Annotated in this window: 48 protein-coding genes, 2 tRNA genes and 1 riboswitch (1 of these 51 running past the window's edge); of the genes, 32 read left to right on the top strand and 18 right to left on the bottom strand. The window is 72.1% G+C overall.

From position 1 onward, the window contains the following. Positions 1-533 carry the final stretch of a zinc-binding dehydrogenase gene (locus ABZ805_RS09905; protein WP_358437055.1) on the top strand. It extends 535 nt beyond the left edge of the window, so the window shows 533 of its 1,068 coding nt (coding positions 536-1,068); the start codon falls outside the window, past its left edge; the stop codon is at positions 531-533. Positions 534-816: 283 nt separating this feature from the next. Here the strand turns inward: ABZ805_RS09905 and ABZ805_RS09900 are convergent, their stop codons facing one another. Beyond that, positions 817-2,544 (bottom strand): alpha/beta fold hydrolase, encoded by a 1,728-nt coding sequence (locus tag ABZ805_RS09900; RefSeq protein ID WP_358437052.1) that lies wholly within the window; start codon positions 2,542-2,544, stop codon positions 817-819. A gap of 182 nt (positions 2,545-2,726) precedes the next feature. Here ABZ805_RS09900 and ABZ805_RS09895 point away from each other — a divergent pair, with 182 nt between their 5' ends. Genes ABZ805_RS09895 through ABZ805_RS09885 form a run of 3 tightly spaced genes read left to right on the top strand, consistent with a single transcriptional unit; the run spans position 2,727 to position 5,029 of the window. Continuing rightward, positions 2,727-3,143, top strand: coding sequence for a hypothetical protein (locus ABZ805_RS09895; RefSeq protein ID WP_358437049.1), 417 nt, complete (start codon positions 2,727-2,729; stop codon positions 3,141-3,143). Positions 3,144-3,176: 33 nt separating this feature from the next. Then, on the top strand, positions 3,177-4,382 hold the full coding sequence (locus ABZ805_RS09890; protein WP_358437046.1) for a histidine kinase: 1,206 nt from the start codon (positions 3,177-3,179) through the stop codon (positions 4,380-4,382). Further along, the gene (locus ABZ805_RS09885; protein WP_358437044.1) at positions 4,379-5,029 is read left to right on the top strand and encodes a response regulator transcription factor; all 651 of its coding nucleotides are present in this window, start codon (positions 4,379-4,381) and stop codon (positions 5,027-5,029) included. Before ABZ805_RS09890 ends, ABZ805_RS09885 begins: the two co-directional genes overlap by 4 nt. Here the strand turns inward: ABZ805_RS09885 and ABZ805_RS09880 are convergent. Continuing rightward, a complete protein-coding gene (locus tag ABZ805_RS09880) occupies positions 5,022-5,738 on the bottom strand; it encodes an RDD family protein (RefSeq protein WP_358437041.1) in 717 nt (238 codons plus the stop codon). The genes ABZ805_RS09885 and ABZ805_RS09880 overlap by 8 nt on opposite strands. A 235-nt stretch (positions 5,739-5,973) precedes the next feature. Here ABZ805_RS09880 and ABZ805_RS09875 point away from each other — a divergent pair, with 235 nt between their 5' ends. The 7 genes from ABZ805_RS09875 to ABZ805_RS09845 all read left to right on the top strand — a co-directional run bounded on the left by ABZ805_RS09875 (position 5,974) and on the right by ABZ805_RS09845 (position 15,811). Then, positions 5,974-6,159, top strand: a complete 186-nt coding sequence (locus ABZ805_RS09875) for a hypothetical protein (RefSeq protein WP_358437038.1) — start codon at positions 5,974-5,976, stop codon at positions 6,157-6,159. A 281-nt stretch (positions 6,160-6,440) separates the two neighbouring features. Then, on the top strand, positions 6,441-6,875 hold the full coding sequence (locus ABZ805_RS09870) for a hypothetical protein (protein WP_358437035.1): 435 nt from the start codon (positions 6,441-6,443) through the stop codon (positions 6,873-6,875). Between the two features lie 163 nt (positions 6,876-7,038). Then, complete coding sequence (locus ABZ805_RS09865) at positions 7,039-8,688, top strand: PPE domain-containing protein (RefSeq protein WP_358437032.1); 1,650 nt, start codon at positions 7,039-7,041, stop codon at positions 8,686-8,688. Positions 8,689-8,757: 69 nt separating this feature from the next. Beyond that, complete coding sequence (locus tag ABZ805_RS09860) at positions 8,758-9,537, top strand: ESX secretion-associated protein EspG (RefSeq protein ID WP_358437029.1); 780 nt, start codon at positions 8,758-8,760, stop codon at positions 9,535-9,537. 40 nt (positions 9,538-9,577) lie between these two features. Further along, positions 9,578-10,240 carry a type VII secretion target gene (locus ABZ805_RS09855; protein ID WP_358437027.1) on the top strand — a complete coding sequence of 221 codons (663 nt, stop codon included), beginning with the start codon at positions 9,578-9,580 and terminating at the stop codon, positions 10,238-10,240. A gap of 68 nt (positions 10,241-10,308) precedes the next feature. Further along, entirely contained in the window at positions 10,309-10,929 is a 621-nt protein-coding gene (locus ABZ805_RS09850; RefSeq protein ID WP_358437024.1) for a YbaB/EbfC family nucleoid-associated protein, read from the top strand. 64 nt (positions 10,930-10,993) lie between these two features. Beyond that, entirely contained in the window at positions 10,994-15,811 is a 4,818-nt protein-coding gene (locus ABZ805_RS09845) for an RHS repeat-associated core domain-containing protein (RefSeq protein ID WP_358437022.1), read from the top strand. 96 nt (positions 15,812-15,907) lie between these two features. Here ABZ805_RS09845 and ABZ805_RS09840 read toward each other — a convergent pair whose 3' ends face one another. Genes ABZ805_RS09840 through ABZ805_RS09830 form a run of 3 tightly spaced genes read right to left on the bottom strand, consistent with a single transcriptional unit; the run spans position 15,908 to position 19,586 of the window. After that, positions 15,908-18,031: a xanthine dehydrogenase family protein molybdopterin-binding subunit gene (locus ABZ805_RS09840; RefSeq protein WP_358437019.1), complete on the bottom strand. Its 2,124-nt coding sequence runs from the start codon at positions 18,029-18,031 to the stop codon at positions 15,908-15,910. Next, positions 18,028-19,020, bottom strand: coding sequence for a xanthine dehydrogenase family protein subunit M (locus ABZ805_RS09835; protein WP_358437017.1), 993 nt, complete (start codon positions 19,018-19,020; stop codon positions 18,028-18,030). Before ABZ805_RS09835 ends, ABZ805_RS09840 begins: the two co-directional genes overlap by 4 nt. Further along, a complete protein-coding gene (locus ABZ805_RS09830; RefSeq protein WP_358437014.1) occupies positions 19,017-19,586 on the bottom strand; it encodes a 2Fe-2S iron-sulfur cluster-binding protein in 570 nt (189 codons plus the stop codon). Before ABZ805_RS09830 ends, ABZ805_RS09835 begins: the two co-directional genes overlap by 4 nt. Before the next feature lie 322 nt (positions 19,587-19,908). Here ABZ805_RS09830 and ABZ805_RS09825 point away from each other — a divergent pair, with 322 nt between their 5' ends. Both ABZ805_RS09825 and ABZ805_RS09820 read left to right on the top strand, forming a co-directional pair. Further along, positions 19,909-21,330, top strand: coding sequence for an MFS transporter (locus tag ABZ805_RS09825; RefSeq protein WP_358437012.1), 1,422 nt, complete (start codon positions 19,909-19,911; stop codon positions 21,328-21,330). Between the two features lie 37 nt (positions 21,331-21,367). Further along, the gene (locus tag ABZ805_RS09820; protein WP_358437009.1) at positions 21,368-22,336 is read left to right on the top strand and encodes a zinc-binding dehydrogenase; all 969 of its coding nucleotides are present in this window, start codon (positions 21,368-21,370) and stop codon (positions 22,334-22,336) included. Between the two features lie 10 nt (positions 22,337-22,346). Here the strand turns inward: ABZ805_RS09820 and ABZ805_RS09815 are convergent, their stop codons facing one another. Beyond that, positions 22,347-23,525, bottom strand: coding sequence for an MFS transporter (locus ABZ805_RS09815; protein WP_358437006.1), 1,179 nt, complete (start codon positions 23,523-23,525; stop codon positions 22,347-22,349). A gap of 73 nt (positions 23,526-23,598) precedes the next feature. Here ABZ805_RS09815 and ABZ805_RS09810 point away from each other — a divergent pair, with 73 nt between their 5' ends. After that, a complete protein-coding gene (locus ABZ805_RS09810; RefSeq protein ID WP_358437004.1) occupies positions 23,599-24,357 on the top strand; it encodes a DeoR/GlpR family DNA-binding transcription regulator in 759 nt (252 codons plus the stop codon). Positions 24,358-24,552: 195 nt separating this feature from the next. On the opposite strand, the gene ABZ805_RS09805 is transcribed toward ABZ805_RS09810, so the two are convergent. After that, a tRNA-Lys gene (locus tag ABZ805_RS09805) sits at positions 24,553-24,628 on the bottom strand. Between the two features lie 348 nt (positions 24,629-24,976). On the opposite strand from ABZ805_RS09805, the gene ABZ805_RS09800 reads away from it, so the two are divergent. Then, positions 24,977-26,122 carry an Ig-like domain-containing protein gene (locus ABZ805_RS09800; RefSeq protein WP_358437001.1) on the top strand — a complete coding sequence of 382 codons (1,146 nt, stop codon included), beginning with the start codon at positions 24,977-24,979 and terminating at the stop codon, positions 26,120-26,122. Between the two features lie 262 nt (positions 26,123-26,384). Here the strand turns inward: ABZ805_RS09800 and ABZ805_RS09795 are convergent. From ABZ805_RS09795 to ABZ805_RS09780, 4 genes are all read right to left on the bottom strand, one after another. After that, positions 26,385-26,457: transfer RNA gene (locus tag ABZ805_RS09795), tRNA-His, on the bottom strand. A gap of 110 nt (positions 26,458-26,567) precedes the next feature. After that, entirely contained in the window at positions 26,568-27,206 is a 639-nt protein-coding gene (gene orn / locus ABZ805_RS09790) for an oligoribonuclease (protein ID WP_358436998.1), read from the bottom strand. A gap of 57 nt (positions 27,207-27,263) precedes the next feature. Beyond that, a complete protein-coding gene (locus ABZ805_RS09785; protein ID WP_358436996.1) occupies positions 27,264-28,937 on the bottom strand; it encodes an AMP-binding protein in 1,674 nt (557 codons plus the stop codon). A gap of 71 nt (positions 28,938-29,008) precedes the next feature. Next, on the bottom strand, positions 29,009-29,224 hold the full coding sequence (locus ABZ805_RS09780; protein WP_358436993.1) for a hypothetical protein: 216 nt from the start codon (positions 29,222-29,224) through the stop codon (positions 29,009-29,011). A gap of 168 nt (positions 29,225-29,392) precedes the next feature. Between ABZ805_RS09780 and ABZ805_RS09775 the strand changes: the two genes are divergently transcribed. Beyond that, the gene (locus ABZ805_RS09775; protein WP_358436990.1) at positions 29,393-29,782 is read left to right on the top strand and encodes a hypothetical protein; all 390 of its coding nucleotides are present in this window, start codon (positions 29,393-29,395) and stop codon (positions 29,780-29,782) included. A gap of 48 nt (positions 29,783-29,830) precedes the next feature. Here ABZ805_RS09775 and ABZ805_RS09770 read toward each other — a convergent pair whose 3' ends face one another. Both ABZ805_RS09770 and ABZ805_RS09765 read right to left on the bottom strand, forming a co-directional pair. Continuing rightward, the gene (locus tag ABZ805_RS09770; protein ID WP_358436987.1) at positions 29,831-30,562 is read right to left on the bottom strand and encodes a hypothetical protein; all 732 of its coding nucleotides are present in this window, start codon (positions 30,560-30,562) and stop codon (positions 29,831-29,833) included. 75 nt (positions 30,563-30,637) lie between these two features. Continuing rightward, a complete protein-coding gene (locus ABZ805_RS09765; RefSeq protein ID WP_358436984.1) occupies positions 30,638-30,919 on the bottom strand; it encodes a hypothetical protein in 282 nt (93 codons plus the stop codon). Positions 30,920-31,240: 321 nt separating this feature from the next. On the opposite strand from ABZ805_RS09765, the gene ABZ805_RS09760 reads away from it, so the two are divergent. The 4 genes from ABZ805_RS09760 (at position 31,241) to ABZ805_RS09745 (ending at position 33,682) form a co-directional block, all read left to right on the top strand. Beyond that, entirely contained in the window at positions 31,241-31,471 is a 231-nt protein-coding gene (locus ABZ805_RS09760) for a lipoyl domain-containing protein (RefSeq protein ID WP_358436981.1), read from the top strand. A gap of 32 nt (positions 31,472-31,503) precedes the next feature. Further along, a riboswitch (TPP riboswitch) is annotated at positions 31,504-31,599 on the top strand. Further along, complete coding sequence (gene thiD / locus ABZ805_RS09755; RefSeq protein ID WP_358436978.1) at positions 31,593-32,480, top strand: bifunctional hydroxymethylpyrimidine kinase/phosphomethylpyrimidine kinase; 888 nt, start codon at positions 31,593-31,595, stop codon at positions 32,478-32,480. It overlaps the preceding riboswitch by 7 nt. A 19-nt stretch (positions 32,481-32,499) precedes the next feature. Further along, positions 32,500-33,219, top strand: coding sequence for a TenA family protein (locus ABZ805_RS09750; protein WP_358436975.1), 720 nt, complete (start codon positions 32,500-32,502; stop codon positions 33,217-33,219). A gap of 286 nt (positions 33,220-33,505) precedes the next feature. Beyond that, the gene (locus ABZ805_RS09745) at positions 33,506-33,682 is read left to right on the top strand and encodes a hypothetical protein (protein ID WP_358436972.1); all 177 of its coding nucleotides are present in this window, start codon (positions 33,506-33,508) and stop codon (positions 33,680-33,682) included. A 25-nt stretch (positions 33,683-33,707) separates the two neighbouring features. Here ABZ805_RS09745 and ABZ805_RS09740 read toward each other — a convergent pair whose 3' ends face one another. From ABZ805_RS09740 to ABZ805_RS09725, 4 genes are all read right to left on the bottom strand, one after another. Then, positions 33,708-34,841 carry a polysaccharide pyruvyl transferase family protein gene (locus ABZ805_RS09740; RefSeq protein ID WP_358436969.1) on the bottom strand — a complete coding sequence of 378 codons (1,134 nt, stop codon included), beginning with the start codon at positions 34,839-34,841 and terminating at the stop codon, positions 33,708-33,710. A gap of 220 nt (positions 34,842-35,061) precedes the next feature. Continuing rightward, positions 35,062-35,466 carry a hypothetical protein gene (locus ABZ805_RS09735; RefSeq protein WP_358436967.1) on the bottom strand — a complete coding sequence of 135 codons (405 nt, stop codon included), beginning with the start codon at positions 35,464-35,466 and terminating at the stop codon, positions 35,062-35,064. Positions 35,467-35,480: 14 nt separating this feature from the next. Further along, the gene (locus tag ABZ805_RS09730; RefSeq protein ID WP_358436965.1) at positions 35,481-36,437 is read right to left on the bottom strand and encodes a hypothetical protein; all 957 of its coding nucleotides are present in this window, start codon (positions 36,435-36,437) and stop codon (positions 35,481-35,483) included. 113 nt (positions 36,438-36,550) lie between these two features. Beyond that, positions 36,551-37,474: an ABC transporter substrate-binding protein gene (locus ABZ805_RS09725; RefSeq protein ID WP_358436962.1), complete on the bottom strand. Its 924-nt coding sequence runs from the start codon at positions 37,472-37,474 to the stop codon at positions 36,551-36,553. A 306-nt stretch (positions 37,475-37,780) separates the two neighbouring features. On the opposite strand from ABZ805_RS09725, the gene ABZ805_RS09720 reads away from it, so the two are divergent. The 12 genes from ABZ805_RS09720 (at position 37,781) to ABZ805_RS09665 (ending at position 56,887) form a co-directional block, all read left to right on the top strand. Further along, positions 37,781-38,668, top strand: coding sequence for an amino acid ABC transporter permease (locus ABZ805_RS09720; protein WP_358436959.1), 888 nt, complete (start codon positions 37,781-37,783; stop codon positions 38,666-38,668). Next, positions 38,665-39,426 carry an amino acid ABC transporter ATP-binding protein gene (locus ABZ805_RS09715; protein ID WP_358436956.1) on the top strand — a complete coding sequence of 254 codons (762 nt, stop codon included), beginning with the start codon at positions 38,665-38,667 and terminating at the stop codon, positions 39,424-39,426. Before ABZ805_RS09720 ends, ABZ805_RS09715 begins: the two co-directional genes overlap by 4 nt. A 573-nt stretch (positions 39,427-39,999) precedes the next feature. After that, complete coding sequence (locus ABZ805_RS09710) at positions 40,000-41,307, top strand: GNAT family N-acetyltransferase (protein WP_358436953.1); 1,308 nt, start codon at positions 40,000-40,002, stop codon at positions 41,305-41,307. A 666-nt stretch (positions 41,308-41,973) separates the two neighbouring features. Continuing rightward, positions 41,974-49,083 (top strand): amino acid adenylation domain-containing protein, encoded by a 7,110-nt coding sequence (locus ABZ805_RS09705; RefSeq protein WP_358436950.1) that lies wholly within the window; start codon positions 41,974-41,976, stop codon positions 49,081-49,083. Next, complete coding sequence (locus tag ABZ805_RS09700) at positions 49,080-49,277, top strand: MbtH family protein (RefSeq protein WP_358436947.1); 198 nt, start codon at positions 49,080-49,082, stop codon at positions 49,275-49,277. Before ABZ805_RS09705 ends, ABZ805_RS09700 begins: the two co-directional genes overlap by 4 nt. Before the next feature lie 18 nt (positions 49,278-49,295). Beyond that, positions 49,296-50,711 (top strand): DHA2 family efflux MFS transporter permease subunit, encoded by a 1,416-nt coding sequence (locus tag ABZ805_RS09695; protein ID WP_358436945.1) that lies wholly within the window; start codon positions 49,296-49,298, stop codon positions 50,709-50,711. 125 nt (positions 50,712-50,836) lie between these two features. Continuing rightward, the gene (locus tag ABZ805_RS09690) at positions 50,837-51,670 is read left to right on the top strand and encodes a siderophore-interacting protein (RefSeq protein ID WP_358436942.1); all 834 of its coding nucleotides are present in this window, start codon (positions 50,837-50,839) and stop codon (positions 51,668-51,670) included. 66 nt (positions 51,671-51,736) lie between these two features. Next, positions 51,737-53,080, top strand: coding sequence for a lysine N(6)-hydroxylase/L-ornithine N(5)-oxygenase family protein (locus ABZ805_RS09685; RefSeq protein ID WP_358436940.1), 1,344 nt, complete (start codon positions 51,737-51,739; stop codon positions 53,078-53,080). Between the two features lie 500 nt (positions 53,081-53,580). Next, positions 53,581-54,687, top strand: a complete 1,107-nt coding sequence (locus tag ABZ805_RS09680) for an LLM class flavin-dependent oxidoreductase (RefSeq protein WP_358436937.1) — start codon at positions 53,581-53,583, stop codon at positions 54,685-54,687. Between the two features lie 117 nt (positions 54,688-54,804). Then, a complete protein-coding gene (locus ABZ805_RS09675) occupies positions 54,805-55,182 on the top strand; it encodes a DUF3817 domain-containing protein (protein WP_358436934.1) in 378 nt (125 codons plus the stop codon). Continuing rightward, entirely contained in the window at positions 55,179-56,111 is a 933-nt protein-coding gene (locus tag ABZ805_RS09670) for a heme o synthase (RefSeq protein ID WP_358436931.1), read from the top strand. Before ABZ805_RS09675 ends, ABZ805_RS09670 begins: the two co-directional genes overlap by 4 nt. Before the next feature lie 119 nt (positions 56,112-56,230). Beyond that, complete coding sequence (locus ABZ805_RS09665; RefSeq protein ID WP_358436927.1) at positions 56,231-56,887, top strand: Crp/Fnr family transcriptional regulator; 657 nt, start codon at positions 56,231-56,233, stop codon at positions 56,885-56,887. Positions 56,888-56,889: 2 nt separating this feature from the next. On the opposite strand, the gene ABZ805_RS09660 is transcribed toward ABZ805_RS09665, so the two are convergent. Then, a complete protein-coding gene (locus ABZ805_RS09660; RefSeq protein ID WP_358436925.1) occupies positions 56,890-57,441 on the bottom strand; it encodes a hypothetical protein in 552 nt (183 codons plus the stop codon). Between the last annotated feature and the right edge of the window lie 230 nt (positions 57,442-57,671).

Below are 57,671 nucleotides of genomic sequence, written 5' to 3'. Positions count from 1 at the left end.
TCGGGATCTGGGGGCTCGGCGGTGTCGGCACCCACCTCGTGCAGCTCGCCCGGATCTGCGGCGCTTCGCCGATCATCGCGCTCGACCCGCTGGAGTCCGCCCGCGAACGGGCGCTCGGGCTCGGCGCCGACTTCGCCCTCGACCCGGGGGAACCGGACGTCGCCGAGCGGATCGCCGAGATCACCGGTGGGCGCGGGCTGCGGGCCGCGTTCGACTGCGTGGGGCGCACCGCCACCTTCACCCAGGCCGACGCGGCGCTAGGGCACCGCGGCAGGCTCGTGCTCGTCGGGATCTCGCCCGACCGGCTCGCCGTCGGGCCGGAGATCCACTTCGTGCGCAACCGGCACACCGTCATCGGTCACACCGGTTATCGGATGCGCCACCTCGAAGACCTGGTGGAGCTGACCGACCGCGGCAGGCTCGACGTCTCCGGCTCGGTCAGCGCCGTGCTCCCGCTCGACGAGGTCGCCGAAGGAATCCGGCGGCTGCGGGAGCACGAGGGAAACCCGATCAGAATCCTCCTCCGCCCCTGATCTGAGTGAACGGACCGTTCGTCCCATCTAGCCGGACGAACGGTCCGTTCACTCCACGGTCCTGCTCGGCCGGAACCGGGACGGCGCGCGCAGCCCGCGCCGCCACCGTCCCGACTCCGAGGTCGAGTGAACGGACCGTTCGTCCGATCTGTTCGGGCAAACGGTCCGTTCACTCGAAATCGGATGTTCGTGTGCGATCGGTTCGGTGTGGGTGAGCGGACCGTTCGTCCAGCTAGATCGGACGAACGGTCCGTTCACTTCGATGTGCGGGTGGGTGTGGGGGTCAGGGGGTCGGGTGCAGCGACGGGCCGCCGATCAGTTCCTGCACCGCGGCTCGCAGGGCCGGGAGGTCGGGGCCGCCGGGGGTGGCCGCGAACGGCGTGTGCTCGGAGGTCACGGGGCCGTCGACCGGGAACACCTGCTCCTCCGCGGGCAGCGGCACCGACGGGCACACCGCGTCGTCCGGTCGCGACCCGTGCAGCAGGAACACGTTGACCATGCCGTCCACGCACGGGTTGTCCTGCGTCGCGTACTGGCCGTGCATCGGGGAGTCGTCGACGGAGACGCGGCTGACGCCGGGCGCTTCGCGCAGCGCGGCGTCGGACTGCTCGTACCCGGTCTGCGGGTCGAACTCGCCTTGCACGACGAGCACCCGGTCGGCGACCTCGGCGGGCAGTTGCGGCAGCTCCTGCCGGGGCCCGTCGGACCAGGGCCCGCAGACCTCGCCGAGCCCGTAGGCCCACCCGAACAACGGCAGTTCGGGTCCTTGCTCGTCGCTGAGCCGCCGGTACTCCTCGGCGGACTTCGTCGGCTGGTCACCGCAGGCCACCGCGGCGCGGGTGCCCGCGACGTCCTGGTAGTCCGGGGTGATCGCGGCGGCGACCCGCTGCGGCGTCAGCTCGGCCAGCGGCACCCCGAAGCCGGCCTGGCTGCGCGCATCGAGCCGTTCCCGCAGCTGCGCGGGCACCGCGTCGGGCGCGGGCTGCTGCTGGTCGGTTTCCAGCCCGGCGACGAACACCGCGGTCGCCAGCAGCCAGCCGAATTCGCTGCCCTGGCCGACGAAGAGGCCGTCGAACGCGTCGGGGGAGACGCCCTGCGCCGCGTACTGCTCTCGCGCCCGCTCCCACGCCTGCCGCGCCGAGCCGACGTCGGTGCCGACGAGTTCCGGCAGCTGCCGCGTCGTCCACGGCAGGTACACCTCGTCGAACCAGCGCTGGCCGATGCGCGGGAAGTCCTCGAACGCGGCCTGCAACCGGCCCTGCCAGTTCACGTTCGAGTCGAGCACGACCTTGCCGGTGTGCTCGGGGAACAGCGACGCGTACTTCGCGCCGAGCCAGGTGCCGTAGGAGTAGCCGAGGTAGTTCAGCCGCTCCTCGCCGAGCAGCGCCCGGACGAGGTCCACGTCGTGCGCGGTCTGCCAGGTGGTGATGTAGGGGGCGAGCGCGTCGCTCTGGCAGGCCTCGGCGATGGCGCGCGGCGTCTTCTGGTGCTCGGCGATGCTCGCCGCGGAGCGGTCCCGCGCGTCGAGGCCCTCGGACTGCGGTAATCGGTCCACCGGCACGTGGCAGACGAATCCCTGCTGGTCGGGCGCGGTCCCGCCTTCGTGGCCGGTGCCGCGCGGGTCCATGCCGACGAGGTCGTAGGCGTGGTGCAGGTCGGGTTGCAGCCCGGCGATCGCCCCGGCCAGCGAACTCCCCTGTCCGCCGGGGCCGCCCGGGTTCAGCAGCATCGCGCCCTGGCGTTCGCCGTCGGCGCGGACCCGGCTGATCGAGACCGCGAGGTCGGGTCCCGCTTCGGGCGCGGCCCAGTCGCGGGGGACGGTGACCGTGGCGCACTCGGCGGGCACGGCCCCGTCGGCGGTGTCGAAGGGGCACGGGCCCCAGTCGAGCTGCTGGTCCGCGTAGCGCTCGGGCGCCGCGGGTTCGGCGGCGGCCACGCCGGGCACGCCGGCCGCCAGCAGTCCCAGGCAGGCGGTGGTGAGGACCGCCCGCGCCATCGTTGAATCGCGCATTCGAATCTCCTCGGATCGGTTTCCGGGGCAAGGGTCGCGCGATTCCTCGCGTATATGTATTGGTCTCCGGAATGAATTGTTCAATGCGCTTTTAGTTCGCGAGAACGAGGCGGGTGGCCGAAAGTACGAAATGTGTCCGAGTGGCTTGATCTCGATTCTTCGGCGCGGCTAACTTCCTCGGCATGAATTCGAATCTCGCACTTCCCGTCGCCCCGAAGAGCATCAACCTCGCCGCCCTGTCCTACCTGCTCTCCGCAGTGGTCCCGCTGGTGTGGAGCGTGGTCCTGATCGCCGGGGGCGACTACCCGGTTCCCGAGGGTGTCGCGCCGGAGCAGGCCGATCTCCTCATGAAGATGTCCGCGGTCTTCTCCGTGGTCCCGCTGTTGCTGTACCTGTGGCTGGTCGTGAAGCTGCGCGGTGGTCGCGGCTGGGCCCGGATCGTGCTCGCGATCTTCGCCGTTCTGCACGTGGCGGCGCTGTTCGGCCCGGCCGCGGGTGCCGCCGAGTACATCGGTCTCGCCCTGTCGTTGGCCGGTCTGGTGCTGAGCTTCCTGCCCGAGTCCAACCGGTACGTCGTCGACGTCAAAGCGGTCCGCTGATCCGTCGCCCGCACTGCGCTAAGGTCGGTGATCATGAGCAGTCCGTGGTACTTCGGGCCGCCTGCCCGGCGCGGGTTGTTCGCCGCGGAGGTCGTCGCGCTGGCGCTGGTCTACGTCGGCGACATGGTCTCGATGGTGCGGCTGGGGCTGGACGTCTCGCCCACCGCCGCGTTCCTGGTCCCGTCGAGCGGCACGATCGTCGCCCTGCTGGCGGTGCTGCGGCGGCGGTTCCCCGCGCACGTCGGCAGGCTGGCCGCCGCGTCCATCGTGCTCAGCGCGCTGAGCACGGTGATCGGCGAATCCCTCGGCGCGGCCGGGATGAGTCCCGGGCTGCTCCCGGCCGGTGCCGAGATCGTCGGGCTGTCCCTGCTGGTCGGGGCCGCGTGCCGGCGGCTGCGGCCGCGGGCGGCGGTGCTGGTCGCGGCGGGCAGCGTGCTGGCCCTGCTCGGGGCGGCGCTGCTGCGCTACGACGGCACCCCGCGTGCCGTGCTCGCGGTCGCGGCGGCCCTGGTCTGGGGTCTCGCCCTGGCGATCGGGCTGGTGCTGCGCGATGCCGACAACCGCAGGCGCAACGAGCTCGTGGAGGTGCGCACCGGCGAGCGGCTGCGGCTGGCCCGCGAGCTGCACGACCTGGTCGCGTTCCACGTCAGCGGCATCGTGGTGCGGGCGAACGCGGCCCGCGCGGTGGCCGGGAATCCGCGCGCGGCCAAGGAGGATCCGGTCGAGGTCTACACCGAGATCGAGGATGCGGGCGCGGAAGCGCTCGCCGCGATGCGCAGGCTCGTCGGTATGCTCCGCACCGACGATGACGATTCCCTCCCGCAGGGCACCGGATTCGGCGCCGCGGTGCGGCAGGCGGCCGGGGTGCACGCGGCAGTGGACCTGACCGCCGACCTGGACGAGGTGCCGGTGCACCCGGAGCTGGCGACGACCGCGCACCGGATCGTGCTGGAGGCGTTGACCAACGCCCGCAAGCACTCCCCGGACGCCACCGACCCCCGGGTCACCGGCCGCCGCGAGGGGGCGGAACTCGTCCTCGTCGTGGAAAACGACAACGTGCCGTCGGTGTCGCCGGATCGCACCGGCTCCGGGTACGGGCTGGTCGGCATGGCCGAACGCGTGGAGGCGGTCGGCGGCACCGTGCAGGCCGGTCCCGCACCGGGCCGCCGGTGGCGGGTCACCGCCCGATTCCCGGTCGACGTGCCGCGGCGCCCCGGCGACCAGGGAGACCTCCGGTGACCATTCGCGTTCTCATCGCCGACGACCAGACGCTCGTGCGCACCGGTTTCCGGCTCATCCTCAGCGCCGAACCGGACCTGGAGGTCGTCGGCGAGGCCGCGGACGGCGAGGCCGCCGTCAGCATGGCCCGCGAGCTGCGGCCCGACGTGACGCTGATGGACATCCAGATGCCGAAGGTCGACGGGCTGCAGGCGACGCGGCTGCTGGCCGGTCCGGACGTCGCGGACCCGCTGAAGGTCGTGGTGGTCACCACCTACGACGTGGACGAGAACGTGTACGCGGCGCTGCTGGCCGGGGCGCGCGGCTTCCTGCTCAAGGACGCGGGCGCGACGCTGCTGATCAACGCGGTGCACGCGGCCGCGGACGGCGACTCGATGATCTCCCCGTCGGTGACGACGCGGCTGCTGCAGCACTTCACCGGCCCGGGCAAGCGGCCGATGGGGCGCGGCGAGACGCCGCTAACCGAGCGCGAGCTGGACGTGGTGCTGGCGGTGGCGCGCGGCGCCACGAACGCGGAGATCGCCGCCGAATTGCACGTGTCGCTGTCCACGGTGAAGTCGCACCTGGCGAGCTCGCAGCAGAAGCTGTCGGCCCGCAACCGCACGGAGATCGCGATCTGGGCCTGGCAGCACGGCCTGGTCAGCTGAATCGCGCTCGCACCTCGGCCGGGGGCGCCTCGCCGGTCCGGTCGGCTGCCGCCGCCCCGTCGGTCCGGACCTCGCCGGACTGGACCTCGCCGGACTGCGCGGGCCCGGTCGGCGGCGCAGCCGCAGGCGACGGTGCAGCCTCGTCCGACGGGGCGGGCCCAGCCGACGGCGCAGCCTCGGGCGACGGCGCAGCCTCGTCCCGCGCGGGCCCGGCCGGTTCCGCCGGAACCCGCACCACGTGGGTGCGGGCCACGATGTCACCGAGCCGTTGGTGCTGCGGCGTCACGATCATCAGCACCAGTCCGACGAGCCCGAAGAACATGGCGTCCACCGAGACCAGCAGCCACCGCGCGTTGTGCTGCGCCAGCCGGGCCCGTTCACCGTCGATCGCGATGACGCGCAGCCGCAGCCACCGCATGACGATGGTGCTGCCGTCGTGGCGGTACGGGAACCACACGTGCCACCACCAGTTCTCCGCGATCATCAGCGCGAAGAAGACGGCGAAAGTGGCGACGAACGCGGGTGACGGTGACATCCCGAACTTGATGAGCGGTATCGCGAGCACCAACGCCAGCAGCATCTGCAGCATGCACACCAGCCACAGCAGCAGGGCGTCCAGCGCGATCTGCGTGCACCGCCTGCCCAGGAAGGCCGCTTTCGCCCGCGGATCGGTGGCGTCCTGCGCCGGGTTCTGCACGGTCGGCACCATCGCGTTCTCCCTGGGGCGGCTGCGGTCGGCCCATGGTACTCGGCGCCGGAACACCCCCGTGCCCGGCCGAACGCGTTGCGGCGCAAGGGTTTCGGCGGTGTCGTACTTTCGGCCGGGGTGCGCGGCGGAGGTTTCGTCCCTCGGCCCGATGTTCCCGCGGCGCGGGACCGGCAGGCTCCTCGGTGTCGATGGACGAGGCAGCCCGGTAGGCGGGCGGCGGAAGTGGAGCGAGACGATGAACAAGCGCAACGTGGTGAACGCCCTGGTGCTGGTCCTGGTGTCCCTGTCGGTGGTGCCGACCCTGATCCGCGCCGAGCACTGGTCGGTGCTGAACTACGTGACCGCGGGAGCGCTGGCGGTCGGGGTGGTCTGGTTCGTGGTGGACGTGGCGCGCGCCGCGGGGGCCGGCCGGTCGAGCTGATTCCTGCGCACACGCGGAATCCGCCTGCTCGAAGATGCCGCGCACGCGTGGAGTTCCCCGTTGCGAGACGCGCCGGACTGCCCCGAGGTTGAGCCGGGAGCCCCCGATCTTGGCCGTTCGGACGGGAACCTCGGCCGTTCGGCCGTGATCTTGTGGAAACCCTGTCGCTGAGCGGAACGAGACCGGTACGTTCCGTTGCCGTGGCGGGGTCCGGTGTGCCGGTGCCCATCGGGAGGAGCCACATCGCGAGGGGACACGACGTGCGAGAAGAGGGGAAACGCGTGAGCGGGGCGGGGATGACCGAGCAGGTGCGGGGGACGGCGCAGGTGGTGGAGGCGAAGTTGCAGGCCTCGTCCGCCGCGGTCGGCACGCTGCGGCGGGACGTGGAAGCCGGGCGGCTGCGGCTGGACCCGGCTGCCGGCCGGGCGATCCAGGACATGCTGACCGAGCAGGTCGACCAGGTGCAGGACTGGCTGAACCGCGCGGTGGGCCTGGGGCGGCGCGCACCGCTGGGGCGCAACCCGGTGGGGGAGGCGATGGCGGCGAAGTTCGCCGATCGCGGCACCGGGGACGGCGATTCGTTCACCGAGGTGCTGCAGCAGTACCGCCGAGTGCTGGACGACGCGCGCGAGGCCGTCGAGGACGCGATGCGCCGCTACCGCGCCGACGACGAGCGCGCCGAGGACGAGTTCCGCCGCATCGGGCAACAGCTGTGACCGGCCGCGGGTAGCGGAGTCGTCGGCGATCGAGATCGAGCGCTCCGCCGGGCGGGCAACCCGGCGGGGTGCCGGTGCGTCCACTGTGCGCAGGGATCGGCGTGGCGGGCGGATGGGCTGGTGGCGGTGTGCGAGAAGCCGTCGCCGGAGGGGGAAGTGGCACGTGGAAGAACAGCAGCACGCCGTGACGCGGGCGAAGAACGCGCGGTCGTCCGATGACGACCGCGCCTTGGTGGACACCCAGAACTGGAGTTCCTACAGCCACCGCGAGCTGTACGAGGCGGTGCACCGGGACAACGATCCGGGCCGCGTGGGTGAACTCGCCGGCGATTGGGCACGGCTGGGCATCGAGATGAGCGAGTCCGCACAGCGCATGGGCGAGCGGCTGCGCAGCACCGAGCACGGCTGGCAGGGCGAGGCGGGCGATTCGGCGCGCGGTGCGATCCACGAGATCGCCACCTGGACCTCGGAGGCCGGCGCGACGGCCAATGGTCTCGGGGCGCGGATCGAGGAGCAGGGCCGCGTCATGGAGACGGCCAAGATGGCCATGCCGGAACCGGTCGACGTCGACCTGGACGAAGATCTGACGCACAGGTTCAACGGTTCGGGAGGGCAGGGGTCGGTCGTCGACCTGTTCACGGCGACCGTCGACCAGCGGGTGCGGACGATCAAGTCGGCCGACGCGCACCAGGACGCGGTCCAGGTCATGGAGCGGATGGAATCCGACTCCCGAGTGCTGGACGGCGACACGCCCCGCTTCGCGCCGCCGCCGGACCCGGTCCGGCAGGAGCAGCACCAGGGCACGCCGCCGGCGGACGGGAAGCTGACGCCGTTCCACCGGGCGACTCCCGCGCACGAGGCGGGCGAGGACGTCCAGCAGCTCGGTGAGCCGGTCACCCCGGGCGGTGCGGACGGGGACCTCGTCACGCGGAAGATGCCGGTGCTCGGCGACCCGGCGGCGGGCGACCCGGCCGCCACCGACCCCGCTTCCCGCGTCCCCACGTCCAACATCCCGGCCGCCACTGATCCGGCGAACGCGCTCGCACCCGAACAGCCGCAGATCCCGCAGGTCCCGCAGTCGCCGTCCGAACGGGGCGGTCCGATTCCGCGGCCGGGCGATCCCCAGATCCCCGTCGGGGGCACGCCGACACCGCGTTCGGTGCCGAGTGGCCGGACGCCGACGCCCCGGACGCCGTCGCCCCCGAACTTCGATCCGCCGACGGTGAAGTTCAAGCCGAGCGGCACGACCCCGCAGTCCACGAAGCCCAGCTCGGTGCCGAACCCGTCGTCGCCGGACATCACCGGCCGGGACACCTACAAGCCGCCGCGGCCGGTGTCCGGCCCGGACGCGCCGACCGCGATCACCCCGAACCCGTTCGCCAAGAACCCGGGTGGTGGCCCCGGTTCCGGTGGCCCTGGCGGTTCCCGCGGCGGCTGGGGCGGTTCGATCCCGCCGATTCCCGGCACGACGGGCGGTTCCGGCGGAGCGCTCGGCGCAGGCGGCGCGGGCTCGGGCGGTTCCGCTTCGGGTGGTTCCGGGCCGGGCGCGGGCGGCCGGGCCGGGGTCGGCTCGACCGGTGGGCCGGCGGCCGGGCGCCCGGTGGGCGCGGCGGGCGTGCCCGGTCAGGCCGGTGCGGCGGGCATGGGCGGCGGCGCGCCGGGGCAGGCGAACCGCGGCAAGGGCGGCGAGGACCAGGAGCGCCGCGCGAAGTACGTGGAGAGCGCCCCGATCGTCGAGGTCCCGGGCGCGGACCTGCCGCCACCGGTCATCGGCGGTGGCAAGCCGAAGAAGAAGGACAAGGACAAGGACTGACCGCGTCGTTCCGCGCACCGGCCGTGCGGGCCGGTGCGCGATCACGCGCGTGCTGATGAGGGGAAAGTGATGGACGAAGCGGACTTCGTGCTGTCCGCCGTCGAGTTCGACCTGGTGTCCGGGGCGCTCGACCTGGGCCGTGCGCCGTACCCGCTGCGGGTGCCGAGCATCGGCGCGACCGTCGAGGAGCGCACCGCGCGCACCGCCGAGGTGTTCCGCGCGCTGGCCGACCGCGGTCTCGCCACCGGCGAGCGGCTGGACGCCGAGCTGGAGGAGCTGCTGCGGCTGCTGGCGGAGCACGAGATCTCGGTGGACGTCGTCGGCTACGCGGACGGCCCGATCCGGGCGCTGGCCGCCGCGGATCGCCGGTCCGGGGTGCTGGCGGTGCTGGACGGGGACCGGTTGTCGTTGCGCGGTTTCCGGCCGGGTGCGCTGGCCGCGGTGGCGGCGGGCGTGCTGCCGTCCGCCGAGCCGGGCAAGGGGCGGTCGTTGACGGTGCGCCACGAGGTGCTGGCGAAGGTCGCGGACGAGGACGACTTCGGCGACGACCCGTTCGGCGGTGATCTCGACGAGCACACCGCTCTGGTGCGGGCGGGGGTGTCCGAACAGGACGCGGCCGCACTGGTGGAGCTGGCGGAGAACCGCCGTGGCGGCGGCCAGCTCGGCGTCCGCGGCGGCGGGTCCCGGGCGGCGACGCTCATCAGCTGGATGGACACCTCGCAGGGCCGCTACCTGCTGATCGGCGAACGGGGCTGGCTGAGCGTCGTGCCCGCCGAGCCGGGCCGCGTCGAGCAGCGGCTCGGCGAAATGCTGTCCAGCGTGGACTTCGCGGAGCTCGTGTCCCGGTGAACACCTTGTCGCGCAACGCATCCGGAGAGGAGCTACCTGCATGGCCTACGAAGTCGTCTCCGAGGACCTGACGGCGCACGCCGCCCACCTCGACTCGCTCACCGACCGGGTCGACACGGCGATCTCGGCCGCCGAACAGGTCGGCATGTCCGACGAGGCCTACGGGCTGCTGTGCTCGTTCCTGCCGCCGATCATCAATCCGACCGGGCAGGAAGGGCTCGCGGCGCTGCAGGCCGCCCGCGAAGGCCTGGAGACCACCGCGCAGAACGTCCGCACCACCGCCGAGGAGTACGACACCAACGACGAGGACAACTCGCAGTCCTTCCAGAAGTTGCACGGCACCGTGCCGGAGGGCTCCGAGCAGTTCCAGCTGATGGGCGGCGGCTCCGGCCCGGCGGAGCAGCAGCGGGGCACGCTCCCGGACGGGATGTCCGAGCAGCGGCAGGGCACGCCGCAGGGTGGCTATTCGGAGCAGCAGCGGGGGACGTTGCCGGAGGGAATGTCGGAGCAGCAGCGGGGGTCGTTGCCGGACGGCATGTCCGAGCAGCAGCAGGGCACCGCTTCGCGGTCGTCGGAGCAGGTGCAGGAGCCGACGGCGCGGAACGCTCCGCACGGTGAGCAGGTGCGAACCCCCGCCGAGCAGGGCTTCTCGCAGCAGGTGTTCGGCACCACCCCGCGGATCGACCCGGAGGCGACGGCGTAGTCCCCCCACCCGCCGCGTCCGCGCGGCGCGCACGTCATCGAGCAGCACATCGGCACGGAGGGAAGAACATGTCCGGACCAGCGGGCTTCGCCGCACTCGGCAGCGACCCGGACGACGCGGAACGGCGCATCGGCGACTGGGTGAAGGGCTTCGAGGAGAAGGCCCGCCGCTACGAGGCGGTGCGCGAGGAGACCGAGCAGATCCGGTTGACCGCGACCGGCCCGGACGGCCGGGTGAAGGTGACGGTGCGCGCCGACGGCAGCCTCACCGGCATCGAGTTCTCCGAGAAGATCCGTTCGATGCCGCTGGAGGAGCTGTCCGCGCAGATCCTCGGCACCATCCGCAAGGCGCAGGGCGACATCGCCTCCCGCGTCGGCGAGGTGATGTCCGAGCAGCTCGGTGACGAGGACCGGCAGACCCGGTCGCTGATGCTGGACAACCTGCGCGAGCGGTTCCCCGAGGAACCCGACGAAGCCGAGGACGAGGCGCCGGAGTCCGGCAAGTGGGCGGCGCCGGAGGACGACGAGCCGCCGCAGCAGCGGCCGGGTCCCACACCGCCGAGCCCCCCGCAGTCCGGCCCGTCCAGCCAGTCCGGCCCGTCCGCGACCCGTCCGACCGGCCGGCGCCGCCCGCAGCGGCGGGACGACGACGAGGACTTCCCGCCGGACTTCGACCCGCTGCGGGACTGACCCGCCGCATTCCCGACCCCACATTCGCCGGTGTCCCCGGCCCGCACTCTTGAGGTGATCTCCTGTGGCGAATCCGCTCGTCGCGGAACGCGAGGATTCGACCAAGTCCTTCAGCGGCGTCCCGATCCTGGAATCGGTCGACGAGACGAAGAAGGCCATCGAGTCGGGTGACTGGGCCGCCGGCGTGATGGGTGCGACCGGCACGGCGCTGGACGCGCTGGGCATGGCGATGGACCCGTTCGGTTCGATCTTCGCCGCGGGGGTGGGCTGGCTGATGGAGCACGTCGGCCCGCTGTCGGACGCGCTGGACTCGCTGACCGGTGATCCGGACGAGATCAAGGCGCATTCGGAGACGTGGAAGAACATCGCGACCGAGCTGGACGGGGTCGGCGCCGACCTGCAGCAGATGGTCGGCGCCGACATCGCCGAGTGGTCCGGCAAGGCCGCCGACGCCTACCGCAAGCGCAGCGAGGAGACCGGCACGCTGATCTCGGCCGCCAAGTCGGCGGCCGACGGTGCGGCCGACGGCATCGGCACCGCGGGCGAGATCGTCGCCGCCGTCCGGACCCTGGTGCGCGACATCATCGCCGAGCTGGTGGGCCACCTGATCAGCTGGGCGCTGCAGGTGCTGGCGACCGCGGGCATCGGGATGGCGTGGGTGCTGCCGCAGGTGGCCATGCAGGTCACCAAGGTCGCCACGAAGATCGCCGAGCTGACCATGAAGCTGGTCAAGGCGATGAAGGCCCTGATGCCGCTGCTGAAGAAGCTCGGCAAGGGCTTCGGCGACGCGGCCAAGGAGCTCAAGAAGATCAAGTCGGACGGTTCGTCCGGCGGCGGGCCGAAGCCGACCGGCGGCGACCGCTCCCGCGGCGGCCCGGACGGCCCGGCCTCCAACCACTCCTCGAACGCCGAGAACAAGCCCGGCGGCACACCCCCGCCCGGCAACGGCGGCCCGGCGTCGAACCACTCGTCCAACGCGGAAGGGTCCCCGACGCCTGGACCGAACAACGGCGGAAGTGGACGTGGCAACGGCGGCGGAAACGGCGGCGGAAACGGTGGCGGCCCGACGCCGACACCCACGCCGCCTCCGCGCGGCGGGAAGGGACCGGCCTCGACCCGTTCCACGTCCTCGAACAACACGGTGCGCGACCAGGGCACCAACTCGCGGTCCCTGCAGAACTCGCGCTGCGTGGGCGACCCGATCGACGTCTCCTCCGGGCAGATGATGCTGGCGCAGACCGACGCGGAGTTCCTCGCCGCGCTGCCGCTGGTCGTCGAACGCACCCACCTGTCCGCGTTCCGGGCCGGGCGCGCGTTCGGCCCCAGCTGGGTGTCCACATTGGACCAGCGCGTGGAGGTGGACGAGCAGGGCGTCGTGCTCGTCGCGGCGGACGGGGTGCTCCAGCACTTCCCGCACCCGGCGGTCGGCTCGTGGGTGTTCAGCGACGGCGGCCCGCGCCGTCCGCTCGGCCGGGCCGAGGACGGCGCCTACGTCCTCGACGACCAGCAGCAGCGGCAGGTCCTGCGCTTCGCCGGTGCCGGTGCCACCTGCCCGCTGACCTCCATCTCCGACCACGTCGGGAACCGCATCGACTTCCTGCACGACGAGCACGGGATACCCCGCGAGATCCGGCACAGCGGCGGCTACCGGGTGCTGGTCGACACCGCCGACGGCCTGGTCACCTCGTTGCGGTCCGCCACGGCCGACGGCGACGTGGAGCTGATGCGCTACGGCTACACCGGCGACCGGCTCACCGAAGTGGTCAACGCGTCGGGGCAGCCGATGCGCTTCGACTACGACCACGTCGGGCGGATCACCGGCTGGACCGACCGCAACGGCGAGTGGTACCGATACCACTACGACCACGAAGGACGCTGCGTCCGCACCGAGGGCTCCGGCGGTTTCCTCACCTGCGGCATGGAGTTCGACACCGAGAACCGGATCACCCGCAGCACGGATTCGCTCGGCAACGTCACGACGTTCCGGATGAACGAAGCGGGCCAGGTCGTCGAGGAGATCGACCCGCTCGGGGCATCGACCACCTCCGAGTGGGACCGGCACGACAACCTGCTGCGGCGCACCGACCCGCTCGGGCGCAGCATCCGCTACGACCGGGACGAGCGGGGCAACATCCTCGCCATCACCCGCCCGGACGGCAGCCGGCTCAGGTGCGAGTACGACGAATCCGGCCTGCCGATCGCGGTCGTCGAGGCAGACGGAACCACCACGCGGCACACCTACGACGAGCTCGGCAACATCCGCACCACCACCGACCCGTGCGGTGCGACCACCACCTACCGCTACGACGAGCGCGGCGCCCTCGCCTCGGTCACCGACGCGCTCGGCGGCACCAGCACCGTGGAGGTCGACGCGAGCGGGCTCCCGGTCGCGCTCCGCGACCCGCTCGGCGCCGTCACCCGGTACGAACGGGACCGGTTCGGCCGGGTCACTTCGATCACCGACCCGGTGGGCGGGGTGCAGCGGTTCGGCTGGACGGTCGGCGGCGAACTCGCCTGGCACGAACGGGCCGACGGCACCGTCGAACGGCGCGTCCACGACGGCGAGGGAAACCTGCGCGAGCACCGCGACGAGTTCTCCGAGGTCTCCACCACCGAGATCACCCACTTCGACCTGGTGGCCGCCGAGGTCCGTCCCGACGGCACGCGGCTGGAGTTCGGCTACGACACCGAGATGCGGCTGACTTCCGTGACCGACCCGCAGGGGCTGGTCTGGCGGTACGAGTACGACGCCGCGGGCCGTCTGGTGCGCGAAACCGACTTCAACGGGCGCACCCTCCAGTACGCCTACGACGCGGCGGGCAGGCTCGTCGAACGCACCAACGGCGCCGGGGAGGTCACCCGGTTCGGGCTCGACGTGCTCGGCAACATCGTCGAACGCCGCACCGCCTCCGACGTCGCCCGGTTCACCCTCAGCGAGACCGGGGAGATCCTGGAAGCCGTCAACGGCACGAGCCGGGTCACCTTCCAGCACGACCCGGCGGGCCGGGTGATCGCCGAGACCGTCAACGGGCGCACCGTCACCTCCGAGTACGACCTGCTGGGGCGCCGCATCCGGCGCCGCACCCCGTCCGGCGCCGAGAGCACCTGGGAGTACGACGCCAACGACCAGCCGATCGCCCTGCACAGCGCCGGCCGGACGCTGCGCTTCGAGTACGACCGCGCAGGCCGGGAAGTGCGCCGCAGCACCGCATCCGGCCTGGTGTTCGGCCAGTCGTGGACCGCCACGCACCTGCTCCAGACCCAGACGATCGCCGGTGCGGGCGGGCGGATCGCCCAGCAGCGCACCTACGCGTACCGGGCCGACGGTGCGCTCACCGGGGTGCAGGACGGGATCACCGGACCGCGCACCTTCACCCTCGACCACGCGGGCAAGGTGCTCGGCGTCCAGGGCTCCGGTTGGTCCGAGCGCTACGCCTACGACGCCACCGGCAACATCACCCACGGCAGCTGGCCCGCCTCCGGGGCGGACGACGAGTTCGGCGACCGCGCGCACACCGGCACCCTGCTCCGCGCCGCGGGCGGTGCCCGCTACGAGTACGACGCGCAGGGCCGGATGGTGCTGCGGCAGCGCAAGCGCCTGTCCCACCGCCCCGAGACCTGGCGCTACTCCTGGGACGGCGACGACCGGCTGGTCGGCGTGCTCACCCCGGACGGAACGCGGTGGGCCTACCACTACGACGCGATCGGACGGCGCATCGCCAAGCAGCGCCTCGGTCCCGACGGGACGACCGTGGTCGCCGGGGTGGACTTCAGCTGGGACGGGCACGTGCTCGCGGAGCAGGCCGAGTACCGGCAGGGGCAACCCGGCCCGCTCGTCCTCGTCTGGGACCACGAGCCCGAGTCGTTCCGGCCCCTCACCCAGGCCGAACGGGTGCTGCGCGGACCCCAGGACTGGGTGGACTCGAAGTTCCACGCGATCGTCACGGATGCGGTCGGCACCCCGACGGAGCTCGTCGACGAGCACGGCGTCGTGTCCTGGGTGAGCCGCACGACGCTGTGGGGTGGCGCGCCCGGCGCGGAGGCGGTCACCGGCACGCCGCTGCGCTTCCCCGGGCAGTACTACGACGCCGAGACCGGTCTGCACTACAACTTCTACCGTTACTACGACCCGCTGCTGGCCCGCTACGCCAGCCCCGACCCGCTGGGCCTGGACGGCGGCCTCAACCAGCACGCCTACGTCCCCAACCCGCACAGCTGGACGGACCCGCTGGGGCTCAAGTGCAACAAGGGATCGGATACCAAGGGCAAGAAGGAACCGGATCCCACGAAGAGGACGATCAAGAACCTCGCAGAGGCGTTCGGCGAGAAGGGGAAGCTGAACAAGCACATCTTCGAAGGGGAGAAGGGGTCGGATGGGAAACCGACCGGCTTGCACGCGTACGGGAACTCCCCTGGCCGTCCGAAGTTGAAACCCGGTGAGGAATGGGTCAACTCGAAGACCGGCAAGTCGAAATACCTGCCGGATGATGTCACCGTTCTTGCGAAACGGGGGAAGTTCACGCAGGTGCACGAGATCATCTACAAGAAGGACGGAGCCGACGGCGTCAAGCGGAGCACCATGTTCCCGGCGCACTGGAGCAAGCAGGACGTGCAGGCCTACGTCGCGAACAACAGCAGCAACCGGGAAAAGCTGCTCGGTAGCGACTACAAAGACCATTACGACAAGACGTCCACGGATCAGGTCAACGACCGGATCGGTCGTGGGCACAAAGTCGAGCTCGACTCGGTGGGCGGCGATGACGGGACGATCTTCCCGAAGAAGAACGACAAGGTGTTCAACCCCCACCCCGATGGCGTTGACAAGACGTGGACCACGACGGGACCGGGCGACAAGTGGTCCGCCACCGGAAAGAAGGGGTAGTGGAGCTCGGTGCTCCGAAGCTGTGACGGCCCGGGACCCGCGTGGGTCGGCGGCCCGCTCAGCCGTTCGAGGATGAGCGGGCCGCGGCCCCGTGCCCTACCCCGCCGCTTCCAGCACCCGCCCCAAGCTGATCGGCAGGTCCCGGTGCCGCACCCCGGTCGCGTGCCGGACGGCGTTGGCGATGGCGGCGGCGGTGCCGACGATGCCGACCTCACCGATGCCCTTCACCCCGGACGGGTTGCCCGGGTCGGGGTCGTCGACCCAGTCCACCTCGATCTCGGGCACGTCGGCGTGCGCGGCGATGTGGTACCCGGCGAGGTTCGCGTTGGCCTGGCGGCCGCTGGCGTCCCGCACGCCTTCTTCGTGCAGCGCCATCGACAAGCCCATGATCATGCCGCCGGCGAACTGGCTGCGCGCGGTGAGCGGGTTGATGATCCGCCCGACCGCGAACATGCCGAGCAGCCGCCGCACCCGCACTTCGCCGCTGCCGACGTCGACGGCGACCTCGGCGAACTGGGAGCTGAACGAGTGCCGTTCGAGCTGTTCGCGGGCGCCGATGAGCTCGGTGGTGTCGGCGCGCGCGGTCACCGGGGCGGTTTCCCCGGCGGCGAGCTTCTTCTGCAGCGCCCGCGCGGCCTCGATGATGGCGAACGACCAGGATTCGGTGCCGCGCGAGCCACCGGCGATGAACGCGGGTCCGAAGTCGCTGTCGGCGATCCGGATCCGCACCGCCGCCAGCGGCACGTCCAGCGCCTCCGCGGCGACCTGGGCGAGCGCGGTGCGCGCGCCGGTGCCGATGTCGGCGGCGGCGATGCGCACCTCGTACGTCCCGTCGGCGTCCGCGGTGATGGCGGCGCTGGAGGGCATCGGCCCGGCGCCGAACGATCCGGCGGCGACCCCGGTGCCGAGCAGCCAGCGCCCGTCCCGGCGCACCCCGGGCCGCGGGTCCCGCTGCCACCAGCCGAAGCGGCTCGCGCCCTGTTCGAGGCAGTCCACCAGCCTGCGGCTGCTGAACGGCTTCCCGGAGGCGGGCCCGACGGCCGGTTCGTTGCGCAGTCGCAGCTCCACCGGGTCGATGTCGAGGCGCTCGGCGAGCTCGTCCATCGCCGATTCCAGCGCGAACGAGCCGGGTGCCGCGCCGGGCGCGCGCATCCAGCCCGGTGAGGGCACGTTCAGCGGCACCACCTTGGTGCGGGTGCGGATCGCCTCGGACGCGTACATGACGCCGGTGAGCTCGGTGCCGAGCTCCACGAACTCCTTGACGGTGGAGGTGAACGAGTGCGATTCGTGGTCGACGGCGCGCAACCGGCCGTCGGCGTCCGCGGCGAGCCGCACCCGCTGCTCGGTCGCCGAGCGCAGCGAGGTGATGGCGAAGACCTGCGGCCGGGTCAGCACCACCCGCACCGGGCGCTGCAACTGCGTCGCGGCCATCACCGCCAGCACGAGCTGCGGGCCGAGGGCCTTGGAGCCGAAGCCGCCGCCGACGTGCTCGGAGCGGATCCGCACCGCCGCCGGGTCGAGGTCGAACAGCGTCGCCACGACCTGCGCGACCAGGTAGGAGCCCTGGTTGGCGTCGACGACTTCGAGCCTGCCGTCCTCCCAGCGGGCCATCGACGCGTGCGGCTCCATCGCGGTGTGGTGCTCTTCGGGCGTGGTGTAGGTGTGCTCGACGACGGCGGCGGCCGCGTCGGCCTCGGTGTCCACGTCGCCCTTGTCGACGGTGCCCGCGCCCTGCGGTGCGTACTCGGCGGGGTGCCCGGCGCGGAACCCGGCGTCGTGCGGTTCTTCCTCGTAGGTGACCTGGAGGGCGTCGGCGGCGGCGCGGGCCTGCTCCGGCGTCTTCGCGACCACCAGCGCCACCGGGTGCCCCACGTACCGCACCCGGTCGTCCTGCAGGAGTTGCAGCCCTGGATCGGGCCCGAAGATCCCGGCTTCCGGGTTGAGCCGCGGCGCGTTGCCGTGGTGCAGCACGGTGAGCACGCCCGGCATGTCCAGCACCGCGTCCTCGTCGAGGGAGGTGATCCGGCCGTGCGCGACGGTGGACAGCACCAGCGAGCCGTGCGCGAGGTCCTCGATGGGGTGATCTCCGGCGTAGCGGGCTTCGCCGGTGACCTTGGCGCGGCCTTCGAGGCGGGTGTGCGCGGAGCCCGCGGTGCCGGTGTCCGCGGGTGCGGTGGTGGTGGTGCTCGTGGCGCTCAGCCGCGGGTCGACGGTGGTCATCGGGTGGCCTCCTCGGCGATCTCGGTCAGCACGGACACCACGAGGTTCCGGATCAGCGGCACCTTGTACCCGTTGTGCGGCAGGGGTGTCGCGGCGGCGAGTTCGGTGTCGGCGGCGGCGCCGAACTCCGCGGCGGTGGCGGGGCGGCCCAGCAGCGCCTGCTCCGCCGCGCGTGCCCGCCACGGCCGGTTGGCGACGGCGCCGAACGCGATGCGCACGTCGGAGACGACCCCGTCGCGGACGTCGAGGGCGGCGGCGATGGAGCCGTTCGCGAACGCGTAGGAGGCGCGTTCCCGTACCTTCCGGTACCGGGAGCGGGCCGCGATCTCCGCGCCAGGCAAGGAGATCCCGGTGATCAGGGCGCCCGCGGGCAGCGCGACGTCCGCGTCCGGGCGGTCCCCCACCGGGCGGTGGAAGTCCGAATAGGACAGTTCGCCGGTGCCGTCGGCGGTCTCGTAGGACACCACGGCGTCGAACGCGGCCAGCGGTACCGCCATGTCCGACGGGCTGGTCGCCGCGCACTGCTCGGACCAGTCGAAGATCGCGTGGTTGTGGTGCTCGCCCTCGATGGCCGGGCAGCCGCTGCCCGGCACCCGCTTGTTGCAGGGCTGCGTGACGTCGGCGAAGTAGCCGCACCGGGTGCGCTGCAACAGGTTCCCGCCGACGGTGGCCACGTTGCGCAGCTGCCCCGACGCGCCCGCGAGCACGGCCTGGGCGAGCGCGGGGAAGCGGCGCCGCACCTCCGGGTGGTTGGCGACCTCGCTGTTGGTGGCGGTGGCGCCGATGCGCAGCCCGCCGTCCGCGGCGACCTCGATGGTGTTCAGCGGCAGCCTGCGCACGTCCACCAGCTGCGGCGGGGTCTCCACCCCGACCTTCATCAGGTCGACGAGGTTGGTGCCGCCGCCGAGGAACCGGGCGTCCGGGTTCTCGGCGAGCAGGGCGGTGGCGGTGCGCACGTCGGTGGCGCGCCGGTAGTCGAACTCCTTCACGCCGAGACCTCCGATCCGCCGCGGGACACGGTGCTCGCGGCCTCGTGCACGGTGGCGGCCTGCGCGACGGCGCGGACGATGGAGTTGTGCGCGCCGCAGCGGCACAGGTTGCCGCTCATCCGCTCGCGGATCTCCGCGGCGTCCAGCGCGGGCGCACCGGCCTCGGGCCGCACGTCCGCGGTGGCGGCGCTGGGCCAGCCCGCGGCGTGCTCCTGGATGACGGCGACGGCCGAGCAGATCTGCCCGGGCGTGCAGTAGCCGCACTGGTAGCCGTCGAAGTCGAGGAACGCCTGCTGCACCGGGTGCAGCCGGTCGCCGTCGGCGATGCCCTCGACGGTGGTGATCTCGGAGCCGTCGGCGGCGACGGCCAGCTGCAGGCAGGACACGGCGCGCTGCCCGTCGAGCAGCACGGTGCAGGCGCCGCACTGGCCCTGGTCGCAGCCCTTCTTGGTGCCCACGAGGTCGAGGCCGTCGCGGAGCGCGTCGAGCAGGGTGGTGCGGTTGTCGACCGCGAGCGAACGGTCCTCGCCGTTCACCCGCAGCGAGATGGTGGTGTGGTGGGGCATGGGGATCTCCGTCGGTGGCCGACAAGAACGGGAACGGACACCGCCGCGGCGGCGCCTCACGAGTGTGACCGGGCACGGCCGGGTTCGCGCTGCACCGAGGCCGCGGGGAACGCACGTCGGGATTGCGGCGCACCCCCTCGGGACGATTCCGGCCGATCCGTCGAAACGGATCAACGACCGGGAACCCGGAAAAAATCCCGGCGGCGGGCGTCGCTGGTCAGCGAGGTGCGTGCACCCGGTCGGGGAGTGGCGGGCGTGCCCGCACCCGATCTCGGGTACCCCTCGTTCGGACGCGGAACCGCGGTCGAGGAGGCGCAGCGGAATGCCATCGTCGAGGACGGGACGTCGCACCAGGCCGGTTCGTCGGCTCGAAGACCTCGTCACCATCGTCAAGGTCGGCAACGTGCGGCGCGCGGTCACCGCCGCCGGCATCGGCAACATGATGGAGTGGTTCGACTTCGGGGTGTTCAGCTACCTCGTGGTCATCACCGGGAAGGTGTTCTTCCCCGCCGGGAACGCCACCGCGCAGCTGCTGGCCACGTTCGCCACGTTCGCCGTTGCGTTCCTGGTCCGGCCGCTCGGCGGGTTCGTGTTCGGCCCGCTGGGGGACCGGATCGGGCGCAAGAAGGTGCTGGCCATCACGATGATGACCATGGCGGCGGGCACCACCGCCATCGGCCTGATCCCGTCCTACGCGACGATCGGCATCTGGTCGCCGGTGCTGCTGCTGGTGGCCCGCGTCGTGCAGGGCTTCTCCACCGGCGGCGAGTACGGCGGGGCCACCACGTTCGTCTCCGAGTACTCGCCGGACAAGCGGCGCGGTTTCCTCGCCAGCTGGCTGGAGTTCGGCACCCTCGCCGGGTATTCGCTCGGCGCCGCCGTGGTCACCGTGCTGCTCACGACCCTGGGCGAGCAGGACATGGTGGGCTGGGGCTGGCGCATCCCGTTCCTGCTGGCCGCGCCGCTCGGCGCGATCGGGCTGTACCTGCGGTTCCGGCTGGAGGAGACGCCCGCGCAGCAACAGCAGCAGGAGAGCGGCGGCGCGGACGAGGGGCAGCTGGCCGGCTACCGCACCATCTTCCGCGACCACTGGCGGCCGCTGCTGTTGTGCGTGGCGCTGGTGGCGGTGTTCAACGTGGTCAACTACATGCTCACCTCGTACATGCCCACCTACATCACCGCGGACCTGCACTACGCGCACACCTCGGCGCTGATCTTCGTGCTGGTCACCATGCTGATCATCATGGGTTTCGTGGTGCGGCTCGGGCGCATCTCGGACCGGATCGGCCGGTTGCCGATCATCACGGCGGGCTCGGCGGCGCTGGTGGTGCTGTCCTGGCCCGCGTTCTGGCTGATCAGCCGCGGCTCGGTGGGGCTGGTGGTGGCCGGGCTGGTGCTGATCGGGCTGATGCTGATCGCGTTCAGCTCCACGATGCCGTCGAGCCTGCCCGCGCTGTTCCCCACCGAGGTGCGCTACGGCGGCGTGTCCATCGGGTTCAACATCTCGGTCGCGCTGTTCGGCGGCACCACCCCGCTGCTGTCGCAGGCGCTGGTCACCGGCACCGGGCACAGCACGGCGCCCGCGTTCCTGCTGATGGCGGCGGGCGTCGTGGGGTTGATCGCGACCTGGTTCTCCCGCGAGTCCGCGGGATTGCCGCTGCCGGGCGCGAAACCCACCGTGTCCTCCCGCGAAGAGGCCCGCGAGGCGGTGGCGGACATGCGCGAGCGGGACGACCGGGCATGATCGGGAGCGGAAGTCGAGCTGATCGGGAGTGGTGGTCGTGAAGGCAGCGGTGTACTACGAGAACGGCGGGCCGGACGTGCTGCGCTACGCGGACGTCCCGGACCCGGAGGTGGGCCCGGGGGAGGTGCTGCTGCGCATCGAGGCCGTCGGTGTGCAGGGCGGGGACCTGCTGCACCGGCAGGCCGCGCCGCCGCCGAGCACGCCGCACGTCGTCGGCTACCAGGCCGCGGGCACCGTCGCCGCCGTCGGCGCGGACGTCACCGGGCTGCGCGAGGGCCAGCGGGCCGTGGCGTTCATGCCGCACGGTTCGCACGCGGAACTGGCCGCGGTGCCGGAGCACAACGCCTACCGCGTCCCCGACGACCTCGATCCCCGGCTGGCCGCCGGCATCCCCGTCGAGTTCGGCACCGCCGACGACTGCCTGTTCGAGTTCGGTCGGTTGCGCGCGGGCGAAGTGGTGCTGGTGCAGGCCGCGGCGGGCGGTGTCGGCCTGGCCGCGGTGCAGCTGGCCGCCGCCGCGGGAGCCACGGTGCTCGGCACGGCGTCCAGCGCGGAGAAGCTGGCACGGCTCGGCGAGCACGGGCTGCACCACGCGATCAACTACCGGGACGAGGACGTGGCCGCCCGGGTCGCCGAGCTCACCGACGGCCGCGGCGTCGACCTGGTGGTGGACCCGGTCGGCGGTCGCACCTTGGAGAGCAGCGTGGCCGCGCTGGCCTACCGCGGCCGGATCAGCTGGGTGGGCCAGGCCGGGCGGGAACCGAACCCGCCGCGGCTCGACCCGCTGATGTTCAAGAACGCCTCGCTCAACGGCGTGTACTTCGGCGGCGAGATGGCGCACGACCCGGCCCGCACCCGCGCGCTGGTGGAACGCCTCATCGGACGGGTCGCGGCGGGCGAGCTGACCGTGGTCGTGGACCGCGAGTTCCCGCTCGCCGAGGCCGCTGCCGCTCACCGCCACATCGAGAGCCGCGCCGCCTTCGGCCGGGTCCTGCTGATCCCCTGATCCCGCCGCGTCAGCGCACCGGCGCACTCGTGGCCGGTGCGCGGCGGTCGGGCAGCGCGCTGCGGGCGGCGGCAACGGCCGCGACGCAGCACAGCACCGGCAGGAAGAACGCCAGGTTCAACGGCACCACGTAGGTGAGCGGCCCGATCACGGCGGGCCCGGCGAGCATGCCGACGAACCCGAGCCCGGCCACCCGGGAGACGTTGGCCCCGGCCGCGGCGTCGTCGGCGTGCCCGGCGGCGCTCAGCAGCTGCGGCACGCACCCGGCCAGGCCGACGCCGAACACGGCCCACCCGGCGAGCGCGAGCGGCACCCACGGGGACAGCGCCGCCGCGGTGAGCCCGACCGCGGCGATCCCGGCCCCGCCCCGCAGGACCACCCGCGGCCCCACCCGCGCCGCGACCCGGTCGGCGAGCAGCCGGCCCGCGGTCATGGTGGTGGCGAACGCCCCGTACCCGAGGGCGGCGGTGGCGGGCTGCGCGCCCAGCACGTCGCGCAGGTGCAGCGCGCTCCAGTCGTTGGCGACGCCCTCGCACAGCATGATCAGGAACGCGAGCCCGGCCAGCAGCCACACCCGCCCCGCGACCGGGCGACGACCGTCCGAAGTGGACTCGACGGGTTCCGGTGCGGGCTCCGGCCGCAGCAGCCCGCGCGCGGCGACCGCGCCGAGCACCAGTCCCAGCACCGCCGCGGCGCCGAGCGAGGTCGCCGGGCTCCACCCCCAGCCGAGGGTGCGCGCCCCGATCAGCGCCGCGGCCACGCCCCCGACGGAGAACGCGGCGTGGAAGGCGGACATCACCGGCCGCCCGTACGCGCGCTCCACCTGCACCGCGTGCGCGTTCATGCTCACGTCGAGGCAGCCGTTGCAGAACCCGAACACCAGCAGCGCGATTCCGAGCGTCCAGCCGTCCACCGCCAGCCCCGGCAGCACCACGGCGAGGCTGCACGCGGCGGCGCTCACCGGCACGACCAGCCGGGCGCCGAACCGGTCGGTCAGCGGGCCCACGAGCTGCATGGCCGCGACGGCACCCGCCCCGAGCAGCAGCAGGAGCCAGCCGAGCAGGGCGTGATCGATCCGCACCGCGCGCTCGACCACCGGGATGTGCACGATCCACATGCCCATCAGGAAGCCGCACAGGACGAAGTGGGCGAACGTGGCGATCCGCGCCGCCCGCAACCGAGTGTTCATGAATTCAAACATAACGAACATATTCGATGTTCGAAATGTTGACCTGTGGACGGAGTCCGTGTTCACATGGAGCATGTCCAGCGCACAACGGCTCAAGCGGATCACCGAAGCGGTGCGGGAGGCCGGTTCGCTCGGTGTCGCCGAACTCGCCGCGCTCACCGGTGCCTCCGAGATGACGATCCGCCGCGACCTCGAAGCGCTCGCCGACGAAGGCGTGCTCGAGCGCTACCGCGGTGGAGCACGCAGCCTCCTGCTCCGCGGCGACGAGCCGCCGTTCGCGCTGCGCGCCCAGGACGGCGCCGACGTCAAACGGCGCATCGCCACCGCAGCCGCCGACCTGATCGCCGACGGCGAATCGGTCGTGCTGGACAGCGGCACCACCTGCCTCGAAGTCGCCCGCGCACTGGCGCACCGCCGCCTGACCGTCGTGCCCCTGTCCCTGCACGCGGCGAACGAACTGGCCACGGCACCGGAGATCACCCTGCTGGTCCCCGGCGGCAGGCCGCGCGCCCAGGAACTCGCCTTCACCGGCCCGCTCACCCACGCCTCGCTGGCCGCGCTGCGCTTCGACACCGCGATCCTCGGCTGCTGCGGCCTCACCGCCGCCGACGGCCTCACCGCCTACGACCTCGACGACGCCGCCACCAAGCGCGCCGCCATGGCCTCCGCCCGCCGCGTCATCGCCGTCACCGACTCGGCCAAGCTCACCCGCACCTCGCTCGCCTTCGTCGCGCCCCCCACGGCCCTGCACGCCCTCATCACCGACGCGGCGGCCCCCGACACCGAAGTCACCGCCTTCGAATCAGCAGGAGTGACCGTCCGAACCACCTGACCCGGCCCTCGGGCGTGCCGATGATCAGAGCCGAGCGGAGGGGATACGGCAGGGGGACGCTCGGTCGAAATCGGGTGCTCGACCGCGGCCCGCCGCGGTCATCCGGCCACCCATCGTCCGAATCGGGGGCTGGTGGTGGTCCGCAGCGGATTTCGAGAGCAAAAGAAAAACCCCAGGCCGTGTGACCTGGGGTTGTGGTGCGCCAACAGGGACTCGAACCCCGAACCCGCTGATTAAGAGTCAGCTGCTCTGCCAGTTGAGCTATTGGCGCTGGGTGTCCGCCGGGATTTCGTTCTTGCCGTCTCCCTGGCGACGAAAGAAACTTTAGCACCCCGTTTCGGGGGATGAATCGGGGGGTCCCTTCGGGGGTGCGCGGTGGTGTTTCAGCCGGTCGGCGGGGTTCGATGTCGCTGAGCGAGCAACCGGGGGGTGTGGTCGTGCGTCTGACGGGTGAAGATCCGCGGTTGACTCTTCGTGCAGGGCTGGTCGTCGGCTACACGGTCGGGGGGCTGATGCACACTGGTCTCAGTCGGATGTGGGGATCGGATCGAACGGACAGTCACGCATGAAGCTGTGTCTTAACTCTGTCGGGAGAGTTCTAGGGTTGTCGTCCCGTGCGGTGCCTGCTGCGGTCGTGGTGCTGGTGGGCGTGCTCCTCGCGTCCTGCACCGGCGGCGGGACCAGCGGCGCCCAGGCGCCCCCGCCGCCGCCGCCCGCCTCCGCGCGGTTCGACCCGGCGAACGGTGCCCAGCAGATCTCGCCGACCGCCCCCATCACGGCCACCGCCGTCGACGGCACGATCACCGCCGCCGAACTGGTGAACCAGGACGGCAAGGCGGTCGCCAACACCGTCGCGCCGGACGGGTCGAGCTGGTCCGCGTCCGAGCCCCTCGGCTACGGCAAGACCTACACCGCGAAGCTCACCCTGCAGGGCGCCGCGGGCGCGCCGGTCGTCCAGGAATCCACGTTCAGCACCATCGATCCCGAGAACCAGACCTACGTGTCGATGAACCCGCTCGACGGCGAGACCGTCGGCGTCGGCCAGCCGCTCGCCTTCTACTTCTCCGAGAACGCGCCCGCCCCGGACAAGGCGAAGGCCGAAGAGGCCATCCGCATCCAGACCGAACCGGCCGTCGAAGGCGCCTTCTACTGGTTCGACGACCGCGAAGTGCACTGGCGGCCCGAGCACTACTGGAAGCCCGGCACGAAGATCACCATCAACGCGGACGTCTACGGCAAGGACCTCGGCAACGGCTCCTGGGGCGAGGAGAACCGCACCGCCACCATCACCATCGGCGACGCCGTCGTGCTCCACGCCGACGGCTCCAGCCACACCATGTCGATCGACGTCAACGGGGTCACCCAGCGGACCATGCCGGTCTCCCTCGGCAAGCCCGCCTGGCCGTCCAACAACGGCGTGCACGTCGTCACCGAGCACCACGCCACGAAGATCATGGACTCGTCCAGCTACGGCCTCGACGTCGACAACGGCGGCTACCGCACCGAGGTCAAGTGGGCCGTGCGCATCTCCAACGGCGGCGAATTCCTGCACGCGGCCCCGTGGTCGGTCGCCCAGCAGGGCAGCAGCAACGTCAGCCACGGCTGCATCAACATGAGCGACGCCAACGCCAAGTGGATCTACGACCTGCTCAAGAAGGGCGACGTCGTCGAGATCACCAACTCCGGCGGGCCGAACCTGCGGTCCTGGGACGGTTTCGGCGACTGGCAGGTCCCCTGGACGGAATGGACGGCGGGCAACCGGTGAAGATCGCTCGCCCTGCTCGGCGGGGCGAGTGGCGGAACCTCAGCGGCTTCCTCGCGAGGACGGCGTTGTCGCGCGTGGCGGAGAGCCACCTGTGAAAACGATCCCGCAGCGAGGAAGCCGCGGAGAATCCGCGGCGGTGCCGGGCGCGTGCGTGGTCGGCGCTCAGCGGCCTCGCCGCTGACGGGAAAAAGTGGTTCGGGGATTTCCGTTCCCCCGCAATGCGAAAGGCCCGCTCCGGGAAGGAGCGGGCCTTTTCTCGCGGGGTGAGTGACGGGATTCGAACCCGCGACTCCTGGGACCACAACCCAGTGCTCTACCTACTGAGCTACACCCACCGCAGCTTCCGATCGGCCGGTGAACCCGGTCGTCCGGAGCAACACGAATATCCTAGCGTGCGCCGCGCGGCGGGCTGCGACCGGGCTCCCGGCCGGGTGCGGAACCGGTATCACTCCTGGTCGGAGCTCCGGCCGGTGCCCGCCGGGCCGTGGCCGGCCAGCAGGTCCGCTGCGACGGCCTGCGCCTGCTCGGTGGTCGGCCCCGGCTCCGCCACGAACGCGGTCCGCCGGTAGTACGCCAGCTCGCGGATGGACTCCCGCACGTCCGCGAGCGCGCGGTGCGCCAGGCCCTTCTCCGGCTGCGCGTAGTAGATCCGCGGGAACCAGCGCCGGCACAACTCCTTGATGGAGGACACGTCCACCATGCGGTAGTGCAGGTGCGCGTCCAGCGCAGGCATGTCGCGGGCGATGAACCCGCGGTCGGTGGCGATGGAATTGCCCGCCAGCGGCGCCGACACGGTGTCCGGCACGTGCTCGCGGATGTAGTCCAGGACGCGTTGTTCGGCCTCGGCCGTGGTGACCGCGGAGCGCCGCACCTCCTCGGTCAGCCCGGAGCGGGCGTGCATGTCCCGCACCACCTCGGGCATCCCCGACAGCGCCTCGTCCGGGGCGTGGATCACGATGTCCACGCCCTCGCCGAGGATGTTGAGGTCGGCGTCGGTGACCAGGGCGGCGATCTCGATCAGAGCGTCCTTGCCCAGGTCGAGACCGGTCATTTCACAGTCGATCCACACTAGACGGTCGTTCACCTCACCGAGCCTAACGCGGTGCGGCCGGGCACCGGGATCGCACCGGCGCCGCGCAGATCACCGTTCGGTATCGGCGGAACCCTCGCGCAGCCGCGCGGGCACGACCTTGCCGGTGGCGTTGCGCGGCAGCTCGGACAGGAACACGACGTCGCGGGGCAGCGCGAAACCGGGCAGCGCGGGCCGGACCCGTTCCCGCACCGCCTCGCCGTCCAGCTCGGCGCCGTCGACGAGCACCACGTACGCGGCGAGGCGCTGGCCGAACTCGGCGTCGTCCACGCCGATCACGGCGACTTCGGAGATCTCCGGCAGCGTGGCGATCGCGTCCTCGGTCTCCTTCGGGTACACGTTCTCGCCACCCGAGACGATCATGTCGTCCTCGCGGCCCACCACCTGCAGCCGCCCGGCCTCGTCGATGCGGCCCAGGTCGCCGGTGGCGAGCATGCCGTCGCGGACCTCCTTGCCACCGCCGCCGGTGTAGCCCTCGAAGAGCATGTCGTTGCGGACGAAGATCCGCCCGGTCTCGCCGTCGCGCACCTGCGCGCCCTGCTCGTCGAGGATCCGCACGCTGGTACCGCGCGGCGGGCGCCCCGCGGTGCCGGGGGAGTCGGCGAGCTCGCGCGGCGTGGCGATGCTCACCCACGACGCCTCGGTGGAGCCGTAGAAGTTGTAGAGGACCTCGCCGAACACGCGCTGGAAGCGGGTGGCGAGGTCGGCAGGCAGCGCCGAACCGCTGGCGGCCACGATCCGCAGCGACGACGTGTCGTAGGGCTCGATCGCCTCCCGCGGCAGGTCCAGGATGCGCTGCAGCATCACCGGCACCACGAACAGCGCCGTCGCGCGGTGCCGCTGCACGGCCGCGAGCGCCTGCTGCGGCTCGAACTTGCGGCGCAGCACCAGGGTGGCGCCGATGGCCGAACCGAGCTGGAACGCGGCCAGGCCCCAGGTGTGGAAGATCGGCGCCGCCAGCATGATCCGCTCCCCGGCGCGCAGCGGCATCCGGGACATGATCGTCGCCGCGGGGCCGACCCCGGGCGGCGCGGGCCTGCGGGCGCCCTTCGGGGCGCCGGTGGTGCCGGAGGTGAGCACGATGATCCGCGCGTGCCGGGGGCGGCGCGGCAGCGTACCGGTGGCGGAGCTGCCGATGAGGTGCTCCAGGGTGGCCTTGCGGGTGGTGCCCTCGGTCCAGGCGAGCACCACGTCGAGCTCCAGGTCGGGCAGCGCCTCGACGAACTCGACGTCGGCGATGAGCAGGTCGGCGCGCTGCTCCTCGAGCACGGTGCGCATCTGGTGCGGGCGCAGCCCGGTGTTGAGCAGCACCACGTCGGCGCCGATCTTGCCGCAGGCCACGATGGTCTCGACGAGCCCGTGGTGGTTGCGGCACAGCACCGCGACCCGGCTGGTGTCCCGGATGCCGCGGGCGCGCAGCCCGCGGGCGAGGCGGGTGGTGCGCTGCTCCAGTTCGAGGAAGCTCAGCGCGCCGCGCTCGTCGATCACGGCGGGCCGGTCGGGGTGCCGGATCGCGGCGACGGCGTAGCCCAGCGCGGGGGTGACGCCCCAGCGCCGCCAGGCGAAGACGATGCGCAGCAGCTTGTCCGGGCGCATCGGGCGGACGACGCCCTGCCGGGTCAGCAACCACAGCGTCTGCAGCGGTGGGGCGAGGCGATCCGCCCCGGCCCGGACGGCCGCCTTCGCCGCCTCGCCTCGTGTCCGTATCGCCGGCCGTCGCAACATCGCCACGCGTCTCCTCCGATTTAGCTACTCATCGGTAGATAATGCCTCGGGGGACGACGCGGGGGAAGGGCTCACCGGTCCGGAACGGGGTGTTCCGGTGCCGCCGCCGACACCACGGCCTCCCGGATCGCGGCCCGCAGGCGGCCCGCCTCCAATGGTGCCAGCACCGCGGTCTCCCCGGGCGGTGCGACGACCACGACGTTGCCCTGGTTCACGTACACCGCCATGTTCCGCCGCCGGCCAGCCACATCGCGGCAGCTCACCTGCCACTGCTCGTTGTCGGTCACGCGACCTCCCCTCCCTCGCGGGACGTTCGTCCGGTACGTCCTCCGGTAGTAAGACGACTCAGGATCACCGACGTGACGGGTGTTCGCCTGATTAATCTTGGAATTTCCACCGGGAGGTTGCCCGCGGGGTTCCGCCGCCGGTCGGAGCGGCCCTGGGAGACTGCGATCATGGCTGGTTACGACAGGTTGCTGTGGCGCACCCTGCACCGCGTGCTGCTGGTGCTCGCGGTCGGCGTGCTGGGTCTGCTGCTCGGTCTCGGGCACGGCCCGAGCCGGGCCGACTCGCTGTTCGGCGTCCTCGTCGTGGCGCTCGTGGCGCTGCCGGTGTGGATCACGTACCAGCGGATGACGCCGGTCGCCCGCGGCAACCTGCGCGCGCTGCCGCGGCACCGGCCGCTGATGGCCGCGATGATCGGGCTGCTGGGCCTGGTGGCGCTGCTCGTGCTCTGCTGGACGCTGTTCAACGCGCTGAACCCCGGCACCCTCGCCCCGCTCACGCTGGCGCTGGTGGGCGTGGTGCTCGCGGCGCTGGTCGCGCTGCTGAACCGCGTGCTGTGAACGGGTTCCCCGCGGCCCCGGTCGAGCGGGGCCGCGCGGGGGAACCGGTCAGACCGGGCGGACCGTCAGCGCGCCCGGCTCGGCGGTGAACGTCAGCGCACCCTCGAAGTCGGCGATCGGCAGCTCGTCCCGCACCAGCCGGTGCGGCGCGTCCGCGGTCTCCACCTGAACTTCGGTGGCGGCGAAGGTCTGCTCGGCGAAGTCCGGGCCCGCGAGCCGGACCTCGAGCCGCTGCTCGTGCAGCGTGATCGCCGCGGAACCACCCGGCACCGAGACCGGCTCGCCGTCGGCGGTGACGATCAGGCTGCCCTGGCCCTCGGTCTCCGGGCGCACCGCGACGTGCGAGAGGGCGACGTCGCGCCGGTCCTCGGACGCGGTGACGCCGATGACGTCCCGCGACTCCGGCCCGCCCGTCTCGTCGCCGCGCACGGCCAGCAGCGGGGCGCGCAGCTTCGCGGCCAGCCGGTACGGCTGCCAGGAACCGGCGCCGATCAGGTTCACCACCGAGGTGATCTCGCTGTCGGCGAGCAGCCGCTCGCTGCCCACGGCCGGGGTGATCTCGATGGCCGCGACCCCGCGCTCCTCCAGCAGATCGCGCAGCGCCTTGGCGCGCAGCCTGCTGTTGCGGTCGAACCCGCGGGTGATGGCGACGGCTCCGGACGTCCCGCCCTGCGCTGCGGCGTCGGCGAGACCGGCCAGCGGAGCCCAGACCTCCGCCGGATCCGGCCGGGTGGAGCGGCGGGAGCGGGCGGACTGAGGGGCGTCGGCAGTGGTGTCCATTGCGTCAACTTTAATCCGCCACGCAGGGTCGCCTCACTAGGCGATCAGCTGTCGGCGGTGTGACTTCCCTCGCGCCTACGCGTCCCAGGTGGTGACGACGAGATCGCCGTCACGTTCCAGCTGTTCGTCCACGGCCCGCTCGCACTCCGCGCAACGCTCCGTGATGCGGCGGCTCGACGGTTCCTTGGTGGCCGGCCAGGTCTCGTGCGGGAGCTTGATCGTCGTGTCGCAGAGGGTCTGCACCGGATCCCCGGCGGGTCTGGCGCCCGGGCGCACCGTGATCGCGTGCCGGAGGCGCTTGCCCGCTCCGACGATCCACCACACGTGCTCTTGATCGGGGAACATGTGCCGTCCCACCCCCATACCTGTCAGGACGACCCGCGGGCGCAGTTCGTCCGGCTTCGGTCCACTGGCCGGATCTCGAACTCTAGACGGAACGACCAGCTGCCACGTTGCATTCGCGTAGCGGCGGCTGGCGCCGGCTGCGCTGCTCCGATCGTGTGAGAGCGACTGTTCGGCCCAGCGGTCTGACCCCGCCGCTGACGTGCTGCTGCGCCGCTCGACCCAGCGAACCGAGCCCGAGATCTGCTTGTGGTGAGAAGGATCACCGATCATGCTGATCGCCGATCTCCGCGCTCGTCGTCCGCGGACGAGTCGAGCGGAAGAGGAGGCGCGGCCGTGACGGACCTGCACTTCCCACGTCCGCCCGAGGATCCGCAGGAACCCGGTTCGCTCACCCGCTGGCTGGTCCGGGACGGCGCCCGGGTCCGCAGCGGCGCCCCGGTCGCCGAAGTGCTGACCGGTGGAACGCCGCGCACGGTGCGCGCCCCGGCGAGCGGGACGCTGTGGCGGCAGGGCAGGGCGGGGGAGCGGTTCACCGCGGGCGCGATCATCGGCCTCGTCGAGTGAACCGCCGGGTTGACGCCCGTTGCTAGGTTGGGGCCAGTGACGCGGGGTGCCCGGGCGACCGGGCTGAGAGCAGACCCGTCGAACCTGACCTAGTTCGTGCTAGCGGAGGGACGTCACCGACGTGACCACTCGTGCTGCCCAGACCGGCCGTCCTGCCCAGACCGGCCCTGCTGACCAGACCACTCGTGCCGCCCGGTCCGGCTCCGGGCGGATCCCGAACGTGCTGACCATCGCGGGCACCGACCCCAGCGGTGGGGCCGGGATCCAGGCCGATCTGAAGGCCTTCTCCGCGAACGGCGCCTACGGCATGTCCGTGGTGACCGCGCTGGTCGCGCAGACCACCACCGGTGTCGCGGAGGTCCGCGAGGTGCCGCCGGAGTTCGTCACCGCCCAGCTGGCGACGCTGCTCGACGACGTGCGGGTGGACGCGGTGAAGATCGGGATGCTGGCGAACGCCGAGGTGATCCGCGCGGTGGTCGCCGTGCTGGACCGCTACGCCCCGCCGCACGTGGTGCTGGATCCGGTGATGGTCGCCAAGAGCGGGCACCGGCTGCTCGCCGACGACGCGGTGGCGGTGCTGCGGGACGAGCTGCTGCCGCGGGTCGACCTGATCACCCCGAACCTGCCGGAGGCGGCGGACCTGCTGGGCGAACCGGAGATCACCGGCTCGGCCGGGATGGCCGCGCAGGCCGAGCGGCTCGCGGACCTGGGCGCCAAGCAGGTGCTGCTCAAGGGCGGGCACCTGCGCGCGGAACCGGCGAGCGCCGACTTGTTCCGCGGCGACGGGGAGGTGCGTTGGCTGCGCAGCGAGCGGATCGACACCACGAACGACCACGGCACCGGCTGCACGCTGTCGGCGGCCATCGCGGCGCTGCGCCCCCGCAGGCCGGACTGGGCGAGCGCGGTGCGCGACGGCAAGGAGTACCTGACCGAGGCGTTGCGGGCCGCGGAGCGCCTCGACGTGGGGCGCGGGCACGGGCCCGTGCACCACTTCCACCGCTGGTGGTGAGATCGGAGGAGCGGAGATCATGAGCAGGTTGCCCGATCCGCCCGCGGGCGGTTTCTGCGCTAAGGCCTGGGAACGCACCGCCGAGCTGCAACGGGCCGTGGTGGCGCACCCGTTCAACGCGGCGCTCGCCGACGGCACCCTCGACCGGGAGCGGTTCGCGTTCTACATCGTGCAGGACGCCCGCTACCTGATCGCGTTCGCGCAGGCGCTGTCCGCGGCCGCGACCCGGTCCGATGATCCGGCGGACGCGGCGTTCCTGGCGGGGGCCGCGCGGGGTGCGCTGGTGGAGGAACGCCGGTTGCACGCGGGCTACGTCGAGGAGTTCGGGCTGTCCGCGGACGATCTGGCGGGCGCGGGCGTGGTCACCTCGCCGTCGTGCACCGCCTACACCTCGTTCCTGCGGGCGAGCGCGCTGGTGGACCCGTACCCGGTGCTGCTGGCGGCGGTGCTGCCGTGTTTCTGGGTGTACCAGCACGTGGGCAGCGAGATCCTCGCCGCCGTCGGCGACGCGTCGGCGCACCCGTACCGCCGGTGGATCGAGACCTACGCCGACGAGGAGTTCGCCGAGGCGGTGCTGGCGGCCCGCGAGCTCACCGACCGGGCGGCGGCCGCCGCCGACGAACCGGTGCGGGAGCGGATGCTGGCCGCGTTCACCCGGGCGAGCGAGTACGAGTGGATGTTCTGGGACGGCGCCTGGCGGCTCGAGCAGTGGCCGACGGCGCGGTGGATCCCGCGGTGAAAGTCGTTGCGGCGGCACGGTTTTCGCACGTCGGCGGGCCGCCCGATCCGATCACCCTCCGCAACGGCCGCCCGCGCGCGACGGGGGCGGTGCCGCGGGTGGTCAGCGGTGGTGGGGGCGCTCGCGAGCAGCGTGATCAGGAGCACTTTCGGACCGTGTTAACGAACACCCTCAGCCACGACGATGAGGCAAACGACACGTTCGTTCGGCGTGTTCGGTCGTGGGGGGTCCGCCTCCCACCGCGCGGGGTTCGGTGGCCTTGAGTACGGGGACTTCAATTCTGATCATGCTGGCGGGGATGCTGGTGCCGGTGCTGGCCGCAGCCCCCTTCTACATCGCCGACCGCCGGGCGGACGCCGAGTCCGCCCAGGCGGAGACGGAGCCTGAGACATCGTCCGCGGACATCCACGTGCTGCGGCCCCGCGCCGAGGGCACCTGCGAGACCGGGCAGGCGGCGGCCTGATCGCGTCGCCGCCCGGCTCGGCGGTTCAGTCCCCGTAGATGGACCAGGCGAGCTTCGACTTGGCCTCCTGCAGCGCGTCCAGCGTCGACCGCTCGTAGCCGCCCTCCTGCGGCTGCGGCGGCACCTGGAGGCCTTCGCTGAGGCCCCAGCCGGAGCCGCGCTGGATCAGCGAGCGGTGCTTGTTCGTGTAGTACCCGGAGTTGATCGACACGGCGACGCCGTGCGCCCCGGCCGCCGCGGCCATCAGGTGCATGTGGAACCGGGTCGACAGCCAGCGCTGGCCGGCGGCCGCGGGCAGCCCGTGGTCCATGATCTCGGAGAACGGGTAGAAGCGGGCGCCGGGCAGGTCGTGCTCGACGAGGGCGAACACCTCGCGGTCCACCCGCGGGATGCCTTCGATGACGCCGACCTGCTCGGGCCGCACGTCCCAGGCGCGCAGCGTGTCGAGCAGGAACCCGGCCAGCGCGGGCACCGTGACGTCCAGCAGGTCCGACTGCAGGCAGATCATCACGTCGCGCAGGTCGTCGGTGCGGTACAGCTCGGGGGCGATGCCGAAGAACATGTCGTCGCCGGTGGCGGTGAGCTGGCCCGCGGAGTCGAGCAGTTCGGCGGACGGTTCGTCGCGCACGTCGATCAGCTCGAACTGCGAGGCGAGGTTGCGCACCAGCGGGCGCGCCTCCTCCGGTGTCGGCCACAGGCCCTGCCCGGTCATCACGGCGCGCCCGCCGGAGCGGCGCACCGCGGCGACCGCGCCCGCCAGCAGCCCGTAGTGCCGCGGCCAGATGGAGTTGATGAACCCGCCGCCGATGATGTGCACCAGGTCGGCGCGCGCGGCGAGCTCGATGCCCGCCAGCCAGTGCGGCGCCAGCCCCGGGTTGATCATGGCGTGCTGCACGAACGACGCCACCTCCCACGGTTCGTCGGAGGGCGCCGACCAGCACAGCCGCCACAGCGTGTCGGTGAACCGGACGTGCGGGTGCAGGTGGCCGAGCAGTACTTCGCTGGGGCCGGGGTTGGGGCAGTCGAGCCACACCTCGCTGTCCGGGGCGACCTGGGCGAGGTACTTCAGCCAGGTCGCGGCGATCAGCTCGTCGCCGTAGTTCGGATTCCCGGTCGTGGCGACCAGGTACAGCGTGGGGGGCGTTGCGGGACTCGACACTGGGTTCTCCACCGTTCGGGTTCGCGGCTGGGCGCGGTAGGCGCCGAACCTAACAACACGGTGCGGTGGGTCCCGCTCGGAGGCATCCGCGGCGGCCGCGCGGGGGCGCGTTCGGCGGCGGCGCGCTGCTCCGGTCGGCCGCAACCCGGTGCGCGCGCAACAGGAACGGCGGCAACGACTCGGTGATATCACCGAGTCGTTGCCGCCGTGGGGCGTGCGGTCAGTTCTGCTCGTGGAGCTGGTCGCGGAGCCGGTCGATGCGGTCGCGGGTGCGGCGGAACTTCGCCTCGTAGTGCTCGTGGAACAGCGCCGTCGGCAGCGTCGAGACGGTGACGCCGAGCTCGTTGCCGGTGGCGGGCTCGTCGGGGACGGGTTCCGTGGCGCGGTCCGCGGCCGTCTCCTGGCGGGGGATGGGGTGCGGTTCGGCGTCGGCCTCGCCGGTGGCGGGCCGCGCGGTGGCCGTGGTCCCGGCGGCGGCCGCCGGGGCGGTGGCCCGCGGGGCGCGCAGCGCGTGCTTGCCGGTGGGCGGCCCGTCCGCGTGCGTGCGGGCCCGGCGCAGCAGCGGCCAGAAGAGCAGGGCGGCGACCACCGCGCCGCCGGCGAAGGACAAGACGACTAGCTCCACGTACTCGCTCCGAATCAGTTCCGCTGGACGGCTTCGGTCGGTTCGGCTTCGGCGGTCTCGGCGGGTTCCGCGGGTGCGGCACCACCGTTGAAGGGGGACTCGAGCGGGATCAGGTAGCTCTGGGTGTCCCCGCGCGGCTCCGGCAGCCACACGTGGTGCGCCGGTTCGCCGACGAGTTCGGCGTCGATGACGTTGTCGATCTCCTGCGCGGCGATCTCGTTGCTGGAGGCGCCGACGAGCCTGCCGACGTTCTCCAGGGAGGACATGACCGCGGTGCGCAGTTCCTCCATCCGGGCCTGCTTGGTGTGCAGGTCCTGCAGGACGTCGAGCCGCAGCTGCTCGGTCTCGGCGTCGCGCCTGCCGCACTCCCAGCGGGTGCGGGCGAGCAGTGCGTCGGCTTCCTCCTGCGCGGTCGTGACGACCGACTTGTACTCGTCCCGGATGGCGTGGCGCATGGCGCGCTCGCGCTCCCGGATGTCGGCGAGGCTCTGCTCGTGCTCCCGGCGGATCTCGCGTTGCCGGACGTCGAGCTCGTCGACGAGGCGGGCGCATTCGGCCCGCATCGCCTCCGCGGCCGCACCGGCCTCGTCGAGCAGTTGCTGCGCCTCGTATTCCGCGCTGCCTCGGATGGTCTCCGCCTGCCGCTGCGCCTGCTCGCGCAGCGTCTGCACTTCTTCCTCGGCCAGCGACAGCATGTTCTGCACGCGTTGCGACGCGTGCGGAAGCCCGGTGTCGGAGGCTTCGATGCGTTTGAGGCGGAGTTCGGCTTCGGCGAGGTCGCGCCGCGCGTCGTCGCAGAGGCGGCGGAGGTCGGTGTTCAGCGCCACCGCCTCGTTGCGATCGATGCTGACCATCCGCAGCTGGTCCTCGAGCAGCTCGATGTGCTCGGTGACCTGGCGGCGGTGGAAACCTCGTACCTGGATGTCGAATCCGGGACGGAGCGGGACGACGGCTTGTGCGGAGTCCTCCACGTTGGACACTCCTCTCCACAGGCGAGGGTCGACTCGCCGAGGAGAGTAGGTCTGATCCGGACCCCGCGCGCGGTGGAGCGGCGCGATCACCACCTGATCGAGTAGTGGCGTGCTCAGTGGATCTCCGGGGGACTGACCTGCGATTCGCCGATGGCCGATGCGGACACGCCCCACTTGCCGAGGATGCGGGCGTAGGACCCGTCGCGGATCAGCTCGTTCACCGCCGCCTGCAACGCCGGGGCCAGCGGCGAGCCCTTCGGCAGCGCGAAGCCGACGTCGAGACTGCGGAACTCGTTGGTCAACCGCAGCGCCGGTTGTTGCGTCGCCGCGTAGCGCAAGCCGTTGACGGTGCTCATGATCGCGTCGACCTTGCCCTGGGCGAGCGCGGAGTACAGGGCGCTGCTCTCCGAGAACACCTCCACCCGGTAGGCGGGGCGGCCCTGGTCGGTGCAGCGGTGGGATCGCGCGGACAGGGTCGTTTCGAAGGTGGTGCCCTTCGCGGTGCCGACGGTCTGCCCGCACAGCGCGGTGACGTCGGTGATCGGGCCGCGGTCGTCACCGCTGCGCACCGCGAATCCCTGCCCGTCGCGGACGTAGGTGGCGAAGTCGATGGTGCGCTTGCGCTCCTCGGTGACGCCGAAGTTCCCGGTGCCCGCGTCGTACTTGCCGCTGCCCAGCGCGGGAAGGATCGTCTCGAACGCGGCGTCCTGCGCCTCGACCCGCAGGCCCAGCTTGCGGGCCACCGCCTCGGTCATGTCCACGTCGAGGCCGACTGCGGTGCTGCCGTCCGCCAGGTAGAACGCGGTCGGCGGCGCTCCGCCGACGGAGCGGCCGATGCGCAGCACCCCGCCGTCGCGGACCCGCGCGGGCAGCAGCGCGGCCGCCGCCTCGCTGCGCCCGACGCCGGAGACCACGTCGGCCTGCGGGTCGAGGCCCGGCGCGATCGCGTCCGGATCAGGGGCCGGGCCGCAGGCGGCGAGCAGAATTCCGCTCAACAGCACGGCGAGCGCGGTCGCCGCGCGATGTCCGGTGCGCATCGTGGTCCCCTTCCGCGCCGCGCGGGCGGCGGGAATCGTCGGGAGCGCCCCGGGATCCGGGCAGGGCGGGGCGCGGTGGGCCTGGGGTCAGCGGTGGCGTCGACAGGACGCCGACCAGACCAGGGCGAGGTCGATGTGGGTTCGCGCTACCAGGCACGTCCGAGCGGGCACCCGCCGAGCTTCACCGGATTCGACCGGAGGTGTCAACGGCGGCCACAGGGTGGGACGGGGATTCCGCGGACTTGACCCGGGTCGGTGCACGGATGGATGTTCGAAGTCCCGATTCCCTTGCACAGGCGGGAGATCATGTCCCAACTGCGAGTCGTCCCGGAAACCGTCGGGGACGTTCCCGAAGTGGTTCCGCTGCGCCGTCCGCTGCGCTGGGTGGCGGCGGCCGTGGTGCTGGCGCTGCTGGCGGGCGCCGTGTTCTCGGTGGCGACGAACCCGAACTTCCAGTGGAACGTCGTCGGTGCCTACCTCCTCACACCGGCGGTGCTGCACGGGTTGTGGCTGACGGTGTGGCTCACCGCGGTGACGATGCTGCTCGGGTTCGCCCTCGGCACGGTGCTCGCCGTGCTGCGGCTGTCCGGGAACCCGGTGCTGGCCGCGGTCAGCTGGGGCTACACCTGGTTCTTCCGCTCGGTGCCGGTGCTGGTGCAGCTGCTGTTCTGGTTCAACATCGGCGCGCTGTACCCGGTGCTCGGCGTCGGGGAGTTCTCCATCAGCACCGTGGACCTGCTCGGCGGCGTCACCACCGCGATCATCGGCCTGGTGCTGCACGAAGCGGCCTACGCCGGGGAAGTGGTGCGCGGCGGCATCCTCTCCGTCGACCCCGGGCAGTCCGAATCCGCGCAGGCGCTGGGGATGACGCGCGGCCGGACCCTGCGGCGCATCGTGCTGCCGCAGGCGATGCGCGCGATCGTGCCGCCCGCCGCGAACATGCTCATCGGCACGCTGAAGGGCACCTCGATCGTCAGCGTCATCGCCGTGCACGACCTGCTGCACTCGGTGCAGCTGATCTACAACCGCAACTACCAGGTGATCCCGCTGCTGCTGGTCGCGACCGCCTGGTACCTCGTCGTCACCTCGCTGCTGACGGTCGCCCAGCACCACGTCGAGCGGTACTACGCCCGAGGAGCCCGGCGCGACGCGGAACCGGCGCCGTGGCGGCGAATCCTGGGAGGCGGGCGATGACCGCGATGATCGACGTGCGCGGGGTGCGCAAGAGCTACGGGCCGGTGCCGGTGCTGCGCGGGGTCGACCTCAGCGCCGCCGAAGGGTCCGTCACCTGCATCATCGGGCCGTCCGGATCCGGCAAGAGCACCCTGCTGCGCTGCCTCAACCACCTGGAGAAGGTCGATGCCGGGCGGGTGCAGGTGGGCGGATCGCTCGTCGGCTACCGCGAATCCGGTGGCAAGTTGCACGAACTGCCGGACCGGGTCGTCGCCAGGCAGCGCGCCGAGATCGGCATGGTCTTCCAAGGGTTCCACCTGTTCCCGCACATGACCGCGCTCGGCAACGTGGCCGAAGCGCTCATCGGGGTCCGACGGATGTCCACAAAGGACGCGTCGGCGCGGGCGCTGGCGGCGCTGCGCGACGTCGGGCTCGCCGAGCACGCCGACTCCTACCCGCGGCGGCTCTCCGGCGGCCAGCAGCAGCGGGTGGCGATCGCACGGGCCGTCGCCGTGGAACCGAAGGTGCTGCTGTTCGACGAACCCACCAGCGCGCTCGACCCGCAACTGGTCGGCGAAGTGCTCGCCGTGCTGAAGGACCTCGCCCGCGGTGGGCTCACCATGGTCGTCGTCACCCACGAGATCGGCTTCGCCCGGGAGGTCGCGGACACCGTCGTGTTCCTCGACGAAGGCCGAGTGGTCGAAACCGGCCCGCCCGCCGACGTGCTGCTCGCGCCGCGGGAGGCGCGGACCCGGGAGTTCCTCGAACGAGTCCTCTGACCCCACTTCCCCGGAGTGAACGGACCGTTCGTCCGATCTGGTTGGGCGAACGGTCCGTTCACCCGGTGCTGCCGTCGGGCGCGATGCCGACCGGGAGCGCTGCGAAGCCCCTCGCCCGACTCCTCCGGACTGATTCGGATGGAGTGAACGGACCGTTCGTCCCACCGCATCGGGCGGACGGCCCGTTCGCTCTGATCGTTGCGAGTGAGCGGACCGTTCGTCCGATCTGGTTGGGCGAACGGTCCGTTCACTCCGCCTGCCGCTGCCGGAACGCGGCTCGGTGGCCGCCCCGCCGATCGCCGGGAGTGAGGGGACCGTTCGTCCCGTCCAACTGGTCGAACGGTCCGTTCGCTCGGCACCGCAGTGGTGGTGCGACTCCGGGGCCGGCGTCACCCGGTCGGCGGCGCGGAGTTTCGGGTGAACGGACCGTTCGTCCGGTCCAGTCGGTCGAACGGTCCGTTCACTCCGCGACGGTGGTGACCGGAGGCACCGGAGAACGCCGGTCCGTCCCCCGGTCGGCTGGGTTAGGGTCGGCGTTCCCAACGCAGCGTGAAGAGGTGGCGTGTGACAGGTGTGGCCGAGAACGTGCAGGTGGACCCGCGGGCGGCGGTGTTGTTGCGGAGGTGGCTCGCGGAAACGCACACCCCGATCGAGGCGGGGCCGCTGAAGGTGACGATCGGGCCCCTGCGGTTCACCACCGAGGTCACCTACCGCTCGCCGACCGGCGCGCACGGGTTCGGCCCGATCCGCGTCGCGGACTCCGGGGACCTCGCCGACTCCGCGCTGCTGGCCGCGGCCTGCTCGGCGGACGCGCGCGGCAGGGCCACCGCGGACGCCCCGATCAACGCCGAAGGTTCCGGCACCTTGCTGGACTGGCTGCTGGACGCGGTCCGCACCGGCGCGGTGGACCCGCTGGCGGGCAACGACGAGGTCGACGTGCTCGGGCAGGGCGTGTCGACCGAGGACGAGGCACGGCGCTGGCTCGCCTCGCACGTGGAGAGCACGGTGACGCCGGCGCTGCGCAACCTCGACGAGCGCGCCGACTTGGCCGAGGTGACCGCTCGCTTGCTGACCCGCCGATCGCTCGCCGCCATCGGCCGGTTCGGGCTGCGCGGAGTCGCCGACGAGCAGGAGCTGCTGGCCGTGCTGGCCGAGGGGCTCACCGCACTGGCCGACACCTATCCGGACACCGAACGGGTGGTGCAGCACTGGCTCAACAGCGCCACCCTGACCGACCTGGCGGTGCTCAACGGCTCCGGGCTGCGCTACCTGGTCGACGGGAAGGTCGCGGTCTCTCCGGTGCGCTACGAGGTGCCGAACCCGCTGCACGCAGTCCCGGCCGCCGACGTCCCCGGGGTGCCCGTCCCGGAACTCGGCGACGGCTGGTCGCTGCGGCCGGTGGCGCTGGACTCGGATGACCCCGAGTTGGTGCACCGGTGGATGAACGAGGACCACGTGGCGGTGAACTGGAACCAGGCGTGGTCGCTGCAGCGCTGGCGCGACGAGCTCGCCGCGCAGCTCGGTGGGCGGCACTCGCTGCCGTGCATCGTGCGGCGCGACGGGCGGGACGTCGCCTACGTCGAGCTCTACCGGGTGGCGCGCGACAAGCTCGCCGGCTGCTACTCGCTGCAGCGGCACGACCTCGGCGTGCACATCGCGATCGGGGAGAAGGACGCCATCGGGCGCGGCTTCGGCTCGTCGCTGCTGGCCGAGGTGGCCTCCGGTCTGCTGGCCGCCGACCCGGAGTGCGCGCGGGTCGTCGCCGAGCCGAACGTCCACAACGGAGCGTCGGTCGCGGCGTTCGGCAAGGCCGGATTCGCCCGCGCCCGTGAGATCGGCCTGCCCGGCAAGAACTCGGCGCTGATGGTGCGCGACCGCTGACTCCGCTCTTCGCGAGTGAACGGACCGTTCGTCCAGTTCTATCGGACGGACGGTCCGTTCACTCGCCTCAGGTCGCCTCGGTGGCGGTGCGGCGGGGGCTCGGCCCGACGAGGTGGGACCAACGGTCCGTTCACCCGGATGCTCGGGGATTCGGGCACCGGGCTCCGACGGGACTGTCGATGGTGTGAACGGACCGCTCGTCCAACGGGATGGGACGAACGGTCCGTTCACTCGTTTCCGGGGGTGCTCCGGCTCGGCGCCGGGCGCTGGCGCATCCACGGCGGTCGGCCGGAGTGAGCGGACCGTTGGTCCAACGGGATGGGACGAACGGTCCGTTCACTCATGCCCGGAGGTGCTCCGGTTCGGTGCCGGGTTCCGGTGTTTCCGGCGGGCGGACGGCCGGAGTGAGCGGACCGTTCGTCCGACTAGATGAGGCGAACGGTCCGTTCACCCAGACCGAGTGGGCGGGGAGCGGGTGAGTGAGCGGACCGTTCGCCCAAGGAGATCGGACGAACGGTCCGTTCACTCCGAACGTCGGGCGGGTGGGTTACCGCCGGGCGGACGCGTCGGGGCTGAGAGGTAGCGCACGCAGCGGGGGTTCTGGTCACCCGGCGGACCGTGAAATAAGGTTAGCCTTACTTTGTCCGTGTCCCGTGGGGGAGAACGATGCCGGAGCCTCTGGACGTGTCGCTGCCGCTGTCCGCCGCGCAGGCGGGGATCTGGTTCGCGCAGGCGCTCGACCGCGCGAACCCGATCTACAACACGAGCGAGTACGTCGAGATCCACGGCCCGGTGGAACCGGAGCTGTTCGAGGAAGCGCTGAACACGGTGCTGGCGGAAGCGGAGTCGCTGCGCCTGCGGGTGGTGGAGGCGGCGGACGGCCCGCGCCAGGTGATCGACCCGCCGTGGCACTGGGACCTGCCGGTCGTGGACGTCGGCGGCGAGGCGGATCCGCTGGCGGCGGCGTTGGAGTGGATGCGCGGTGACCTGGCGGAACCGGTCGACCTGACGGTCGGCGGCGAGCGGGGCAGGCTGTTCACGGCGGCGCTGCTGAAGCTCGCCGACGACCGCTGGCTCTGGTACCAGCGGATCCACCACGTGGCGATCGACGGCTACGGCTTCTCGATCGTGCTGCGCCGGGTCGCGGAGGCCTATTCGGCGCTGGTCGCGGGCGACAAGCCGGCGGATTCCCCGTTCGAGCCGCTGTCGGCGCTGCTGGACGCGGAGCGGGACTACCGCGGGTCGGACAAGTTCGAGCGGGACCGGGAGTTCTGGGGCGAGTGGTTCGCCGACCGGCCGGAGGCGGCGACCTTGGCGGGCCGGGCGGGACGCACGGCCCGCACGTTCCTGCGCCGCGCCGCCGACGTCGATTCGGGTGCGGCGGACGCGCTGGCGGGGGCGGCGCAGCAGGGCCGCACGATCTGGCCGGACGCGTTCATCGCCGCGTTCGCCGCCTACCTGCACCGGGTGACGGGCCGGCGCGAGGTGGTGCTGGGCCTGCCGGTGATGGGCCGGCTCGGTTCGGCGGCGTCGCGGGTGCCGGGCATGGTGGTGAACGTGCTGCCGCTGCGGCTCACCGTCACGCCGGAGACGACGCGGGACGAGCTGATCGTGCAGGTCGCGAAGGCCGTGCGGCAGGTGCGCAAGCACCAGCAGTACCGGGGCGAGGACCTGCGCCGGGATCTGCGGCTGCTGGGCACGGATCGTCCGCTGTTCGGCCCGATGATCAACGTGAAGGCGTTCGACTACGACCTGTGCTTCGGCGAGCACACCTCGACGGTGCACAACCTGGCGGCGGGCCCGGTGGACGACCTGACGGTGTCGGTGTACACGGCGGGCACCGGGATGCGCTTCGAGTTCGACGCGAACCCGGACCTGTACACCGGCGCGGAGGTCGAGGGGCACCGGGAGCGCTTCCTGCGCTTCGTGCGCCGGTTCTCGGCGGGCGACGGCGCGGTCGGCGAGATCGACCTGCTGTCCGCGGACGAGCGCGCGCTGGTGCTGGAGGAGTGGAACGGCGGCCCGGTCGGCCCGGATCTGTCGGCGAAGACGCTGCCGGAGCTGTTCGAGGACCAGGTCCGCCGCACCCCGCAGGCGGTGGCGTTGACGTGGGGCGACGAGCAGCTGACCTACACGGACCTGGATGCGCGGGCGAACCGGCTGGCGCACTGCCTGATCGACCACGGAGTCGGCCCGGAACAGCTGGTGGCGCTGGCGCTGCCGCGTTCGGCGGAGCTGGTGGTGTCGGTGCTGGCGGTGCTCAAGGCCGGTGCCGCCTACCTGCCGCTGGATCCGGGGAACCCGGCGAGCCGCATCGCCTACATCGTGGCGGATTCGGAACCGGCGATGCTGATCAGCGACACCGCGCACCACGAGAACCTGCCCGCGGACATCCCGCGGCTGCTGCTGGACGACCCGGTGAACGCCGCGCAGATCGCCGAGCACTCGCAGCGGGATCCGCGCGGCGGCGAGCGCGGTCCGCTGACCCCGGACCACGCCGCCTACGTCATCTACACCTCGGGTTCGACGGGCCAGCCGAAGGGCGTGGTCATCCCGCACCACAACGTGGTCCGCCTGTTCACCGCGACGGAACCGTGGTTCGGGTTCGGCTCCGAGGACGTGTGGACGTTGTTCCACTCGTACGCCTTCGACTTCTCGGTGTGGGAGCTGTGGGGCGCGCTGCTGCACGGCGGCAGGCTGGTGGTGGTGCCGCACGAGGTGAGCCGTTCCCCGGAGGACTTCCTGAACCTGCTGGTGCGGGAGCGGGTGACGGTGCTGAACCAGACGCCGTCGGCGTTCTACCAGCTCATCGAGGCCGACCGGAACGCCCCGGAACTGGGGCGGGAGTCGGCGTTGCGCTACGTGGTGTTCGGCGGTGAGGCGCTGGACCTGTCCCGGCTGGACGACTGGTACGCGCGGCACCCGGACGCGCCCACGCTGATCAACATGTACGGGATCACCGAGACGACGGTGCACGTCTCGTACGTGGAGCTGGACCGCGAGCTGGTGGCGCGCCGCGACGGCAGCCTCATCGGCCGCGGCATCCCGGACCTGCGGGTGTACCTGCTGGACGAGAACCTGCAGCCGGTGCCGCCGGGCGTGGTCGGCGAGCTCTACATCGCCGGTGCCGGACTGGCGCGCGGCTACCTGGGCCGACGGGCGTTGACCGCGTCCCGGTTCGTGGCCGACCCGTTCGGCGCGAAGGGCACCCGGATGTACCGCTCCGGCGACCTGGCCCGGTGGCGCGAGGGCGGCCTGCTGGAGTTCGTGGGCCGTGCCGACCACCAGGTGAAGATCCGCGGTTTCCGCATCGAGCTCGGCGAGATCGAGGCGCGCCTGGCCGCGCACCCGCAGGTGTCGCAGGCGACGGTGGTGGCCCGCGAGGACCAGCCGGGTGAGCACCGGCTGGTGGGCTACGCGGTGTCGACGGCCGACGCGGCGGAGCTGCGCGCGCACCTGGCCGCGGAGCTGCCGGACTACATGGTCCCGTCCGCGGTGGTGCTGCTGGACGCGTTGCCGCTGACCCCGAACGGGAAGCTGGACACCAGGGCGTTGCCCGCGCCGGACTTCGCGGCGCAGGCCACCGGCCGGGCCCCGCGGGACCAGGTCGAATCGGCGCTGTGCCGGTTGTTCGGCGAGGTGCTGGGGGTGCCGGAAGTCGGCATCGACGACGGGTTCTTCGACCTGGGCGGGCATTCGCTGCTGGCGACGCGGCTGCTGGCGCGGGTGCGCGGCGAGCTGGGCGTGGAGGTCTCCATCCGCACCCTGTTCGACCACCCGACGGTGGCGGGGCTGGTGCGGCGGCTGGGTCCGGCGCTGCGGGCGCGTCCGGAGCTGCGGCCGGTGCCGCGCCCAGACGAGGTGCCGCTGTCGTTCGCCCAGCAGCGGCTGTGGTTCCTGCACCGCCTGGAGGGCCCGAGCGCCACCTACAACCTGCCGATCGGGGTGCGGCTGTCCGGCGAGCTGGACGTGGCCGCGTTGCGCGCCGCGCTCGGCGACGTCGTCGGCAGGCACGAGAGCCTGCGCACCACGTTCCCGGACCGGCAGGGCGAACCGCGGCAGCGGGTGCTGCCCGCCGCCGCACCGGAGCTGCCGGTGCACGAGGTCGCGGCCGCCGAGCTGGACGAGGCGCTGGCCACCGCCGCCCGGCACGGCTTCGACCTGGCGCAGGAGCCGCCGCTGCGCGCCGAGCTGTTCCGCACCGGCGAGCGGGAGCACGTGCTGCTGGTGCTGCTGCACCACATCGCCACCGACGAGTGGTCGATGGCACCGCTGCTGCGCGACCTGGCCACCGCCTACGCGGCACGGCTGCGCGGCGCGGCACCGGAGTGGGAACCGCTGCCGGTGCAGTACGCGGATTACGCGCTGTGGCAGCGGGAACTGCTCGGCGACGAGCACGACGAGCACAGCCTCGCCGCCCGCGAACTCGCGTTCTGGCGGGAAGCGCTGGCCGGGCTGCCCGACGAGCTGGCGCTGCCCGCGGACCACCAGCGGCCCGCGGTGCCCAGCCATCGCGGCGGCGCCGTGCGGTTCTCCCTCGGTGCCGCGCTGCACCGGGACCTGCGGGCGCTGGCCGCCGAGCACCGGGCGAGCCCGTTCATGGTGGTGCAGGCCGGGTTGGCCGCGCTGCTGACCCGGCTCGGCGCGGGCACCGACATCCCCATCGGCACCCCGGTCGCGGGACGCGGCGACGACCGGCTCGACGAGCTCGTCGGGTTCTTCGTGAACAGCCTGGTGCTGCGCACCGACACCTCGGGGGAGCCGACGTTCGCGGAACTCCTGGACCGGGTGCGCCAGGCGGACCTGGCGGCCTACGACCACGCGGAGCTGCCGTTCGAACGGCTCGCCGAGGTGCTCAACCCGTCGCGTTCGCTGGCCCGGCACCCGCTGTTCCAGGTGATGCTGGCCTACTGGGGCGAAGCGGAGGCGGTGCACGCCGAATTCCCCGGCCTCGATTCCGCGGTGGACGCGGTGGACGCGGGCGCGGCGAAGTTCGACCTGGCGCTGAGCATGCGCGAGACCGCCGACGGCGTCGACGGCGTCGCCCAGTTCAGCGCCGACCTGTTCGAGCAGCACAGCGTGGCGGCGCTCACCGACCGGTTCGTGCGGCTGCTGACCGCCGCCGCGGCCGCCCCGGACACCCCCATCGGCGACCTCGACCTGCTCGATCCCGAGGAGCGGCGGCGGATCTTCCGCTGGGGCGACGCGGTGCCGGACCAGGACGTGCGGCCCGCGACCTTCCCCGACCTGCTCGACGCGCGGATCGCGGCGCACCCGGACGAGCCGGCGCTGGTCTTCGAGGACGTGGAGCTGAGCTACGCCGAGCTGGGCGAGCGGGTGAACGCGCTCGCGCACCTGCTCATCGAGCGCGGCGCCGGGCCCGGCGCGATCGTCGGCGTGATGCTGCCGCGGTCCCCGGAGCTGATCATCGGCCTGCTGGCGGTGCTGGCCTCCGGCGCGGCCTACCTGGCGCTGGACCCGGACTACCCGGCCGACCGGTTGCAGCACATGATCGAGGACGCGGAGCCCGGTCTGGTGCTGGCCCGCTCGGACCGGGTCCCGGACGGGGCACCCGCGGTGCTGCTGGACGACGCGGACGTCCGCGCGGCGCTCGCCGCCCGGCCTACCGGCACCCCGCCCCGGAAGTCCACTGTGGACGACCCGGCGTACGTGATCTACACCTCCGGTTCCACCGGCAGGCCCAAGGGCGTCGTCGTCCCGCACACCGGCGTCGCCGGGCTCGTCGCCACCCAGACCCGGCGGGTCGGCGTCACCGCCGAGAGCAGGGTGCTGCAGTTCGCCTCGCCCAGCTTCGACGTGGCGTTCTGGGAGATCTGCATGGGCCTGCTCTCCGGCGGCACCCTCGTCGTGGTGCCCGCCGACCGGCGGGTGCCGGGCGCACCGCTGGCCGACTACGCCGCCGAGCACCGGGTCACGCACCTGGCCATCGGCCCGTCCGTGATGGGCATGTTCCCGCCCGAGGTGGACCTGCCGCCGAACGCGACGCTGCTGTGCGGCGCGGAGAAGGTGCCCGCCGACCTGGTCCAGCGCTGGTCCCGGGACCGGCGGATGCTGAACTGCTACGGGCCGACCGAAGCCACCGTGAACTCCACGCTGTGGGACTGCGAACCGGACACCGGCACCTCGGTGCCCATCGGCATCCCCGACCCGGGCACCCGGCTGTACGTGCTCGACGCGGCGCTGCGGCCGGTGCCGCCGGGCGTCGTCGGCGAGCTGTACGTCTCCGGCACCGGCCTCGCCCACGGCTACCTGAAGCGGCCCGGGCTCACCGCGGAACGCTTCGTCGCCGACCCGTACGGCGCCCCCGGCTCCCGCATGTACCGCACCGGTGACCTGGTGCGCTGGCGCTCGGACGGGGCGCTCGACTTCGCCGGGCGCGCCGACGACCAGGTCAAGATCCGCGGCTTCCGCATCGAACCCGGCGAGATCGAAGCCGCCCTGGCCCGCCACCCCGCGGTCGCCCAGGTCGCCACCGTGGTGCGCGAGGACCGGCCCGGCGACAAGCGGCTCATCGGCTACGTCGTCGCCCAGCAGGCCGTCGAACAGGCGGAACTGCGCGCGCACGTCGCCGAATCGCTGCCGGACTACATGGTGCCCGCCGCGATCGTGTTCGTGGACGCGCTGCCGCTGATGCCGAACGGCAAGCTGGACCGCGGCGCGCTCCCCGAACCGGACCTGGCCGCCGCCGTCGGCTCCGCGGTGCCCCGCGACCCCACCGAAGAAGTGCTGTGCGCGCTGTTCGCGGAAGTCCTCGAACTGCCGCGGGTGGGGGTGCACGACGGGTTCTTCGACCTCGGCGGGCACTCGCTGCTCGCGGCCCGGCTGATCGCCCGCATCGACGAGGCGCTCGGCGTGAAGCTCAACGTCGGCAGCCTGTTCGCCGCCCCCACCGTCGCCGGGCTCGGCGCGCGCGTGCGCACCGGCGGCAAGGGCGACGCGCTCGGCATCCTGCTGCCGCTGCGCACCGAAGGGACGAAGGAACCGCTGTTCTGCGTGCACCCGGCGGCCGGGCTCGCCTGGCCGTTCTCCGGGCTGATGAAGCACATCGACCCGCAGCGCCCGCTCTACGGCCTGCAATCCCGCGGGCTCGACGAACCGGCGCCGGTGCTCGACGACCTCGCCGCGATGGCCGCCGAGTACCTGGAGCACGTGCGCACCGTGCAGCCGCACGGGCCGTACCACTTCCTCGGCTGGTCCTTCGGCGGCGTCATCGCCCACGAGATGAGCACCCAGCTGCAGGACCGGGGCGAACAGGTCCGGTTCCTGTGCATGCTCGACTCGTACCCGAAGGACGTGTGGGACGTGCTGCCCACCGAGGAGGAGGCGCTCAAGGCGCTGCTGTACATGGCGGGCTACGACATGGACCAGCTCGGCGACGGCCCGCTGCACCGCGCGGACGTGATGGAGATCCTCTCCGCCGAGGGCAGCGCCCTGGCCAACCTCGAAGAGCACACCGTCAAGGCGATCATCGACAACTTCGCCAACTGCGCGGTGCTGGAGAACGAGGCGGACCACGGAACCTTCCACGGCGACCTGCTGTTCTTCACCGCCACCGAGAACCAGGCGAAGGCCTCGCTCACCCCCCGGATGTGGGAGCCGTACGTGGACGGCGTCGTGGAGAACCACGACATCGCCTGCGAGCACAAGGACATGACCCGGCCCGCCCCGCTCGCCGAGATCGCCGCCGTCGTCGAAGATCGGCTCCACGGCGGCGCGGCACCCGGCCCAGACCCGCGAAGGAGTTCCGGAACATGAGCAATCCGTTCGACGACGCCGACGGCTCGTTCTACGCCCTGATCAACGACGAGGACCAGTACTCGCTGTGGCCGGAGCGGATCCGGGTGCCCGACGGCTGGACCGTCGCGCACGGCCCCGCCGACCGGCAGGCCTGCCTGGAGCACATCGAGGTGCACTGGACGGACATCCGTCCGGCCCGCAACGGCGCGTAGATCGAGAACCTCATGCGTGTGAACGACCCCAAGGTCGCGGTGTGCATCGTCTACGTCGCCGCGATGTTCATGAACGGCATGGACGCCACCATCGTGAACGTGGCGCTGCCCGCCATCGGCGCCGAGTTCGGGGTGCCGCCGAGCGCGACCAGCGCCATCAACATCGGGTACCTGGTGAGCCTCGCGGTGTGCATCCCGGTGTCCGGGTGGCTCGGCGACCGGTTCGGCACCAAGAAGGTGTTCCTGGCCGCGTTCGGCGCGTTCGTGCTGGCCTCCGCGCTGTGCGGGGCGGCGCAGGACCTCACCCAGCTGACCCTCGCCCGCATCGTGCAGGGCGCGGGCGGCGGGGTGCTGAGCCCGGTGGCGCTGACCATGCTGTTCCGCGCCTACCCGCCGCAGGAGCGGATCAAGCTGTCCCGGGTGCTGGTGATCCCGACCGCCGTCGCCCCCGCGCTGGGCCCGGTGCTGGGCGGGCTGTTCGTGGAGCAGCTCACCTGGCGGTGGGGTTTCTTCGTGAACGTGCCGTTCGGGGTGCTGGCGCTGGTGTACGGGGCGCTGCGGCTGCGGGAGCACGTCGAATCGGTGCACAAGCGGTTCGACCTGGTCGGGTTCGCGCTGGCCGCGCCCGGCCTGGGACTGCTGATGTACGCGCTGGACGCGGTGTCGATGCGCGGTCCCGGTTCGCCGCACTTCTACCTGGCGGGCGCGGTCGGCCTCGGCTGCCTGGTGGCGCTGGTGGTGAGCCAGCTGCGGTCGCGGCAGCCGATGCTGGACGTGCGGCTGTTCGGCGACTCCTCGTTCCGGCGGGCCAGCCTGATCCTGGCGACCTGCGTGGCCGGTTTCCTCGGCACCCTCTACGGGTTCACGTTGATGTACCAGACGGGGATGGGTGCCTCGCCGTGGGAGACGGGCCTGGTGACGCTGCCGAAGGCGGTGGGGCTGATGGTGGCCTCGCAGGCCGTGACGTGGGCGCACCCGAAGCTGGGGCCGCGGCTGCTGATCGCGCTGGCGATGCTCGGCGCCGCGGGCTCGTTCGCCGCGATGAACCTGGTGATCGGTCCGCTGTCGGCGGGTGCCGTGCAGTTCGCCTCCGGCTTCTTCGTCGGCGCCGCCTCGATCGAGTTGCAGGTGGTGGCGTTCGCGACGATCAGCGCCACCGCCACCGGCGGCGCCTCCACCCTGTTCAACGTGCAGCGCCAGGTCGGTTCGGCGCTGGGCGTGGCGGTGACCGCGGGAGTGCTGGCGATCGGCGGCGCGGGATCTTCCGGGTCGCTCGGCGTCTACCACTTTGCGATGCTCGTCTCCGCCGGATTCGCGCTGCTCGGCGTCCTGGTCGCGCTGCGCATCAAGAACCCGGCGGAACTGCGCACCACCGCTGGTCGCGCGGCCGAAGCCGGGGACGGGGCCGACGCGGTGCCCGCCGGGCGGGGCTGACGGTTCCGCCCGAGCGGGTGGCGAGATCTGGCCCACCGGATGAAGACATCCCGGCGTTCTATGGTTAGGCTAGCCTTAATTCCAGTGATCGTTCTGGAGACAGTGAGGAAGGAACGCCAGGCCCGATGACGACAGCGGACCGACCCCGACGCGGCACGCACCACCGCCCGCCGACCCGCACGCTGGAAGTGCTGCGCACGACGGATCTCTCGCCGTCCATGCGCCGCATCACCCTCGGCGGCGAGGAACTCGCCGGATTCCGCGAGCGGCACAGCGGACCCAACGTGAAGGTGTTCGTCCCGCAACCCGGTCAGCATCGCCCGGTGCTCCCCGTCCTCAACGACGAAGGCCGCTACGACTGGCCCGAACCGCACGAACGACCCACGATGCGCACCTACACGGTGCGCCGCTACGACGAGCACCGCGGCGAGCTGGACATCGACTTCGTCATGCACGGAGACCACGGTGTCGCCGCGTCCTGGGCGCGCCGGGCCGAACCCGGTGACTACCTCGGCGTGCTCGGGCCCGGCGGGCGCACCTGCCGGGAAGCCGACTGGTACCTGCTGGTCGGCGACGAGACGGCGATGCCTGCCATCGCCTCGATCATCGAAGAGCTCCCGATCACCGCCAGCGGCCAGGTCTTCCTCGAAGTCGGCGGGAGCAGCGACCAGCAGCACATCGAATGCCCGCCGAACGTGCGGATGACCTGGCTGCACCGCGACGGGGTCCCCGCGGGGCGCTCCACCCTGCTCACCGACGCGGTCCGCGACCTCGACATCCCCGACAGGCTCGACGTGTCGGCCTGGGTCTCCGGTGAATCCGGGGTCGTCCGCGGAATCCGCCGCCACCTGCGGCAGGACCGCGGGTTCGATCCCGCGTCAGTGCTGGCCATCGGCTACTGGAAGGCCGGCATGGCCGAAACCGACTACCACGATCGATACAACCACGACCGCGACTGACGAGCGGTCTGCGGATTCCACCGTGCCCGCGCGCGACACCGACCGGGTACCGGCGAAGGGACAACCGTGTCTGCGGCTCCGACCCACGTGCAAGGCCACGTCCAGGACATCCTGGGCATCGGCTTCGGCCCCTCCAACTTAGCGCTGGCCGTAGCCGTCGAGGAACACAACCGCCGATGCGGTGAGGACGAACGGCTCGACGCGAGCTTCCTGGAACGCAAACCGGAATTCGGCTGGCACCGCGGGATGCTCATCGAAGGCACCACCATGCAGGTCTCGTTCCTCAAGGACCTCGTGACGATGCGGGAGCCCGCCAGCGACTTCTCCTTCCTGTCCTACCTCAAGGACAAGGACCGGCTCGTCGACTTCATCAACCACAAGACCATGTTCCCCACCCGGGTCGAATACCACGACTACCTGGAGTGGGCCGCGGGCCGGCTCGACCACCTCGTCCAGTACGACGCCGAAGTCATCGACGTGCGGCCCGTGCAGGACGGCGAGGTCTTCGAAGTGCTCGTGCGGCACGGCTCCGGCCAGGTCACCGCCAGCCGCGCCCGCAACATCGTCATCGCCGTCGGGCTCGAAGCGAGCCTGCCCGCGGGCGCCGAACTCGGCGACCACGTGTGGCACAACCTCGAACTCATGCACCGCGTCGGCGAACTCCGCGACAGCGACCCGCAGCGGTTCACCGTCATCGGCGCCGGGCAGAGCGCCGCCGAGGTCACCGACTACCTGCACCGCACCTTCACCGGCGCCGAAGTCTGCTCGGTGTTCAGCCGGTACGGGCACACCCCCGCCGACGACAGCCCCTTCGCCAACCGCATCTTCGACCCCGACGCGGTCGACCACTTCTACACCGCGCCGGGCGGGGTGAAGCAGCTGCTCATGGACTACCACCGCAACACCAACTACTCGGTGGTCGACCTCGAACTCATCGAGGAGCTCTACGCCCGCGCCTACCAGGAGAAGGTGCGCGGCGAGGAACGGCTGCGGATGCTCAATGCCTCCCGGGTCGTCGACGTGCGCGCCACCGGTGAGGGCGTCGCCGTCACCGTCGAATTCCTGCCCACCGGCGAACGGACCGTCCTCGACTCCGACGTCCTCGTCTACGCCACCGGCTGCCGGCCCGGCGACCCCGGCCGCTTCCTCGGGCGCACCTGGGAGGAATGCCTCCGCGACGGCGACGGGCAGGTGCAGGTCGACCGCGACTACCGGGTGCGCACCACCGACGGGGTGCGCGGCGGCGTGTACTTCCAAGGCGGGACCGAGCACACCCACGGCATCACCTCGTCGCTGCTGTCGAACGGGGCCGTGCGGGCCGGGGACATCCGCGAATCCATCCTCCGCTACCGCAGCGCGCCCGAACCGGCGGTGCACGCGGACTACGCGCTCACCGGCGACCGAGCCTGACCCGGTACTGGAGTGAACGGACCGTTCGTCCGAGCAGATCGGACGAACGGTCCGTTCACTTCGCTTGCCCGCGGCCGAGACCAGGCGCCCGCTTCCGCGAGTGAACGGACCGTTCGACCAACCGGATGGGACGAACGGTCCGTTCACGCGTCCCGCCCGCTGATCGATCACCGGGCCGCGGTCGACCGGGGTGAACGGACCGTTCGCCCAATGACACCGGACGAACGGTCCGTTCACTCGTGTCGTCCGCCGGTCGATCACCGCCGCGGACGGCTGGGGTGAACGGACCGTTCGCCCAACGACACCGGATGAACGGTCCGTTCACTCCGGCACCGTGCCGGCCGTGCTGCGCCGGGAACGCGAACGTCTTCTGGCCGGGGTGAACGGACCGTTCGCCCAACGGGACTGGACGAACGGTCCGCTCACTCCGCTAAGGGCGTGTGAGCACCGGCACAGGCGTCCGGGAACAAAGCCCCCGCGCCAGGCGGTTGCAAGCGACGATGGACACCGTCGCCAACCCGGACCGCACCGCCCTCGAGGCCGCCGGTCCCGCATCCCGGCCCGACCCGATCCGCGGTACCGCACGAGGTCGTTCGGCCGTCCCGCTCTCGATCTTGGATCTCGCTCCCGTCGGCGTGCCGACCACGCCGGGAGAGGCGCTGGCCACCACCACGGAACTCGCGCAGGCCGCGGAACGCTGGGGTTTCCACCGGCTCTGGGTCGCCGAGCACCACGGCATGCCGGGCATCGCGAGCTCCTCGCCACCGGTGGTGATCGCGCACTTGGCGGCGGCGACCAGCACGCTGCGCCTCGGTTCGGGCGGCGTGATGCTGCCGAACCACGCGCCGCTGGTCGTCGCCGAGCAGTTCGGCACCTTGGAGGCGTTGCACCCGGGCCGCATCGACCTGGGCATCGGCCGCGCCCCCGGCACCGATCAGGGGACGGCGCGGGCGTTGCGGCGCACCAGCGGCCCGCTGTCGGTGGACGACTTCCCGGAGCAGCTGGGGGACCTGCTGCGGTTCCTCGGAGACGGGTTCACCGCCGATCATCCGTACGCGGAGGTGAGTTCGGTCCCGCACGGGCAGGCGCCGCCGGTGTGGCTGCTGGGTTCGAGCGGCTTCAGCGCGCAGGCGGCGGGCGCGCTCGGGTTGCCGTTCGCGTTCGCCCACCACTTCTCGGCGCGGAACACGCTGCCTGCGCTGGACCTGTACCGGCAGTCGTTCCGGCCGTCGGAGGTGCTGGACGAGCCGTACTCGATGATCGGCGCGCAGGCCATCGCCGCCGACACCGCGGAGGAGGCGCTGGACCTGGCGCGCCCGATGGCGTTGAGCATGCTGCGGTTGCGCAGCGGGAATCCGGGCCGGATGCCGAGCCCGCAGGAGGCGCGGGACCACCAGTACTCCGAAGTGGAGCAGGGCATCGTGGATTCGTGGCTGGCGGACGCGATCTACGGCACGCCGGAATCGGTGCACGCGGAGCTCGAGGAGCTGCGGGAACGCACCGAGGTCGACGAGCTGATGTTGACCGCGAACCTGTACGACCGGGAGGCGAAGCTGCACTCCTACGAGTTGATCGCCCGCGCCTACGGCCTGCCCGGGGTGGCCTGAGCCACGTCGTCGCGTGGCCGGCACCACTGTCCCGCCAGGTCACGCGCAGGCGCGCACCGGCGGTGGCGTACGGTCGTTTCCGGTGTTCGTGGCAGAGGCGGGATTGAGGGATCTGTGGTGAAGCCTGGCGTTCTGGCCGCTTACCGGGTCATGGCGTACGTGACAGCGGTGCTGCTCATCTTGCTGTGCTTGGCGATGGTGTTCAAATACCTGTGGCCCGAGGGCTCGTCCGCGCAGTTGATGGGCGATTCGTGGACGACCACGATCGGCATCGGCCACGGGTACCTCTACATCGTGTACCTGTTCGTGGCGCTGGTCACCACGGTGCAGCTGCGCATCCCGTACGGCCGGATGCTGCTGGTGCTGCTGGCCGGGACGATCCCGCTCGGCGCGTTCTTCGCGGAGCGCAAGGTGGTGCTGTGGCACCGGCTGCGCACCGGCGGTGAGCCGCTGCCGTTCGAGTCCGCGGCGACGACCGGGTCGACGAGCTCATGACGGCCGTTCCCGAACAGGCCGAGGCCACTCCCACCACCACCGCGAAGCGGCGCGGCGTGCTGGCCGCCTACTTCGCGCTGACCAAGCCGCGGGTCATCGAACTGCTGCTGGTCACCACGATCCCGGCGATGTTCCTGGCCGAGCGCGGCATCCCGTCGCCGTGGCTGGTGCTGGTGACGCTGGTCGGCGGCGCCATGTCGGCGGGCAGCGCGAACGCGTTGAACTGCGTGGCCGACTCGGACATCGACGCGGTGATGCACCGCACCCGCAGCCGCCCGCTGGTGAGCTACGAGGTGCCGCGCAAGCACGCCTTGATCTTCGGGATCGTGCTGGGCGCGGTGTCGTTCGCGGTGCTGGCGATCGGGGCGAACCTGCTGGCGGCGGTGCTGTCGCTGGCGGCGATCCTGTTCTACGTCTTCGTGTACACGCTGCTGCTCAAGCGCCGCACCTCGCAGAACATCGTGTGGGGCGGGGCCGCCGGCTGCATGCCGGTGGTGATCGGCTGGGCCGCGGTGGCGGGCGAGGTCGAGTGGCCCGCGCTGGTGATGTTCGCGGTCGTGTTCCTGTGGACGCCGCCGCACTTCTGGTCGCTGGCGATGAAGTACCGGGACGACTACGCGCGCGCCGGGGTGCCGATGCTGCCGGTGGTGGCGACGCCGCGGCAGGTGTCGGCGCGGATCCTGGTGTACAGCTGGGCGACGGTGGCCTCCACGTTGCTGCTGGTGCCCGCGACGAGCTGGGTGTACGTGGCGGTCGCGGTGTTGTCCGGCGCGGCGTTCCTGATCGTGGCGCAGCGGCTGCACGCCGCGGTGCGGCAGGGGCGCACGACGAACCCGATGACGTTGTTCCACCTGTCGAACTCGTACCTGGCGGTGTTGTTCGTGGCGATCGCCGTGGACGCCGCGGTGGGCCTGCCCACCTTCAGCTGACCGCGCGGCCTCCGCGGCGGGGCGGCTGCTGGCCGACCTGCGTCCGCGCCTGCCAAGCTTGATCCGCACGATCACGTCGTTCGCGGCGCGGCGTGGACGATCATGGCGGAGGGGGCGGCATGAGCGAACGGTGGAACGAGGCGGCGGTCGCCGCACTGCGGTCGGTGGGCACGCCCCGGCGCTGGCGGGAGGGCGCCGTGCTGTTCGGCGTCGGCGACGGCTCGGACCACGTGCTGCTCATCCGCAGCGGCCGGGTCAAGGTGTGGTCGATGTCCACGCGCGGCGCGGAGACCATGCTCGCGATCCGCGGCCCCGGTTCGGTGATCGGCGAGTTCTCCGCGGTGGACGGGCAGCCGCGGGCGTCCGCGGTGACCGCGTTGGGCCCGGTGCTGGCGGACGTGGTCCCGGGCGCCGAGTTCCGCCGGTTCCTGCACCGGCACCCCGAGGTGATGTTCGAGCTGCTGGTCGGCGTGGTCGCCCGGATGCGGGAGTCCGACCGGTACCGGGTGGAGTTCGCCTCGGCCGGGGTGGGGCAGCGGCTCGCCCGGCTGCTGCTGGAACTGGTCCGAGAGCACGGCGTGCGCGAGGCCGCGGGCCGGTACGCGATCGCGATCCCGTTGAGCCAGGCCGAACTGGCGGCCGCGACCAGTGCCTCGCGGGAGGCGGTGGCCAGGGCGTTGCGCGAGCTGCGGGACCGCGGCGCCGTCGACACGCAGCGGCGCCGGATCACCGTGCTGAACCGGGAGCTGCTCGCCGAGCACGCCGAACCCGGGTGAGCTCAGCACAGCGCGCGCAGCACCGTCCACACCAGGAACGCCAGCAGCGCACCGCAGCAGCAGTGCAGCGCGGCCCGCAACCGCCGGTACTTGGTGGTCGCGATGAGCGCCAACGCCTCCGCCTGGCGCCACGCCAGCGTGCACAGCTCGGTAGCCGAGGCGCCGCGGGCCGGGCGGAACGTGGGGAAGGCGAACGGGTTCGCCCCGCCGGCGGGTGCCCCGGTGCGCGGGGTGAGCACGGCCGCGACGTGCAGCAGCGCGCCCAGCGCCCCGCACAGCAGCAGAATCAGCAGCACCAGCGACGCGATCTGCGGCGGTCCGGCGTGCACCGGTTCGCCGGGCGCTCGGGACATGGCGTTGCCCGCCCCGCCGATTCCGATGCCGAGGGCGGGGATCAGCAGTCCCGCCTTGGTGTCGGCACCGGAGATCCAGGTGCGGAAGTCGCTCGCGGTGCGCAGCGCCACCTCCAGCTCCTGCTCCGGGGTGAGGTGGTCGTCGTCCGCGCGTTCGCGCGGTGTCGCGGGCGGGGTCGATGTGGTGCCTTCGCGGTCCATGGCGTTCTCCCTGCGGTGCGGCGAACTCGGTGCGTGATCAGTCCAGCACCCGCGGTGCGCGTCGTCTGCGTCAGATGCCACAGAGCCCGGCACCCGCCCGGCACCCACCTCGGGCGCGAGTGAACGGACCGTTCGTCCGATCCAGCTGGAGGAACGGTCCGTTCACTCCAGCCGGAGGTTCGTGTGCGACCGAACTTGATGGGTGAGCGGACCGTTCGTCCGATCTGGTC

The sequence above is a fragment of the Saccharopolyspora sp. NPDC047091 genome, from assembly GCF_040643635.1.
Taxonomy (GTDB): Bacteria; Actinomycetota; Actinomycetes; order Mycobacteriales; family Pseudonocardiaceae; genus Saccharopolyspora_C.
The sequence above is the reverse complement of the archived record's forward strand: the minus strand, read 5'-3'. Positions and strand labels throughout refer to the sequence as shown.

Coding starts and splice junctions, on each gene's coding strand:
- ABZ805_RS09890 (WP_358437046.1), top strand. CDS start 3,177: ATGAGCAGTCCGTGGTACTTCGGGCCGCCTGCCCGGCGCGGGTTGTTC.
- ABZ805_RS09725 (WP_358436962.1), bottom strand. CDS start 37,474: ATGCGCACCGGACATCGCGCGGCGACCGCGCTCGCCGTGCTGTTGAGC.
- ABZ805_RS09815 (WP_358437006.1), bottom strand. CDS start 23,525: ATGAACACTCGGTTGCGGGCGGCGCGGATCGCCACGTTCGCCCACTTC.
- ABZ805_RS09705 (WP_358436950.1), top strand. CDS start 41,974: ATGCCGGAGCCTCTGGACGTGTCGCTGCCGCTGTCCGCCGCGCAGGCG.
- ABZ805_RS09745 (WP_358436972.1), top strand. CDS start 33,506: ATGCTGGCGGGGATGCTGGTGCCGGTGCTGGCCGCAGCCCCCTTCTAC.
- ABZ805_RS09895 (WP_358437049.1), top strand. CDS start 2,727: ATGAATTCGAATCTCGCACTTCCCGTCGCCCCGAAGAGCATCAACCTC.
- ABZ805_RS09680 (WP_358436937.1), top strand. CDS start 53,581: ATGGACACCGTCGCCAACCCGGACCGCACCGCCCTCGAGGCCGCCGGT.
- ABZ805_RS09875 (WP_358437038.1), top strand. CDS start 5,974: ATGAACAAGCGCAACGTGGTGAACGCCCTGGTGCTGGTCCTGGTGTCC.
- ABZ805_RS09860 (WP_358437029.1), top strand. CDS start 8,758: ATGGACGAAGCGGACTTCGTGCTGTCCGCCGTCGAGTTCGACCTGGTG.
- ABZ805_RS09670 (WP_358436931.1), top strand. CDS start 55,179: ATGACGGCCGTTCCCGAACAGGCCGAGGCCACTCCCACCACCACCGCG.
- ABZ805_RS09775 (WP_358436990.1), top strand. CDS start 29,393: ATGGCTGGTTACGACAGGTTGCTGTGGCGCACCCTGCACCGCGTGCTG.
- ABZ805_RS09880 (WP_358437041.1), bottom strand. CDS start 5,738: ATGGTGCCGACCGTGCAGAACCCGGCGCAGGACGCCACCGATCCGCGG.
- ABZ805_RS09690 (WP_358436942.1), top strand. CDS start 50,837: ATGACGACAGCGGACCGACCCCGACGCGGCACGCACCACCGCCCGCCG.
- ABZ805_RS09855 (WP_358437027.1), top strand. CDS start 9,578: ATGGCCTACGAAGTCGTCTCCGAGGACCTGACGGCGCACGCCGCCCAC.
- ABZ805_RS09770 (WP_358436987.1), bottom strand. CDS start 30,562: ATGGACACCACTGCCGACGCCCCTCAGTCCGCCCGCTCCCGCCGCTCC.
- ABZ805_RS09850 (WP_358437024.1), top strand. CDS start 10,309: ATGTCCGGACCAGCGGGCTTCGCCGCACTCGGCAGCGACCCGGACGAC.
- ABZ805_RS09660 (WP_358436925.1), bottom strand. CDS start 57,441: ATGGACCGCGAAGGCACCACATCGACCCCGCCCGCGACACCGCGCGAA.
- ABZ805_RS09700 (WP_358436947.1), top strand. CDS start 49,080: ATGAGCAATCCGTTCGACGACGCCGACGGCTCGTTCTACGCCCTGATC.
- ABZ805_RS09785 (WP_358436996.1), bottom strand. CDS start 28,937: ATGTTGCGACGGCCGGCGATACGGACACGAGGCGAGGCGGCGAAGGCG.
- ABZ805_RS09825 (WP_358437012.1), top strand. CDS start 19,909: ATGCCATCGTCGAGGACGGGACGTCGCACCAGGCCGGTTCGTCGGCTC.
- ABZ805_RS09900 (WP_358437052.1), bottom strand. CDS start 2,544: ATGCGCGATTCAACGATGGCGCGGGCGGTCCTCACCACCGCCTGCCTG.
- ABZ805_RS09715 (WP_358436956.1), top strand. CDS start 38,665: ATGACCGCGATGATCGACGTGCGCGGGGTGCGCAAGAGCTACGGGCCG.
- ABZ805_RS09840 (WP_358437019.1), bottom strand. CDS start 18,031: ATGACCACCGTCGACCCGCGGCTGAGCGCCACGAGCACCACCACCACC.
- ABZ805_RS09750 (WP_358436975.1), top strand. CDS start 32,500: ATGAGCAGGTTGCCCGATCCGCCCGCGGGCGGTTTCTGCGCTAAGGCC.
- ABZ805_RS09665 (WP_358436927.1), top strand. CDS start 56,231: ATGAGCGAACGGTGGAACGAGGCGGCGGTCGCCGCACTGCGGTCGGTG.
- ABZ805_RS09810 (WP_358437004.1), top strand. CDS start 23,599: ATGTCCAGCGCACAACGGCTCAAGCGGATCACCGAAGCGGTGCGGGAG.
- ABZ805_RS09830 (WP_358437014.1), bottom strand. CDS start 19,586: ATGCCCCACCACACCACCATCTCGCTGCGGGTGAACGGCGAGGACCGT.
- ABZ805_RS09720 (WP_358436959.1), top strand. CDS start 37,781: ATGTCCCAACTGCGAGTCGTCCCGGAAACCGTCGGGGACGTTCCCGAA.